This window comes from Pseudonocardia adelaidensis, assembly GCF_039543345.1.
GTDB classification, from domain to species: Bacteria; Actinomycetota; Actinomycetes; order Mycobacteriales; family Pseudonocardiaceae; genus Pseudonocardia; species Pseudonocardia adelaidensis.
Genome location: NZ_BAABJO010000050.1, coordinates 1 through 41,961 on the forward strand (window position 1 = coordinate 1; position 41,961 = coordinate 41,961).

The following is a 41,961-nucleotide window of genomic DNA, read 5'->3' on the forward strand; positions in this document are numbered from 1 at the left end:
CGCCGACAACAGCCGCCACGCCAGCCCGTGGGCCGCCAAGATCTACCGCGACGCCATCGCCGCCGGCAAAGACCACCCCCACGCCGTGCGCATCCTGGCCCGCGCCTGGATCCGCGTGATCTGGCGCCGCTGGCTCGACGGCGTGCCCTACAACCCCACCAAACACGGCGCGCTCCAACGCCTCACCACACCCGCAGCGGCCTAATCTCGATCTTGGGGTTGACACAGGGGGTGTCATGCGGGCGGCAGCACTCTCCGTTCGATCAGCACCCGCAGCCAGTGCCGCATCGACTCCTCGGTGTCCCACGTCCCGCAGAATCCGGCCTGCTTGATCTTCACGGTGCTGACGAAGGCGGGAGGTGGCACCCGCTTCGCGCCGTGGGCGAAGCAGTAGTCGGCGTAGTGGTGCGACTCGCCGAGCAGCTCCGGCAGGCCGAGCGGCCGCAGGTGGTGCCGGCGGACGACGTCGTCCCACACGCCCGACTTCGCGGGGAGGAACGCGCCGAGCCGCACCGGCTCGTCCGGGCCGGGTTCCACGCCGAGCACGCCGGCGAGCGCGGGCCACAGGTCCCGCCACTCGAACACCTCGCCGTTGGTGAGGTTGAAGTGCTCGCCCCACGCCCGGGGTTCGGTGGCGGCCCAGAGCGCGGCATCCGCGACCAGGCGCACGTCCACCGCCTCGGTCACGTACGAGAGGCCGCCGGGGAAGCCGAACGGCCGTCCCTCGGCCCGGCAGATCGCCGCGAAGGCGCCGATCACGGGTGGCAGGTTCATCGCCACGCCGCAGGCGGGCCCGACCACCAGCTGGGGGCGCAGGATCGTCCACCCGAACCCGTGCCCGGCGGAGAGCCCCCGAAGGTGGTCCTCCTGCAACCAGTAGAAGTTCGGGTGGTCGTCGCGCGGATGGCGTTCGCGCGCGGGGATCCGGATGGGGTGGCGGTGCACCCCGTACGCCTTGGTGCCCTGGAGCAGGGTGACGTGCCGCAGGGCCGCGACCTCGGCCAGCGGGTCGAGCAGGTTGCGCAGCATCGCCAGGTTGGTGTCCATCTGGTCCTGCTCGCGCCAGCCCGCGATCAGCCCGGGCTTCTCGTGCAGCGCCGTGTAGACGAGGTGGGTGATCCCGGCCAGGTCGGTGGCCGCGGCGCGGCACGCGGCCGGATCGCGCAGGTCGAGCGCGAGGTGGCGGAACGGGACGGCACTCGCCACCTCGGGCGGGCGACGGGAGAGCGCGACGACGTCCCAGCCGGCGGCGAGGAACGCGTCCACCGAGGCCGCGCCGACCAGCCCGCTCGCGCCGGCCACGAGCACGGTGCCGGACATGAGGCGGCCGGCCATCAGAAGGGCGCGTCGAACCCGGCCGTCAGGCGCGCGATCCGCCAGACGCCGTCGTCCTCCCGCGCGAGCTCGAACCGGTACGGCCCGGTGCTCACGGGGGTCATGACCCCGCCGCTCGCGGCGGTGAGCACGATGTAGGCGTGCACGGTCGCGTGCGCGGACGCGAGCTCGTCGACCACGACGTTCGTGAAGATGTGCCGCCGCTGGTCGCCCTGCTGCTCCCAGAACGCGACGAGGAAGTCGACGATGGCCTCGCGGCCCTCGGCGGGGCCGACCCGGTCGCGCCCCATGATCAGGCCCTCCCACACCCCGTCCGGGGTGAAGCACTCGCCGAGGGCGTCGCGGTCGCGCTCGTCGTAGGACCAGCCGTAGCGGGCGATGCGCTCGGCGACGAGCAGCCGGTCGGTGGCCGGATCGGGCCGGTCGGTCGCGAGGGGCGGCTGCAGGCGTACGTGGCCGCACGATCGCGCCCACCCCGGAGTCGGACGGAGATCGCTCATAGCGCAGCAGAACATACTCGCGGGTATGTCGTCAACGCTCAATTCTTCGACGATTTTCCGAGCGCGCCTTGACCTGATCACAGACGTCGCTCTATACACCAACCTACGCAGTAGTACGGCCACCTGGATCGTCGGACTCAATGGGGAGACGCGTGTGAAGGGCTCGAGGAAGCTGCTGGCCGCCGTCGCGGCGCTCGCGGCGTTGAGCGCGGGTTGTGCCAACACCGGGAGCAGCCCCCGACCCGGGGCCGGTGCCCCGGCGCAGGAGTCGGGCCCGCTGAAGGTCGGGGTGATCGTGCCGCTCTCCGGACCGGCCGGCCCGAACGGCGCGCACGTCCTCGAGGCCATCGAGGTCATGTCCGACCTGATCAACTCCGAGGGCGGCTGCGCGGGTCGGCAGATCGAGGTCGTGTCCCGCGACGACCAGAGCACGCCCGCGGCCGGCGTGAGCGCGGCCAACGACCTGATCGCCGAGGGTGCGGACGTCGTCATGGGCGGCTGGAACAGCCCGGTGACGCTCGCGATCCAGCCGGTCCTCGTGCGCGCCGGCGTCATGAACATCACCAGCATCCCGCAGAACGCCTCGATCCTCGGGGGAGCCGACCCGGCCGCCGTGCGGATGAACGCGGGCAACCAGGTGGGGGCGCACGTCGCCGCGCGCTACATCGCCGACACCCTGCACGCCCGGGGGGTCGCGATGCTGCTGCAGAACGACGCGTACGGCAACGACGCCGGCGCCGGCCTGCGGGCGGAGCTCGAGAAGCGGGGGATCGAGGTGGTCGCGGAGCAGAAGTTCGCGTTCACCGACACCGACTTCCGCATCCCGCTCTCCAACATCGCGGCCGCGAACCCGGACGTCGTCTTCTCGGCGAACGCGGCGGAGTCGTCCGGGATGCCGGCGATGGCGCGGCAGTACGCCGAGTCGCACATCCCGGCCACGCACTTCGCCGGCACCGGCACCGTCTCGCCGACGGTCATCGACCTCGCAGGCGGCGCCGTGATCGACGGCCTGGTCTCCGCCGACCTCTACTTCCCCGACGTCGAGCCGTTCCGCAGCCTCCCGCGCAACCAGGCCTTCGTGCAGGCCTACACCCAGCGCTCGGGCGGCGAGCTGCCCGACAAGTACCGGGCACTCGGTGCCCAGAGCGTGGACGTGTGGTGCAAGGCGGTGACGAAGGTCGGCGGCACCGACCGGCTCGCGGTCGCCGACGCCATCCAGGGTGAGAGCTTCGCGGGCACGATCCTCGGCGACGTCCGGTTCACCGGGGACGGCCAGCAGGAGTTCCCGATCTACGCGTTCACCGTGGAGGGCGGGAAGACGAAGGTCCTCGAGCAGATCCCGGTCGACGACGCGGTGTGGGGATGACCGCTCCCGCTCTGGTCGTCGAGGGGCTGACCGTCCGCTACGGCAGCCTCACCGCGCTGGACGACGTGTCGTGGACGGTCGACGACGGCGAGATCGTCGGGGTCATCGGCCCCAACGGCGCGGGCAAGAGCAGCAGCTTCGCCGCGATCACGAACACGGTGCCGCACGAGGGCGAGTGCCGTCTGTACGGGGCGAGCACGGCCGGGATGTCGACGCAGGCGCTCGCGCGCCGGGGCCTGCGCCGGACGTTCCAGCAGAACTCGTTCTTCACCGGGCTGACCGTGCTCGAGAACGCGATGGCGAGCCTCCAGGTGGAGCGCGCGACGCGGCTGCTGCCCGGCATCGTCACGCCGTGGCGGGAGAGCAGGGCCCGGGCCGGGATCCGCCGGGATGCAGGCGCCCTGCTGGCCGAGTTCGGGATCGCGGCGCGCTACCACGAGCTGCTGCCGGACGACCTGCCGTACGGGCTGCAGCGCGTGCTGTCGATCGTGCTCGCCTACGGCGGCGGCACGCGCGTGCTCCTCGTCGACGAGCCCGCGGCCGGGGTCGGCGGCGACGACATGCGCAACCTGGCCGACCTGCTGGGAGAACTGCGCGGGCGCGGGCTCGCGATCGTGCTCATCGAGCACCACATGGACCTGGTGATGGAGATCGTCGATCGGCTCGTGGTCGTGGACCGGGGCGAGCGGATCGCGTACGGCCCACCGGCGGACGTCCAGCGGCAGCCGGCCGTGCTGGAGGCCTACCTGGGGAGGACGGCGTGAGCGAGCTCGCGAGCCCACCATCCGGCACAGCTTCCGCCCTGCTCGAGCTGGCCGGCCTGGAGGTCCGTTACGGCCACACCGCCGCGCTGCACGGCGTCGACCTCACCGTGGGGGAACGCGAGCTGGTGGCCGTCGCCGGGGCGAACGGCGCCGGTAAGAGCACGCTGGTGAACGCGGTGGCGGGCTGGTCGCGCGGCCGGCCCGCGGTGTCCGGCACCGTCCGGCTCGACGGCGTCGACGTGGGCGGGCTGCCCGCGCACCGCCGCACGGGGCGCGGCATCGTCCTCGTGCCCGAGGGCAAGGGCGTGTTCGAGGGGCTCACGGTCGAGGAGAACCTCGAGCTCGTCACACCGCCGAAGAACGCGGCCGGTAGGCGGTACGCGGTGGCGGACGTCTACGCGGTGTTCCCGCAGCTCTCGGCGCGCGCCACCCGGAAGTGCTCGACGCTGTCCGGCGGGGAGCGCCAGATGGTCGCGATCGGCCGGGCGCTGCGCGCGGCGCCGCGGCTGCTCATCCTCGACGAGCCGTCGGTCGGGCTCGCGCCGCGGCTCGTGCGGGGCGTGCTGCGCCACGTCCGCGAGCTCGTCGACGGCGGGCTGTCGGTGCTGCTCGTGGAGCAGAACGTGACGGCGGCGCTGGAGGTCGCCGACCGCCTCTACCTGCTCGAACAGGGCCGGGTCGGGGCGTCCGGCCCGGCGTCCGAGATGCGCGACGACGAGCGCATCGCCGCCGCCTACCTCGGAGGGCTGCGCCGGTGAACGTCCTCGACCAGCTCGTCAACGGGCTCGCGCTCGGCGCGGGCTACGCCCTGCTCGCCGTCGGCTGGACGGTGCTGCTCGGCGCCGCCCGGCTCGTCAACTTCGCCCACGGCCAGCTCTACATGCTCGGCGCCTTCGTGACGTGGTGGGCGACCACCTCGCTCGGTGTGCCGTACCTGCTCGCCGTCCCGGTCGCGCTGGTCGCGGTGGGTCTGCTCGGCGTGGTCATGCAGCTGGCGATGACCCGGCTCGTGCTGGAGCAGAACATCGTGAGCCTGATGCTCGTGACGCTCGCATTCGGCTACCTGGTGCAGGGCGGCGCCGCGCTGGTCTTCGGGGGCAACCCGCAGCAGATCCCGAGCCCGTTCAGCAGCGCGAACGTGGCGCTCGGCTCGGGCCGGTTCACCCAGCAGGACGTGCTGATCATCGTGGCCGCGCTCGCGCTCTACGCCGTGACCTTCTTCGTGCTGAGCCGCACCACCATCGGCCGGATCGTGCGCGGGGTGGCGGAGGACCCCAAGCTCGCCCAGCTGTACGGCATCGACGCCGCGCGGGTCTACCTGGGCGTGTTCGTCTTCGCCGCGCTGAGCGCCGCGCTCGCGGGCGCGGTCATCGCGCCGCGCAGCCCGATCCTCACCTCCATCGGGTTCGACGAGGTCATCATCACCTTCCTGGTGGTCGTGCTCGGCGGCATCGGCAGCATCCTGGGCAACCTGGTCACCGGCTTCGGCCTGGGAGTCTTCGTGGCGCTGTTCGGGGCGTTCTTCCCGCCCGCCTACTCGATGGCGGCCGCGTTCGCCGTCCTGCTGGTCGTCCTCGTGGTGCGCCCCGAGGGACTGAGGATCCGATGACCGTGAGCGAGCTGCCGGTCCACGAGGAGCGGACGCCCGGCCGGCACCGGGCGGGCGGTCCGGTCCTGCCGGCCGCGGTCCGGATCGCGCGCTGGCCGGTGCTGATCGTCCTCGGCTACCTGGTGCCGGTGCTGCTGGGCGGCTCGGACCGGATCTACGCGACGGTGGTCCTGATCGCGATCTTCGCGGTCATGTCCTACGGCATCGACGTCGTGCTGTCCTACCTGGGCGAGGTGAGCCTCGGGCACACCCTGTTCTGGGCCGGCGGGGCGTACGCCACAGCGGTGGCGGCCGTGAAGTACGGCTGGGGGCCGCTCGCGTCGCTGGTCGCAGCCGTCGCCGTGGTCACGGTCCTCGCCGTGGTGCTCGGCCTGGCCACCATCCGCACCCGCGAGTTCGTGTTCTCCCTGGTCACGTACGCGGCCGCGGTCATCGGCCTGACCGTGGTGTCCAACAACGAGTTCCTGGGCGGGACGGACGGGCTCGTCGGCGTCCCGCTGCTCGCGCTCCCGGCCGTGGGCGGGCAGTACGTCGCCCGCACGAACGCGGAGATGTGGCCCATCGCGTTCGTCGTGCTCGTGCTGGTCGTCGCCGTCATCGCGCGGTTCCGCCGGTCCCGGCTGGGCGTGACCGCGCTGATGACCCAGATGAACCCGGACCTCGCCACGACCCTCGGGGTCGACGTCCGCCGGACCCGGGTGCTGGTGTTCGTCCTGTCGGCGCCGATCGCCGGGGTGGCGGGCTGGCTCTACGCCTACCAGCGCAGCTACGTCAGCCCGGACCTGCTCTCGGCGCACTTCCTGCTGTTCATGCTCGCGGCCGTGATCCTGCCCGGACGACGGCTGCTGCTCGGGCCGCTCGTCGGGGCGGCGATCCTGACGACGCAGCAGGAGCTGTTCTCGTTCGGCGGGGACGCCGACAAGATCGTCCTCGGCGCGGTGCTGGCCGCGATCCTGCTGCTGTCCCCGAACGGGCTGGTGGGAATCCGGCACGCGATCGTGCGCCGGTCGGCAGATCGTGGGTGAGGAGTTCGACGTGGTGATGCAGTCCGGCCTCGGCCGGAGGGGGCCCGCGGAGGCGGGACGCATGGAGGTGCTGAACGCGGCGGCCACCGTGTTCATGGAGCGCGGCTTCACGGCCACGAGCGTCGACGACATCGCCGAGGTGCTGGGCTCCACGAAGGGACGGATCTACCACTACTACCGGTCGAAGGCGGACATCTTCCTCGACGTGCTCACGCTCGCGATGCTGGACCTGCTGGAGCGGATCCGGCCCATCGCCGAGCAGCGCGACCTCCCGCCGGACGCGCGCCTGCACGCCGCCGCGCGGATGCACGCGACGGTGATGATGACCCAGAGCGCGCGGTCGCGCGTGGCGGTCCAGGGCACGGAGATGCACCTCATGCAGGAGGCGGGGGCGAAGCAGCGCCGGGCGCTGCAGGCGTTCGTCGACATGCGCGACGAGTACGAGCAGTACTTCGCCGACATCGTGGCCGACGGCACCCGGGCCGGCCTCTTCCGCGACGTCGCACCGCGGCTGGCGGCCAAGCCGATCCTCGGCGCGTTGAACTGGATCAACATGTGGTACCGGCCACGGCCGGGCAGCGACATCGAGAACATCGCCGAGGAGTTCGCGACCTTCGTCGTGAACGGTCTCCGTCCCACCGGCTGAACCCACATTTTCGAGAGATCGGAGCGCGAATGGCTGTGGTGTGGTCCCCCGAGCTCGACGACGACGGCCGGAAATGGCTGAACCTCGCCAAGGATCTCGCCGAGCGCCATTTCGCCCCGCTGGCCGAGGAGCTCGACCGGGAGCAGCGCTACCCGGACGAGAACGTCGCGCTCCTCGTCGAGTCGGGTCTGGCCGGGCTCTTCGTGCCCACGCGCTTCGGCGGTGCCGGTGCCTCGTTCGCCACGACGTGCGCCGTGATCGAGGAGGTCTCGCGCGCGTGCGCGTCCACCGGCGCGATCCTCACCGCGTACGCGCTCGGCGGTACGCCGATCCTGCTCGCCGGCACGGAGGAGCAGCAGGCGCGCTACCTCGGGGGCATGGCCCGGGGTGAGGCGGTCAGCTTCGCGCTCACCGAGGTCGGCGCGGGCAGCGATGCGGGCGCCATCCGGGCCACCGCGGAACGCGACGGCGACGGCTACCACCTGCGCGGCGAGAAGATCTTCATCGGCAACGGGGGCGCGTCCCGGCACTACGTGGTGTTCGCGCGCACCGACCCGGACGCCGGGTCGCGCGGCATCAGCGCGTTCTTCGTCGACCGCGAGGCGCCCGGCGTGGTGATCGACCGCTACGAGGACAAGATGGGCATCCGCGGCACCAAGACGAGCAACCTCAAGCTCGACACGCGGGTGAGCGACGCCGACGTGCTCGGTCGGCCCGGCCGCGGCCTCCGGCTCGCCCTCGACACGCTGAACGTCGGGCGCATCAGCGTGGCCGCGCAGTCCACGGGCGTGGGGCTCGCCGGCTACGAGGTCGGGGCCCGCGAGGCGGCGCGCCGGACGACGTTCGGCCGGCCGATCATCGAGAACCAGGGCGTGTCGTTCCCCCTGGCCGACGTGGCCACGGAGCTCTCCGCCGCGCGCCTGCTCACCTTCACCGCCGCCGAGACCTACGACCGCGGTGGCGACGTCTCGGTCCTCGGGGCCATGGCCAAGCTCTACGCGAGCGAGGCCGCGCACCACGCCGTCGACGTGGCCGTGCAGGTGCACGGCGGGGACGGCTACTGCAAGCCCAACGTCGCGGAACGCCTCTACCGCGACCAGCGGATCCTGGAGATCTACGAGGGCACCTCGGAGATCCAGCGCCTCGTCATCGGGCGGGCGGTCGCGCAGGAGGCGGCCGCATGACGTGGGAGATGCAGGTCCCGTTCCCCGCGGCCGGGGCGATGCGCGTGTTCGACCTCGCCCAGCAGATGTACACGGGGATCCCGCACCACCCGGCGCACCCGCCGTACAGCTTCGTGCTCACCAAGCGCCACGGCGACGTGGTCTACCCCGGGGGCGTCTCCGGGTCCGCCGCGATGATCACCACCGGCGACCACGTCGGCACCCACATCGACGGGTTCGCGCACGTCGCGAAGCTCGGGAAGATCTACAACGGGGTCGAGATCGAGGGCCACCAGTCGTTCTCGGAGGGGATGGCGGTCCACTCGGTGCACGAGATGGCGCCGATCGCGGCGTCCGGGCACGTCGTCGACATGCCCACGCTGCTGGGCCGCGAGCTCACGCCCGCCGACGGCGTCACGGGCGACCACCTCGCCACGTGGTTCGCCGAGCACGGGCCCGAGCCCGCCGCCGGGTCGGTCGTGCTGGTCCGCACCGGGTGGGACCGGTACTGGGACGACCCGCCGCGGTTCCTCGGCACCGACGGAGCCGCGCCGGGCGTGGCGCTCGACGGCGCGCGGTGGCTGTCGGACCGCGGGGTGCGCGCGAGCGGCTGCGACACCGTCGCCTACGAGCAGCTGCCGAGCCCGTCGCTCGACGTGCACGTCCACCTGCTGGTCGAGAGCGGGATCTCGATCATGGAGGCGATGAACCTGGAGCCGGTCGTCGGGGCGTCCGCGTGGAGCTTCTTCTTCCTCGCCGCCCCGCTGCGCATCACGGGCGGCACCGGGTCGCCGATCCGCCCCCTGGCCTTCGTGCCGCAGGCCTGAAGGGAGAGGTGTGAGCCGACCGTTCTCCGACCGCTACTGGGACGAGGCCGAGACCTGGTCGCGGGAGCGAATCGCGGAGCACCAGCTGGCGCAGCTGCGCAAGCAGCTCGCCCACGTGCACGAGCACAGCGACTTCTACCGGCGCCGGTGGCAGGACGTCGGCTTCACGCCCGGCGACCTGCGCTCGCTCGGCGACCTGCGCCGGTTGCCGGTGGTGGCGAAGTCCGACTACGTGGAGAGCCTCCGGGAGAGCGGCCCGTGGGGCTCGGGGCTCGCGGCGCCGCTGCGGGACGTCCGCCGGGTGCACTTCTCCTCGGGCACCACGTCGAGCCCCACCCCGGTGTGCTGGACCGGGGCCGACCTGGAGCGCTGGGCCGACCTGTACGCGCGCGCCGCCTACAGCCAGGGCACCCGCGACACCGACGTGTTCCAGTGCCTGTTCACCTACACCTGGTTCGTGGGCGGGCTCGGGTTCACCAGCGGGTACGGGCGCATCGGCGCCACGGTCATCCCGGGCGGGGCGGCCGAGACCGAGCGCCAGGTCGAGACGATCTTCCGCTACGGCACCACGGCCGTGGCCGGCACGCCGTCGTTCATGCTGCACCTCGCCGACACGGCCGAGGCGATGGGGCGCCCGCTGCGGGACTCGGCGGTGCGCAGCGTCACCGTCGGCGGCGAGCCGGGCGGTGCGGTACCGGCCACCCGAGCCCGCATCGAGGAGCTGTGGGGCGCGCGGTGCTACGACGGCTACGGCAGCCTCGAGTTCCAACCCATCGCGTGGGAGTGCGCCGAGCAGGCGGGCGGGCACCTGCCCGAGGACTTCGCCTACGCCGAGGTGCTCGACGCCGACACCCGTGAACCGGTTCCGGACGGCACGCCGGGCGTCCTCGTGCTCACCCACCTCGACAAGCGCGCCACCCCGCTGGTGCGTTGGTGGACCGGCGACGTCGTCGTCCGCGACAGCTCGCCGTGCGCCTGCGGCCGCACCCTCGCCCGGCTGCCCGGCGGGGTGGTCGGCCGCGCCGACGACATGCTCGTGATCAAGGGCGTGAACCTCTTCCCGAGCGCGGTCGAGGACGTCGTGCGGCGCACCGAGGGCGTCACCGGGGAGTACCGCATCGTCCTCGACCCCGACGTGACGGACGGCGCCACCGGCGCCCTGACCGGGATCAAGCTGCGGGTCGAGGCCGAGCACGCGCGGGCCGACGAGGTGCGGGAGCGGCTCGCCGCGGCCGTGCGCGCCGAGCTGACCGTCCGCGCCCTCGTCGAGTGCGTTCCGCCCGGAACGCTTCCGCGCCACACCCACAAGGCCAAGCGCGTCCTGCGCGAGAACTGACCCGGGAGGACGACATGCCCAGAGAAGCCTTCCTCGTCGCCGGCGTGCGCACGCCACACGGCCGCTACGGCGGGTCGCTGCGCGACGTCCGGCTCGTCGACCTCGGCGGCCTGGCCGGTGCGGCCGTGCTGGAGCGCGCCGGAGCGACGCCCGACGCGGTCGACGAGGTCGTGGTCTCCAACTGCAGGCAGGCCGGCAACGGCCCCAACCCCGGCCGCCAGGTCGCGCTGAAGGCGGGGGTCCCGGTGCACGTCCCGGCGCAGACCATCAACATGGCGTGCGCCTCCGGGCTCAAGGCGATCCAGCTGGCGAACCAGTCGGTGCTGGCCGGTGACGCCGAGGTCGCACTCGCGATTGCGGCCGAGAGCATGAGCACGATGCCCTACATCGCGCCCTACACGCTGCGCTGGGAGGGTGTGCGCCGCGGCGACATCACCCTCGCCGACGGCTGGCGCGACGGCGGCACCGACCCGATCTGCGGCATGAACATGGGCCAGACCGCGGAGAAGGTCGCGCGCGAATACGGCGTGGACCGCGCGGCGCAGGACGAATGGGCCGCCCGCAGCCAGGACCGGGTGCGGCGGGCGTGGGAGGACGGCCGGTTCGCCGCGGAGGTCGTGCCGGTCGAGACCGAGGACGGCGAGCTGGAGCGGGACGAGACGTTCCGCGTCACCACGGCGGAGAAGCTCGCCCGCCTGAAGCCGTCGTTCCAGGACGGCGGCACGGTCACCGCGGGCAACGCGAGCCAGATGGCCGACGGCGCCGCGGCGGTGCTGGTCGCGAGCGGCGAGGCGGTCGAGCGGCACGGCGTCACCCCGTTGGCGCGGCTGGTGTCGTTCACGGCCGTCGGCGTCGACCCCACCGTCATGGGGGTCGGGCCCACCGCGGCGATCCCGATGGCCCTCAAGCGGGCCGGGCTGGAGATCGGCGACATCGACCTGTTCGAGATCAACGAGGCCTTCGCCGCCCAGATCGTGCAGAACGTGCGGGAGCTGGGGCTCGACCCCGAGCGGGTCAACGTCAACGGCGGCGGCATCGCGCTCGGGCACCCGACCGGGCAGAGCGGCACCCGCATCGTCGTGTCGCTGCTCCACGAGCTCGCGCGCCGCGACGGGCGCTACGGCGTGGCGAGCCTGTGCGTCGGCGGCGGGCAGGGCGTGGCCGCGGTCATCGAGCGGATCCCGTGATCCCGCCCGCACCGCTCACCGGGCGCACGGTCGTCGACCTGAGCCAGTACATCGCGGGCGCGGTGTGCGGGCAGCTCCTCGCCGACTTCGGCGCCGACGTGCACAAGGTCGAGCCGCGCGGCGGTGACCCGTCGCGGGCGCTGCCGGGCACCCGGTTCGGCAGCATCTACTACCGCTCGTTCAACACGGGCAAGACCACCCGGGCGCTGGACCTGCGCAGCCCCGACGGCCGCGCCCGGCTCGACGCGCTGCTGGCCGACGCCGACGCGCTCGTCATGAACTTCGGGCTGCGCACCCTCGAGACCCTCGGGCTGACCTGGGAGGCGCTGCACCGCGCTCACCCGCACCTGGTGGTCACCCTCGTCTCCGCCTACGGGGCGGACGACCCGCGCACCAGCTTCGACTCGATCGCACAGGCCGTGAGCGGCTACGCGCTCACCAACGCGGCGGAGGACGGAACGCCGCGCATCTCCGCGGGCTGGCCCACCGACGTGATCAGCGGGACGTACGCCGCGTTCGCCACCGCGATGGCGCTCGCCGACCGCGACCGCGCCACGGGGGTGCTCGTCGACGTCCCCATGCACGACGTGGCCATGATCGCCCTCGTGGGCCCGGCGGTGCTCGCGGCGGCCGAGGAGGGCACGTTCCGGCCCGGCACGGGGAACCGCGACGCCGCCGCCTCGCCGTCCAACGTGTACCGCTGCCGCGACGGGCACGCCTACATCTACGCCGGGCTGGACAAGCACTGGGCGCGGCTGCGGCCCCTGGTCGGTGGGCCGGCCGGCACCGCGGCCGAACGCCTCGCCGACGCCGAGGGCTACGACCGCGTCGTCGAGGCGTGGACGGCGCGCCACCCGGTGGACGAGGTCTGCCTGCGCATGGCCGAGCTGGGCATCCCGGCCGGTCCCGTGCGCGACCCGGTCACCGCGCTGCGGGAGGTCGCGCGTGAGCGACCCGGCGCCGTCGTCGCGGCGACGGCCGAGGGCGAGGCCGTCCCGCAGTTCCCGGTGACGTTCTGCGGCGCCCGGCCGGTGCGCAGGCCGGCCCCGCCCCGTCCCCCCATGGAGGAGTCGCGATGACCACAGCCCAGGTCCTGCGGGAGGACGCGCTCTCCGGCACGTCCGCCATCGTCACCGGCGCCGGCAGCGGGATCGGCCGCGCCATCGCGCTGCGCCTCGTCGAGCTCGGCGCGGCCGTCACCGGGTTCGGGCGCCACGAGGAGACGCTCGCCGAGACGGGCGGCTCGATGACGGGACCGGGCTCCTACGACTACCGGGTCTGCAACGTCCGCGAGACCGGCCCGGCCACCGCCGCGCTCGTGGAGGTCGGCGAGGAGCGCGGGCTCGACCTGCTCGTGAACAACGCCGGCGGGCAGTTCTTCGCCCCGGCCGTCGACATCTCGCCCGGCGGCTGGAACGCCGTGATCGACCTCAACCTGACCAGCGTCTTCCACCTCACGCGGGCCGCGCACCCCTACCTCGCGGCCAGGCGCGGCAGCGTCCAGAACATCTCGCTGTCCGGGGTGGAGCGCGGTGGAATGGGGATGGCCCACTCCATCGCCGCCCGCGCGGGCGTGCTCGGCCTGACCCGCACCCTCGCCCTGGAGTGGGCGCGGGACGGGATCCGGCTCAACTGCATCGGCCCGGGCACCGTGCTGACGCACGCGCTCGGTGGCGAGGCGAGCGAGCACGTGCTCGGCAACCTCGTCGACAAGGCCACGCCGATGCAGCGGGCGACCCCGGTCGAGGACGTGGCCGAGCTCGTCGCGTTCCTCGCCGGCCCGGCCGGTGCCCTCATCACCGGCCAGCTACTGCAGATCGACGGCGGTGCCCACCTCGGCCGCGGCCTGCACATGCTGCCCGAGGCGTACGCATGACGCCGGTGCTCGGCCTGGCCGACGCCGTGCGCACGTACGTCCGCCCGGGCAGCCGCGTGTACCTGGGCAACTTCGGCGCCCAGCTGTTCTGCGTCGGCCACGAGATGATCCGGCAGGGCGTCCGCGACGTCGACCTCGTCATCGCCTCCGGCGGGCTGCTCATGGACCAGCTGCTCGGGGCCGGCGTGCTGCGCTCGGCGACGTACGGGCACTGCTGGAGCCCCGTCGGGCCTGCCCCGGCGCACAACTTCCGGCGCGCCGCGGAGGGTGGCACGGCGGTGGTGCTGCACGAGATGAGCCTCGGGCTGCTGACCGCCGCCCTCACCGCGGGGGCGTGGGGCGTGCCGTTCCTGCCCGTGCCGGACCGGACCGGCACCGGGTACGTCGACGAGGACTGGACGGTGGGCCGGCTGGACACGGTGACGTGTGCGTTCGGCACGAGCTGGGTGGTGCGCGCCGAGGTGCCCGACGTCGCCTTCGTCCACGTCGACCTCGCCGACCCGGCCGGCAACGGTGTGGTGCGCGGCCCGGTCGGCGAGGTGGTCGTCGCCGCGCAGGCCGCCGGCGTGGTGGTCCTCGTGGCCGAGGAGCTCGCATCCGGTGGCACCGTGCGGGCCGCGGGCATCACGATCCCCGGCCTGCTGGTCTCCGCGGTCGTGCACCGGCGCGGGGCGCTGGCGCCCGACGGGGCGCTGGGTCGCTACGACCGCGACATCGCGGCCTACGAGCGGTACGCGCGGCTCGCGGCCACGCCCGAGGGCTTCCGGTCCTGGCTGGACGAGGACGTGCTGGGAGCATGATCACGCTCGACTTCCTGGTCCGCGCCGCCCGCGAGTTCCGCCGCGGAGGCTGGGTCTTCACCGGCTTCCACTGGCCCGTGCTCGCCGGCCAGCTGGCCCACCGGCTGTCCGGGGAAGAGTTCATCCAGGCCTTCGAGGCCGGCGCGAGCACGCACGGGCCGGGGCGGCTCGTGCCGACGAGCACCACCGACTACCCGGCGTACGGCAACGCGCTCGGTTACGTCGCGGACACCGCGTCGGTCCTGCTGGCCATGGCGCGCCGCTTCGACCGGGTGGTGCTGGACGCGAGCAACATCGACGTCCTCGGGCGGGTGAACTCGTCCTTCATCGGCGAGCGCATACGCCCGGCCGTCCGGCTCCCCGGCGGCGGGGGAGCGCCCGACCTCGCCGCCGCGGCCCGCGAGCTGGTCTGGCTGCACGGTGGCGCCGACCTGCGGCGGATCCAGGCGAAGGTCGAGCACGTCACGGCGGCGCCCGGCCGGCACACGTTGGTGCGCCTGCACACGCGCTGGGGCATCGCCCGCCTCGGCGCGGAGCCCGCGCTGGAGGAGATCGCGGACGTCGGGGGCGCCGAGGAGTTCGTCGCCCACCTCGGCGCCCTGGGCGCCCGGACGGCAGGCGCCGCGCCACGGGCGCCCGTGGAGGCGGCAGAACGCGCCGCAGCGGCCGACGTGCTGCGCGCGGCCGCCGACCGGGGCTACGCAGTGGCCCGCCGAGCGCTCACCGAGACGACCGGCTGAGTCACCCGGTGGCGGGCCGCAGCACCTGCACGTCACCGGCGAAGCCGTCGCCCGCCGACAGCACGGCGAGGAACGACAGCAGCGTGGCGCGGAACGCGCGCATGGCGTGCGTGGGGGTGAGGTCGGCCCGCCGGGCCAGCGCGACGGTGCGGAAGAGCGGCGGCGTGAGCACCGTGCGCCGCAGCCGGGGCCGGCCGGCGAACACGAGGTCGGGCACCACCGCCACCCCGGTGCCGGCCTCGACCATCCGCAGCACGGCGTCCATCTCGCCGCCCTCCACGGCGAACTGCGGCTCCACGCCGGCGTCGGCGAAGGCCGCCAGGGTGGTCTCGCGCACGTCGTAGCCGCGGCGGGGCACGACGAGCGACCGGCGGCCGAGCTCGCGCACGCTCATCGAGGCGCGCGAGGTCGGGGCGCGTTCCGAGGTGGGTGACGCCACGGACAGGCGTTCCCGCAGCACCGGGGTGGTGTGCAGGGCGGGGTCGACACCGGCCGCCGGCACGATCACCAGCGCCACGTCCAGCTCACCGCGGGCGAGCGAGCGCACGAGCGGCTGCGAGCCGTCCTCGGCCAGCTCGAGGCGGATGTCCGGGTGCTGCTCGTGGAACACCCGCAGCACATCGGCGAGCACCCCGATGCACAGCGACGGGGTGCCGCCCACGCGGATGCGGCCGCTGCGCAGCCCGACGATCTCCGCGACGGCGGTGCGGGCGTTGTCGGCGTCGGCGAGCATCCGCCGGGCGAGGGGCAGGAGCGCCTCCCCGGCGGGGGTGAGCATCGGGCCGTCGCGGGCGCCCCGGTCGACGAGTTCGGTCTCGAGTGCCTTGAGCTGCCGCGACAGCGTGGGCTGCGCCACGCCGACCGATTCCGCCGCTCGCGTGAAGCTGCGCACGTCGGCCACGGCGAGGAAGTACGCGAGCTGCGTGAACGTCACCCCCATAGCCTACGTACATCGTCGCCGCCCCTTCGATGCATTGGACGACAACTGCCTGCGCTATCGACGCTGAGCGCATGGTGACCGTGGAGAAGCGCCCCGCGCCGCGCGTGGCCCGCCCGCCGCGCCGCACGTCGGTCCAGCTGAAGTACGTCATGGCGGTCACCGGCGCGGTGATGTTCCTCTACCTGGTGGCCCACATGCTGGGCAACCTGAAGATCTTCCTCGGCGCCGACGCGCTGGACACCTACGCGGCGTGGCTGCGCGAGATCGGCGAGCCCGCGCTGCCGTCCGAGACGACGCTGTGGCTGATCCGGGTGGTGCTCGGCGTCTCGTTGGTCGCCCACATCGTGTCGGCGACGATCCTGGCGCGGCGGGCCCGTCGCGCGCGGCCGGTGCGATACGCCCACCGCAAGCCGGTGCAGGGCAGCTACGCCGCTCGCACGATGCGGTGGGGCGGGGTGATCATCGCCCTGTTCGTCGTCTACCACCTGCTCGACCTCACGACCGGCACGCTCAACCCCCATGGCGTCCACGGCGAGGTGTACGCGAACGTCGTGGCCGACTTCGCCCCGCAGCGCTGGTACGTCACGCTCGCCTACACGCTCGCCGTGGTGGCCGTCGGCTTCCACGTCCGGCACGGCCTGTGGAGCGCCCTGCAGACGTTCGGCCGGTCCAGCGCCGCGAGCCAGAACACGCTCAAGGGCGTGGCGCTGGGCATCGCGGTGGTGCTGGTGGCCGGTTTCCTCTCCGTCCCGTTCGCCGTGCTGACCGGATTGGTGGCGTGACCATGAGTTCACGATCTGGGGCTTCCTACACCGACTTCGTCGTCGGATCGCCGCTGGTGGACACCGCGGCGCCCGACGGTCCGATCGAGACCCGCTGGGAGCGCCGCCGGTTCGGCGTCAAGCTGGTCAACCCGGCCAACAAGCGCAAGATGAAGATCATCGTCGTGGGCACCGGCCTGGCCGGTGGGTCCGCCGCGGCCACCCTCGCCGAGCTGGGCTACCAGGTCAGCTCCTTCTGCTACCAGGACAGCCCGCGGCGCGCCCACTCCATCGCCGCGCAGGGCGGCATCAACGCCGCGAAGAACTACCGCGGCGACGGCGACAGCATCCACCGGCTGTTCTACGACACGGTGAAGGGTGGCGACTTCCGCTCCCGGGAGTCCAACGTCCACCGGCTCGCCGAGATCAGCGTGCAGATCATCGACCAGTGCGTGGCGCAGGGCGTGCCGTTCGCCCGCGAGTACGGCGGCCTGCTCGACACCCGCTCGTTCGGCGGCGCGCAGGTCTCCCGCACCTTCTACGCCCGCGGCCAGACCGGCCAGCAGCTGCTGCTGGGCGCCTACCAGGCCCTCGAGCGCCAGATCGATGCGGGCGGCGTCACGATGTACCCGCGCCACGAGATGCTCGAGCTGATCGTGGTCGACGGGCGGGCCCGCGGCATCGTCGCACGCGACCTGGTGACGGGGGAGACCGAGAGCCACCTCGCCGACGCCGTGGTGCTCGCATCCGGCGGCTACGGCAACGTCTTCTACCTCTCGACGAACGCCAAGGGCTGCAACGTCACCGCGAGCTGGCGCGCGCACCGCAAGGGCGCCCACTTCGCCAACCCCTGCTACACGCAGATCCACCCGACCTGCATCCCGGTGAGCGGCGACCACCAGTCGAAGCTCACGCTGATGAGCGAGTCGCTGCGCAACGACGGACGCGTCTGGGTGCCGCAGAAGGCGGGCGACACGCGCGCACCGGGCGACATCCCCGAGGCCGAGCGCGACTACTTCCTGGAGCGCCAGTACCCGGCGTTCGGCAACCTGGTGCCCCGCGACATCGCCAGCCGCGCCGCCAAGAACGTCTGCGACGCAGGGCGCGGCGTCGGCCCGACCGGCCTGGGCGTCTACCTCGACTTCGCCGACGCGATCGGGCGGCTGGGCCGCCCGGCCGTCGCGGCGAAGTACGGGAACCTGTTCCAGATGTACCAGCGCATCACCGGCGAGGACCCCTACGAGGTGCCGATGCGCATCTACCCGGCCGTCCACTACACGATGGGCGGGCTGTGGGTCGACTACGACCTGCAGAGCACCATCCCGGGCCTGTTCGTGGTCGGCGAGGCGAACTTCTCCGACCACGGCGCCAACCGCCTGGGCGCGTCCGCGCTGATGCAGGGCCTCGCCGACGGCTACTTCGTGCTCCCGAACACGATCGGTGACTACCTGGCGCGCGGCGTCGAGCCCGTGGCCGCCGACGCCCCCGAGGTGCGGGAGGCCGAGGCGGCGGTCGCGAGCCGCATCGAGAAGCTGCTCTCGATCGACGGTGACCGCACGGTCGACTCCTTCCACCGGGAGCTGGGCCACCTCATGTGGGAGTACTGCGGCATGGAGCGCACCGCGGAGGGCCTGCGCAAGGCGCTCGACCGCATCCCCGAGCTGCGGCGCGAGTTCTGGCGGAGCGTCAAGGTGCCCGGCTCCGCCGCCACGCTGAACCAGTCCCTCGAGAAGGCGGGCCGCGTGGCCGACTTCCTGGAGCTGGCCGAGCTGATGTGCCTCGACGCGCTGCACCGCGAGGAGAGCTGCGGCGGGCACTTCCGTGCCGAGTCCCAGACCGAGGACCACGAGGCCGCCCGCAAGGACGACGAGTTCTCCTACGTCGCGGCCTGGGAGTTCACCGGTCAGGGCAGCGCACCGGTCCTGCACAAGGAGGACCTGCACTTCGAGTACGTCACCCCCAGCCAGCGGAGCTACAAGTGAAGTTGAACCTGCGCATCTGGCGCCAGGACGGCCCCGAGGACGAGGGCCGCCTCGTCGCCTACCGCGTCGACGACGCCGACGAGGACATGTCGTTCCTCGAGCTCATGGATGTCCTCAACGAGAGGCTGATCCTCGACGGCGAGGAGCCGGTGGCGTTCGACCACGACTGCCGCGAGGGCATCTGCGGCGCCTGCAGCATGGTGATCAACGGCGAGCCGCACGGCCCGCAGAAGGCCACCACCACCTGCCAGCTGCACCTGCGGCACTTCCGCGACGGGGAGACGATCACCGTCGAACCGTTCCGCGCCGCCGCGTTCCCCGTGGTCAAGGACCTGGTCGTGGACCGCAGCGCGTTCGACCGGGTCATCGCGTCCGGCGGCTACATCTCGGCGCCGACGGGGGCCGCCCCCGAGGCACACGCCACGCCCGTGCCGAAGCCGAACGCCGACCGCGCGTTCACCGCGGCCGCCTGCATCGGCTGCGGGGCGTGCGTGGCCGCCTGCCCGAACGGGAGCGCCTCGCTCTTCCTCGGCGCGAAGATCACGCACCTCGGCGAGCTGCCGCAGGGCCAGCCGGAGCGCTCCGACCGCGTGATCCGCATGGTGGCCACGCACGACGCCGAGGGCTTCGGCGGCTGCACCAACACCGGCGAGTGCGCGGTGGCCTGCCCGAAGGAGATCCCCCTCGACGTGATCTCCCAGCTGAACCGGGACTACCTGGCCGCCACGACCCGCCGCCGCTGAGCAGGACGAGCACCGGCACGGCGCCCAGCCGCCACGCGGGTCGCTGGAGGGCGCGACCGGTGTCATTCCGCGGGGTCGGCCCAGTACGTCCGCAGCGCCTCCAGGTCGGCGCGGTCGTTCCCGGTGGGCCGGGTCAGCGCGATGTCGCCGGTGCAGCCCGATGAGTCCTGGTCGAAGTACAGCCGGGGCACGCCCGCGCGGTCGACGAAGCGCACGCGGATGCCTTCCCCGCGGTCCTTCTCGAGCGGCGGGACACCGGCGCGCGTCTCCGGACGGCCCGCGACGTAGCGCCAGCGCACCGACCGGACGGTGCCGGCCCGGGCGTCCCGCCCGGCGACGATGCCGCGGCGGTGGTCGCGCATCGCCTCCGGCGAGACCATCCGGGAGAAGACGGCGGAGCGCCCGCCGCCGAGGTCGCAGGCGACGGTCTCGGTGACGTCGGCGCCCGGGTCCCGCTGATCGCACGACGCCGCGGGCCCGGTCAGGAACGGCTCGGCGAGTGTGCGCAGAGCCGGATCGCGGAACACGCTGCGCGGGTCGGCGGGTGGAGCGGGCGCCTCCGCCGTGGGTGCGGCGGTCGGAGCCGCCTCCGTGGGGACGGCGGGCGGGGCGGCCGGGGGCGTCGCCAGCTCCGGAGGCGCCGCGACCCGGGCGGGCGGCGGACCGCCCGGACCGGCCCCGCCCGTCAGCGAGAGCGTGCCGACGACCGCGGCGACGATCGTTGCGGCGACGAGGAGCGCGGCGAGCAGCACGAGCATCGCGGGTGGCCGGGAGCCTCCCGGCGCCAGCGCACGCCGCGTGGCGGCCATCACGTCGCCGCCCACGCCGCGCTCATGCGCTCCGCGGCCCACGGCGGCACTCTAATGTCTCAGGGCCCTTCCTGCGTGAATCGCGTCACGATGGGAACGCACAGTGACAGCCCGATACGCCGTGCACGGCGGGTCGGTCGTAGGCTCCGGCGAGATCCAGACGTCCCGACGCCGCGGCCTGGAGCGGGCGGCGTCGTACCGCACAGAACTAAGGAACCCTGACGTGTCATCCACCACAGACGCGTCCGCCGGCCGGGCGCAGATCACGGCACGGACGCTTCGCACGGACCGGTGGTGGTTGCCACCGCTGGCCAACTTCGCCGGGCTCACGGCCTGGGTCGTCTACGCGACGGTGCGCGCGTTCCTGCAGGACGACTACTTCGTGCCCGAGTACAACTACCTCACGCCGTTCTACTCACCGTGCGTGTCGTACGGGTGCGACCCGCACGCATCGCACTTCGGGCAGTTCCTCCCCGACGTCTGGTGGCTGCCCTACGCGGCGCTCTCGCTGCCGTTCCTGCTGCTGTTCCGGCTCACCTGCTACTACTACCGCAAGGCCTACTACCGCTCGTTCTGGCTCTCGCCGCCGGCCTGCGCGGTGGCCGAACCCCACCAGCGCTACACGGGGGAGACCCGGTTCCCACTGCTCGGGCAGAACCTGCACCGCTACTTCTTCTACATCGCGGCGATCATCTCACTGATCAACACCTACGACGCGCTCCACGCGTTCGTCCGCAGCGACGGCTCGTTCGGCTTCGGCCTGGGCAATGTGATCCTGCTGGTCAACGTCGTGCTCCTGTGGGCGTACACGATCTCGTGCCACTCCTGCCGCAGCATCATCGGCGGCAGGCTGAACCACTTCTCCAAGCACCCGCTGCGCTACCGCATGTGGGTGTTCGTCTCGAAGCTCAACGCCCGGCACATGCAGCTGGCCTGGACCACGCTCGGGACGCTGGCGTTGACCGACTTCTACATCATGGCCGTGGCGGCGGGCTGGATCCCCGACCTGCGGATCATCAACTGAGGGTGGTGGCAGATGACTGAAGAGATCGAGCGCTACGAGTTCGACGTCGTCGTCATCGGCGCGGGGGGTGCGGGCCTGCGCGCCGCGATCGAGGCGCGCCTGCAGGGCAAGCGCACGGCCATCATCTCGAAGTCGCTCTTCGGCAAGGCGCACACGGTGATGGCCGAGGGCGGTTGCGCGGCGTCGATGGGGAACGTCAACCCCAACGACAACTGGATGGTCCACTACCGCGACACGATGCGGGGCGGGAAGTTCCTCAACAACTGGCGGATGGCCGAGCTGCACGCCAAGGAGGCCCCGGACCGCGTCTGGGAGCTCGAGACCTACGGCGCGCTCTTCGACCGCACCAAGGACGGCAAGATCAGCCAGCGCAACTTCGGCGGGCACACCTACCCGCGGCTGGCGCACGTCGGTGACCGCACGGGTCTGGAGATGATCCGGACGCTGCAGCAGAAGGTGGTGTCGCTGCAGCAGGAGGACCACGCGGAGACCGGCGACTACGAGGCCAACATCCGGGTCTTCCACGAGACCACGATCACCGAGATCTTCAAGGACGACGGCAAGATCGCCGGCTGCTTCGGCTACTACCGCAGCACCGGCAAGTTCGTCCGGTTCGACGCGCCGGCGATCGTGCTGGCCACCGGCGGTGTCGGCAAGAGCTACCAGGTGACGTCGAACTCCTGGGAGTACACCGGCGACGGCCACGCGCTCGCCCTCCGGGCGGGCGCCACTCTGATCAACATGGAGTTCCTCCAGTTCCACCCGACGGGCATGGTCTGGCCGCCGTCGGTGAAGGGGATCCTGGTCACGGAGTCGGTGCGCGGCGACGGCGGTGTGCTGCGCAACTCCGAGGGCGAACGGTTCATGTTCAACTACGTCCCGGACGTGTTCCGGGAGCAGTACGCCGAGACCGAGGAGGAGGGCGACCGCTGGTACACCGACGCCGACAACAACCGGCGACCGCCCGAGCTGCTGCCGCGTGACGAGGTCGCCCGCGCGATCAACGCGGAGGTCAAGGCAGGGCGGGGCAGCCCGCACGGCGGAGTGTTCCTCGACATCGCCTCGCGGCTGTCGCCCGAGGAGATCCAGAAGCGGCTGCCGTCGATGTACCACCAGTTCAAGGAGCTGGCCGACGTCGACATCACCAAGGAGCCGATGGAGGTCGGCCCCACCTGCCACTACGTGATGGGTGGAGTCGAGGTCGACCCGGACACGGCGATGTCGAAGGTGCCGGGCCTGTTCGCGGCCGGCGAGGTCGCGGGCGGCATGCACGGCTCCAACCGGCTCGGCGGCAACTCGCTGTCGGACCTGCTGGTGTTCGGCCGCCGGGCCGGGCTCGGAGCGGCGGAGTACGTCGATGCGCTCGCCGGGGTGCGCCCCGCCGTGCGGATCGACGACGTGACGAAGGCGCAGGACCGCGCGCTGCTGCCGTTCTCCAGCGCCACCGAGGGCGGGGAGAACCCGTTCGTCGTGCAGCTGGAGCTGCAGAAGACGATGAACGACCTCGTCGGCATCATCCGCAAGTCCGAGGAGATGGAGCAGGCGCTCAAGGCGCTCCAGGAGATCGCGACGAAGGCGCGGACGGTCACCGTCGAGGGCGGGCGCGCGTTCAACCCGGGCTGGCACCTGGCCCTGGACCTGCGCAACATGCTGCTGGTCTCGCTGTGCGTCGCCAAGGCGGCGCTGGAGCGGCAGGAGAGCCGCGGCGGGCACACCCGCGACGACTTCCCCGTCATGGACTCCGACTGGCGGCACCAGCTGCTCGTGCTGTCCGCGAACGGCGAGGACGACGTGCACCTGGTGCGCCAGGAGCAGGTGCCGATGCGGCCCGAGCTGCTGGACCTGTTCGAGCTGGACGAGCTGAAGAAGTACTACACGGGCGAGGAGCTGGGCGGTCACCGCGCCGGGGCAGGGGAGAAGGCATGAGCTACGAGGCGCACTTCCGCGTGTGGCGGGGCGACGACGAGAAGGGCGAGCTCGTCGACTACCCGGTGGATGTCAACGAGGGCGAGGTCGTCCTCGACATCATCCACCGGCTCCAGCAGACCCAGGCCCAGGACCTCGCCGTCCGCTGGAACTGCAAGGCAGGCAAGTGCGGCTCGTGCAGCGCGGAGATCAACGGCCGGCCCCGGCTGATGTGCATGACCCGGATGTCGACGTTCGACGAGGACGAGGTCATCACGGTCACCCCGCTGCGGACCTTCCCGGTGATCCGGGACCTCGTCACCGACGTGTCGTTCAACTACACGAAGGCCCGGGAGATCCCCAGCTTCGCGCCGCCGCCGGACCTGGCGCCGGGCGAGTACCGGATGCAGCAGGTCGACGTCGAGCGGAGCCAGGAGTTCCGCAAGTGCATCGAGTGCTACCTGTGCCAGAACACCTGCCACGTGGTGCGCGACCACGAGGAGAACAAGGAGAACTTCGCCGGCCCGCGCTACCTGATGCGCGTGGCGGAGCTCGACATGCACCCCCTCGACGTCGCCGACCGCAAGGAGGCGGCGCAGGAGGAGCACGGACTCGGCTACTGCAACATCACCAAGTGCTGCACCGAGGTCTGCCCCGAGCACATCAAGATCACTGACAACGCCCTCATCCCGCTCAAGGAGCGGGTGGTGGACCGCAAGTACGACCCGGTGGTCTGGCTGGGCAAGAAGATCTTCAAGCGGGCGGGGGCCTGAGCAACCCGAGAGGGCCGCGGAGCCGCCGGTCTCGGCAGAGACCGGCGGCTCTCTCACACTGACGGCCCGTCGCCGTCACCCTGAGCCCTCGAACATCACCCGGATGGCGACGCTGCGTATCGTCTTGATCGCGTCACGTCACTGATCCGTGCTCGTTGTCCCGGACGGCGCCGAACCGGCGCGGAGGACGGGAGGCACGAGGATGACGGCCGCGACGGCACCTGGGGCGGCGCCCCCCGCAGGGACACCGTTCCGGATGACGCGGATCGCGCCCTCGGGAGCCAGGGTCGACCTCGCCGTTCCGGCGGAGTTCGGCCCGTTGCGCTGGTACGCCAGCAGCAAGAACTGCCGGGCCGCGGACGGCCCGGCAGTTCTTCCTGGCTCCGCGGGGCGAGCACCGCGCGATCCCGGCGCACGTGCTGCCCGGGGCGCGCGAGCGGCGGGTGGCACTGCGCGGTGCGGACGCCCTGCTGTTCGAGGCCGCCGACCGCTCCGACGCCGCGCTGGTGCTCGTCGGGCCCTACCACGAGGCCACCACCTGGTTCGGTGGTCCCGCCCCGGCCGACGCCGGCCTCGCCGCACTCCTGGAGACGTTCCGGTTCACCGATGACCCGGCGGGCGCCACCCTCGTCCCGGCGTCCGACCTGCTGCTGCGGCCGGCGGGAGTGTCGCTGATCGGACGCGGCGACCGCGCCACGCTCGTGGCGCGCCGGGCCGTCGACGCGCTGCCGATGCTCCCGGACTGGGCGGGGCTGCGGCTGCCGGCCGGCGAGCTGTGGCGCGCGGACCGCCCCCTGGACGACGCGGCCTCGGCGCTGGTCAGCGGCACCGTCCACCAGTGGCGCTACCTGCTCGCGGGGGAGAGCGCCGCCATGGACCTGGTCCTGCACGGCCCGGAGTCCGGGCGTCCACCGCTCCCGCTGACCGACGACCAGGTGCTCACCGCGCTCGCCGCTCTCGACGCCACGTGGGTGGGCTGAGACATGACGGTGCAGATGGCTGTGGCGCTCGTGGCGTTGCTCGTCGCGCTGTTCACGCTCGTGGCCCTCGTCGCCGTGTACGCGAGGGTGCGCGGGTTGGAGGCCTCCCGCGAGATCGGCCTCTCGGGGTACGGGGCGGTCGTCGGCCGGCCGGCGCCGCCCTCGGTTCGTCCCGGTCCCGACAGGCGGTCCGGTCTCGTCGCGGTGCTGGACGCCGACTGCGCGCTCTGCCACGCCGTGTGGGACGCGCTCACGGCGGTCCCGGACAGCGGGGTGCGCATCGTCGCGCTCGTCGACCGGCCCGACGCGTTCACCCCGCACCCCGGGGCGGAGCGGCTCGCCGACCCGGCCGCGCGCGCCGAGCTGTTCGAGGGGTACGCGCCCACCGTGCTGCAGCTCGACGCCACGGGCGTGATCGTGCAGCGCACGTTCGTCGACGCCGACACCGACCTCCCCGCCCTGTTCCACACCGGGAGCCGGGCATGAGCGAGCTCGGCGGATCATCGGCACAGCCCCGCCTCGACGACATCCCACGGACGTCCGCCCCGGCTCCCGGCGCGCGCCCGAGTGCGGTGGTGGGGCGGCTGCGGTCGATCCGGCCGTCCCGCCGCGCGGTCCTGAGGGGCCTGGTGATCGGCGCCGCGGCGGCGGCGCTCGTGCCGCTCGACTGGTACCTCGACCGCCGGACGGCGGCGGCGGTGCCTGCGTCCGCGAGCCGGGCCGAGCACACCAGCTGCGCACCCGCTTCCTACGCCGAGAAGGCCAACAACTGGCCGTTCGAGGGACCGGCCGTGTGCTACGGCGGGTGGCGACGCGGCAGCTACCCCTGCGCGAACGGGTACCACCGCGAAGGCTTCTACGAGATCGACGGCGAGGAGATGGACAGCACCCGGCTCAGCACGGAGTGCGAGGGGAAGAACGCGTGGCGGTGGAAGGGCTACCGTTGTTCCGACGCGATCACCGACGTCGTGTTCGCCAGCGGCGACACCTATACCGGGATCACGATCGCCGCCTGCCGGCTGCCCGAGGGCGCCGGGGTCCCGGTCCTGGGCGGGTGAGTGCGTGACGATCCGCTGGCTGCTGCACCCGGTCACCGCGCCCCTCGCACTGGTCGTGGCAGGGCTGGTCGTGGCGGCACCGGTCGCGGGGACGGCGGGTGGGGTGGCGCTCCTGCTGGTGGCCGGCGCCGCCGCCGGGTTGGCCAACTCCGGGAGCACCTGAAGCCACAACTCGGCGTTCCTGCTGAGCGCGTCGGTCTGGCGCGACGAGCCCGTGGTCCGCTTCTTCGGTGCCGGCCTGTTGCTGGGCGCCGAGCTCGTGGCGTTCGTGGCGGGCGCGGTCGGGGCGCTGCCCCAGGCGCTGCTGCCCCCTGCCGCCCGGTACGCGTTGTTCGCGCTGGTCACCGTGCCCGCGTTGCTCCGTGAGATCGGACTCGTGCGGTTCCGCGTCCCGCAGAACGCGCGCCTCGTGCCGGAGGACGTGCAGTACCTGCGCCGATGGGGAGCGCTGCAGTTCGGGTTCGAGATGGGCACGGGGATGCGCACCTACTCGCCGTCCGCGCTGCCGCACCTCGTGCTCGCGGCGGTACTGCTCGTCGTCCCGCTCCCGGCCGCGTTCGCCCTCGCCGCCGGGTTCGCGCTCGGCAGGCTCGCGATGCCGCTGCTGTCGAACGCGTGGAGCGACGACGGGTCGTGGACGGCCGTGTGGGCGCGCGCGGAGCGCGTCGTCCGGCCGATGCTCGCCCTGGTCTGCGTCGGTTCGCTCGCGGTTGCGATGCTCGCCCGGTGATCCGTGCTGTCGTGGTCGTCGCCGATGTGGCCTGCCCGAGCTGCTCGCAGATCGCGCGGGAGCTTCCGGACCTGCTCCGGGTGCCCGTCACGGTGCGCTCCTGCCGCGACCCCCGGCTGGCCGGGCAGCACCCCACCCTGCCCACCACCGTTCTGGCCTGCCGGACACCGGCCCTCGGCACCATCCGCCGGGACGGATCCGTCCGCTGGTGGCCCGGGCTGTCCGGGGCGATCGGGGTGCTACCGGTCGTGCGGCCACGTGCGCTGCGCGAGGCGCTGGGGGTGCTGTGGACGGCGTGGCGGGCGCGCCGCCGCTGATCGCCGTGGGCGCGGGCCGTCAGCCGAGCGACCGGCGCAGCTCCTCCAGCTTCGCCTTCGCCGCGGCCGCCCGCTCGGCCTCCTGCTCCTCCACGCTCCGACCGGCGGCGGTGCCCTCGGCCAGCTCGGTGGCCCCCAGCGAGGTGGCGTAGCGGCCCTCGATCTTGTCGCGCACGTACTCCAGGCTCGGTACGCCGCGCTCGTCGTAGTCGGGAGCGGGCGGGGCGGGTGGGGCGGGCTCCGGCACGATCTCGGCCTCGACCGGCTCCTGCGACGGCTCGGTCACGGCGCTTCCTCTCGCTCGGAATCCCTTGCGGCCCACGCTACGCCGACGGATAACGTGGCGGCGTGACGATCTCCGAGCGGCCCTACGGATCGTGGCCCACCCCCATCACGTCCGAGCTGGTCACGGCCGCGGCGGTGCGGCTGGGAGAGGTGCGGGTCGACGGCACCGACGTGGTGTGGGCCGAGGGCAGGCCCGCAGAGGGCGGCCGCATCCAGCTGGTGCGGCGCACCCCCGATGGCGCCACCGCCGACCTGTTGCCGGACGGGCGCAACGCGCGCACGGCGGTGCACGAGTACGGCGGCGCGGCCTGGTGGGTGCGCGAGGGCGTCGTCTGGTTCACCGACTGGGCCGACCAGCGGCTGTACCGGTTGGCCCCCGGCGGGGAGCCCGAGGCGCTCACGCCGGAGCCCGCGAGCCCGCGAGCGGACCGCTACGCCGACGGGGACGTCGCACCCGACGGGGCCACGATCGTCTGCGTGCGCGAGCGCCACGCCGGGCCGACGGCGGCGGACGTGCACAACGAGGTCGTCCGGCTGGCGGCGCACTCCGCGTCCGAGCCGGAGGTGCTCGTGAGCGGCCCGGACTTCGTGGCCGCGCCCCGGCTGAGCCCCGACGGCACCACCCTGGCGTGGCTGCAGTGGGACCACCCGTCGATGCCGTGGGACGACACGCAGCTCGTCGTGCGCGACCTGGAGTCCGGCGAGGAGACGGTGGTGGCGGGCGGGCCGGGGGAGTCGGTGCTGGAACCCCGGTTCGAGCCGGACGGGTCGCTGCTCTTCCTGTCCGACCGCACGGACTGGTGGAACCTCTACCGCTGGACCCCGGGCGCCGACATCGTGCCGGTCGTGCGCCTCGACGCCGAGATCGGCGAGCCGGCCTGGGTGTTCGGCTCGGCCCGCTACGTGCGGCTGGACGACGGCCGGATCGTGTTCGCGCGGTGGCGCCACGGCCGGGACGGGCTCGCCGTCCGGCAGACCGACGGCACCCTCGTCGACCTGGAGCTGCCGTTCTCGGCCATCGCGGTCGTGCGGGCGGCCGGCCCGGACGCGGTGGTCGTGGTGGCGGGCAGCCCCACCGCCGAGGTCGGGGTGCACCGGGTCGGCCTTGCCGTCGACGGGGCCACCTCCGGGGTCGAGACCCTGCGTCCGCCGCGGGACCTCGGCCTGGAGCCGGCGCAGATCTCGGTGCCCGAGCACATCACGTTCGACTCGGTGGACGGCTCCGGCGAGCCGCGGCGGGCGCACGCGCAGTTCTACCCGCCGGTGTCGGCCGAATCGTGCGGCCCCGATGGCGAGCTCCCGCCGCTGCTGGTGCAGATCCACGGTGGGCCCACCGGGGCCGCCACGCCGGTGCTGAGCACCGGCGTGCAGTACTGGACGAGCCGTGGCTTCGCCGTCGTCGACGTGAACTACGGCGGCTCCACCGGGTACGGCCGCGCCTACCGGCAGGAGCTGGTGGGGGAGTGGGGCGTCATCGACGTGGCCGACTGCCTCGCGGCCGCCCGGCGGCTCGCGGAGCAGGGGCGCGTCGACGGCGAGCGGCTGTGCATCCGGGGCGGCTCCGCGGGCGGGTTCACCACGCTCGCGGCCCTCGCCCGGGACGACACCCCGTTCGCGGCGGGTGCCGACCACTTCGGGGTCGCCGACCTGGAGGCACTCGCCGCCGAGACCCACAAGTTCGAGAGCCGCTACCTCGACCGCCTGGTCGGCCCGTACCCGAAGGCCCGCGACGTCTACGTCGAGCGCTCGCCGATCCACCACGTGGAGCGCTTCACGCGGCCCCTGATCGTGCTGCAGGGGGCGGAGGACGAGGTCGTGCCGCCCAACCAGAGCGAGATGATCGTCGAGGCGCTGCGCGCCCGCGGCACCCCGGTGGCGTACCTGCTGTTCGACGGCGAGCAGCACGGGTTCCGGCGGGCGGAGAACATCCGCCGGGCCCTGGACTCGGAGCTCTCGTTCTACGCCCAGGTGCTGGGGTTCGAGCTGCCGCCCGCGGAGGGCATCGAGCCGGTCGTCGTCGAGAACCTGGGGTAGGACCCGCCCAGCGGGATGGTCTGCCGACATCGCCGGGCGGCCCCACGAGTCATCGAAGGTCAGTAGTCGACCTTGAGATCGATGAATCTGTCACCGGCGTTCTTGTCGACGTACACCGTGTGTGGCCCTGCTTCGAAATCGCACGTGAAGGTGCGCGGCGGCTCGGACGGGAGTACCGAACCCTCGCACGTGAAGAGGTCGAAAGACCAGTTGTGCGGGTCGTCCCTGTTGTGTCCGCGGGAGGAGACCACATCGATCGTGATGCGAGCGGTCCCCGGCGCGGAGGCGACGAAATCCGCTGTGCAGGGCGCGGCGTTGCCGAACATGTCGTAGTACTCCGGCGACATCTCGTGCTTCTCGCCGCAGCTCTTTCCGGTGACGGTGTCGGCGTACGCCGTGCCGGGCGCGCCGATCGCCAGGCACGCGCCCACGCCGAGCATGGCTGCGACTGCGCCGATGGACCGTCGAAGGACCGTGGTCATACTCTCCCCCGAAGTATTCCCGGTTGCCGACCGCCTGGATGTCGGGCCTGGCGAGAGTAACACCGGAAAATTGGGGAAGGGGCGCCTTTGATTCAGCCTTGACGTTCGATGACCGGTAGAAACAGCTGGGCATTCACCATTGCTAACGCACTCGTCCGCCGGTTCCTACTCGCCGGTCAGGCTGGGCAGCGGTTCGCGGTCGGCGGCGGCACCCATCGGCGCCGCGCGCTTGGACCGCCGGGTGCGTTTCTCCAGCGTGTTCGCCAGCCACGACAACAGCAGGCACATGGCGATGTAGATGATCGCGACGACGATCGCGACCGGGATGATCGGGAAGTCGAACTGCGGCTGCGAGCCCAGGGTCCGGGTCGCGAACAGCAGCTCCGGGTAGCCGATGAGGAACCCGAGCGCCGAGTCCTTGAGGACCACGACCAGCTGGCTGATGATCGTGGGCAGCATCGCCCGCAGGGCCTGCGGGAGCAGGACGTTCGTCATCACCTGGGTCTTGCGCATACCCAGCGCGTAGGCCGCCTCGCTCTGCCCGCGGGGCAGCGAGAGCACGCCCGCGCGGAACACCTCCGCGAGCACCGAGCCGTTGTAGAGGGTCAGCCCGATGACGACCGCCCACAGGGTCGAGATGTTGATCCCGGCAGGGGGAAGCCCGAAGTAGATGAAGAAGATCATCACCAGGACGGGGATCGCCCGGAAGAACTCCACGACCACCGTGGCGGGATTGCGCAGCCAGGCGTGGTCGGACAGCCGCGCCGCCGCGAAGAGCGCGCCCACCACCAGCGAGAGGACCGCCGCCAGCGCGAAGGCCGTGAGCGTCGCGACCAGGGCGTCCAGCAGGAGGTACTGGATCGCCACGTAGGTGATGAAGTTCCACTTGTCCGCGTCGAACTGCCCAGTGACGGCCAGCCGGTACAGCACGAAGGCGACGACGGCGATGACCACCGTCACGCCGAGGACGCTGAGGGTTCGGTTGCGCGCGCGGGCCCTCGGTCCCGGGATGTCGTAGAGGACGGCGGTCATCGCGTCACGCTCCACCGGTTCTCGAGGCTGCGCTGCAGCAGCGTCAGCGGAACGACGAGGATCACGAAGCCCAGCGCGACCCAGAGGCCGCCGACCAGCACGCTGTAGCCGCGCTCGGACAGGCTCGGGAAGATCGAGCCCGCCTCGACGACCGAGAAACCGGCCGCGATCGTGGTGTTCTTGAGCAGGGCGATCTCGACGCTGACGAGCGGCGGTACCACCGCGCGCACGGCTTGGGGCATGATCACCTGGGAGAGCGTCAGGGCGAACGTGAAGCCGAGGGCGCGAGACGCCTCGGCCTGCCCCACGGGCACGGTGTTCACGCCGGAGCGCAGCACCTCGCAGACGAACGCCGAGGTGTAGACGATGAGCCCGGCGCAGGCGAGCGCGAAGAACGGCAGCTGGATGATCCCGAGCCGGTTCCAGGCGAACGCGAAGAAGAACAGCACCAGGGTGAGCGGGGTGTTCCGCACGACGTTGACGTAGCCCGTGCCGACGGCACGCAGGAACGGGACGGGGCTGACCCGCATCGCGGCGAGTATCCCGCCGCCGATCAGCGAGCCGATCCCGGCCACGACGAACAGCTCGATCGTGCCGAGGAAACCCACGCCGAACAGGTCGAGGTTCTGCAGCAGGACATCCATGGGGCCTCCCTCCCTCAGCGCGCAGCCTCACGCTCCGGTGGCCCGGACGGGCCACCGGAGCGTGGACCAGCTCAGTACCGTTCGACCGCGGGCGGCGAGGCCGGCGAGCCGGAGAGGCCGAGCGTGGCGTCGTAGATCTTCTGCCACGTCCCGTCGCTCTCGGCCTGCTCCAGGATGTCGTTGATCTTGTTGCGCAGCGCGGTGTCGGCCAGCGCGACGCCGATGCCGTACGGCTCCTTCGAGAAGGTCTGGCCGACGACCTTGAGCTCGTCGGGGCGCTGGGCGGCGTAGCCCTTGAGGATCGCGTCGTCCGTCGTGACGGCGTCCACCTGGCCCTGCACGAGCTGGTCGACGCACTGCGTGTAGGTCTGGAACTCGACGATGTTCTGGGTGAGCCCCTGCTCGCGCACGCGCTGGATCGGCGTGGACCCGGTGACCGAGCAGACGGTCTTGCCCTGCAGCGCCTGTGGACCGGTGATCGACGTGTCGTCGGCGCGCACGAGCAGGTCCTGGCCGGCCACGAAGTACGGTCCCGCGAAGCCGACGCGCTGCTTGCGGTTGTCGTTGATCGTGTACGTGCCGACGTAGTAGTCGACGTCGCCGCGCGACAGCGCGTCCTCACGGGCGGCGGACTGCACCACCACGTAGTCGATCTTGTCGGGGGAGAACCCCAGCTTCGCGGCGATGAGGCGGCCGATCTCGACGTCGAAGCCGCTGTAGGTGTTGGTGGTCGGGTCGACCTGCCCCAGGCCCGGCTGGTCGTTCTTGACGCCCATCTGGATGCGGCCGCGCTGCTGCATCTTCTGGAACGTCGGCGAGTCGGGCAGCGAGACGTTCTGGGCGACCTCGTAGCTCAGCGCGGGGGCCGCGGTGCCGCCGCCCGGCGTGCCGGCGGGAGAGGCGGGCGGGGCGCCCTCCCGCCCGCAGGCGGTGAGTGCCAGCGCGCTGACCACCAGGCCCACCGCGAGGGTGCGCAACTTCATGGGAACTCCGTCTCCAGTCGATCGGGGAAGAATCAGTGCGTCAGGATCTTGCCGAGGAAGTCCTTGGCGCGCTCGGATGTCGGGTTCGAGAAGAACGTGTCGGGCGGCGCGTCCTCGACGATCTCGCCGTCGGACATGAAGACGACGCGGTTGGCGGCGCGCCGCGCGAAGCCCATCTCGTGGGTGACCACGAGCATGGTCATCCCCTCCTTGGCCAGCGTGGTCATCACGTCGAGGACCTCCTGGACCATCTCGGGGTCCAGGGCCGACGTGGGCTCGTCGAACAGCATGACCTTCGGCTTCATGGCGAGCGCGCGGGCGATCGCCGCCCGCTGCTGCTGGCCGCCGGAGAGCTGGGCCGGGTACTTGTCGCGCTGGTTGGCGATCCCGACGCGCTCCAGCAGGGCCATGCCGTCCTTCTCTGCGGTGGCCTTGTCGGTCCTGCGGACCTTCAGCGGGGCGAGCGTGACGTTCTCGAGGATCGTCTTGTGCGCGAAGAGGTTGAAGCTCTGGAACACCATTCCGACGTCGGCGCGCAGCGCGGCGAGGGCCTTGCCCTCCGCGGGCAGCGCCTGCCCGTCGATCTCGATGGTGCCGCTGTCGATCGGCTCGAGGCGGTTGATCGTGCGGCAGAGCGTGGACTTGCCGGACCCCGACGGGCCGAGCACCACGACGACCTGGCCGGTCGCGACCTCCAGGTTGATGTCGCGCAGGACGTGCAGCTCGCCGAAGTGCTTGTCGACGGACGCCATCCGGATCATGGGAGTGTCGGTCATGCAGGGCCTCCGGGCATGGCGGGACGCTAGGGCGCGGCGATGTGTCCAGTCCAGCACCTTGAGCAACCCATAGGGTTGCGCTCCTATAACGCTCTTGGACTGGGGGAGGGTGGGAGTGGTGCACATCCTGCTGGTCGAGGACGACGACCGGGTGGCCGCCGCGTTGCGTCCAGCCCTGCACCGCCACGGGATGACCACCACCCGGCTCGCCACGGGGCGGGCCGCTCCGGACCACCTGGGAGGTGTCGACGTCGTGCTGCTCGACCTCGGCCTGCCCGACATCGACGGGGTCGACGTGTGCCGGGCGATCCGGGAGCGCAGCGACGTGCCGGTGATCGTCGTGTCGGCGCGGGGTGAGGTGGACGACCGCATCCTCGGCCTGCACTCCGGTGCCGACGACTACCTCGTGAAGCCCTACGACATCGGGGAGCTCGTGGCCCGCGTGCACGCGGTGTACCGGCGCCGCAGGCTCGCGACCCCGACCGGGCCCGAGGACGTGGTCGAGATCGGCGCCGTGCGGGTGGACCTGCACACGCACGAGGTGACCGTCGCGGGCCGCCCGGTCAGCCTGACCCGCAAGGAGTTCCAGGTGCTCGCGCTCCTCGCGACCGCGGGAGGTGCGGTGTGCACCCGCAGCCGGATCGTCGCCGAGGTGTGGGGCCGGTCGTGGGCGGGCGCCAACCGCACGCTCGACGTGCACGTCGCCACGCTGCGGACCAAGCTCGGCAACCCGGAGTACGTGCAGACGGTCCGCGGCGTGGGGTACCGCCTCGGCGGCCTGGCCGCCGCCGCGGACCAGGAGTAGCGATGGCCGCACGCCTGCTGGTGATCGTGCTGTTCCTCGTGGGGCTGCTCGCCGCCGGGCTCGGCGTGCCGCTGGCGCTGTCCTACGCCCAGGCCCGCCAGCTCGCGATGTTCACCGACCGCCTCACGGACACGATCTTCTACGCCTCGGTCGCCGAGCGGCCCATCAGGCAGGCCGACACGACTGGGCTCGCGGACGAGCTCGAACGCTACGACGAGGTCTACGGGGTCGCCGTCCTCGTGCTCGACGAGGACGGTGCGCTGCTGGCGGCCTCGCGGCAGCCCCCGCCTGCCCTCGACGCGGACGCGCGGGAACGGGTGGAGCTCGCCCTCGCCAACCGCCGCTCCGAGGTCTACCCGCTGCTCCTGCCGTGGGACGAGCGCCCGCTCGTGCTCGCCGAACCGGTGCTGGTGGACACCGAGGTGCGCGGCGTGGCCGTCACGATCTCGCCGACCGACACGCTGCGCGCCGAGGAGCTGCGGGTGTGGTCGCTCGTGGTCGCGGCCGGCCTGGCCGCGCTGGCGCTGGGCGTGGTCGTCGCGCTGCCCATCGTCCGCTGGATCCTGCGCCCGGTCCGGCGCCTCGACGAGGGCACCGACCGGGTCGCCGCCGCCGTGCTGGCCGGGGCCGATCCGGAACCGGTGGCCGACGGGTCGGGGCCCCCGGAGCTGCGGCGTCTGTCGGTCTCGTTCGACCGGATGGCCGAGACCGTGGCGCACGCCTACGGCGCCCAGCGCGCGTTCGTCGCGGATGCGAGCCACCAGCTGCGCAACCCGCTCACGGCGCTGTGCCTGCGCCTGTCCAACCTCGACGGGCACGTCGACTCCGCGGCCGCCGAGGACCACGCGGCCGCGCTCGAGGAGGCCGAGCGCCTGTCCATGCTGCTCGACGGGCTGCTGGCGCTCGCGAGGGCCGAGCGCACCACGCCCCCCGTCGTCGCGGACGTCGACGCCGGCGTGGAGGACCGCCTCGACGCGTGGCGCCCGCTCGCCGAGCACATGGACCTCCGGCTGGTGCGCCGTGGCGCGACCGGCCTGCAGGTGCTGGCACCGGAGGGGGCGATCGAGACCGTGCTCGACGCCGTGCTGGACAACGCGGTCAAGTTCGCGCCTCCGGGCAGCGAGGTCACCGTGCGCACCGCCTCCGTCGACGGGCGGGTGGAGATCGCGGTGCGCGACACCGGGCCCGGGATGGCCCCCGAGGAGCTCGAGCGCGCCACCGGGCGGTTCTGGCGCAGCCCGGGCCAGAGCAACACCGAGGGCTCCGGTCTCGGGCTCGCCATCGCCTCCCGCACGCTCGAGGTGGCCGGGGGCGAGCTGGTGCTCGAGCTGCCGTCGGGTGGCGGGTTGCAGGTGGTGGCGCGGTTCCCCCGACCTGCCGAGGAGGCCGACGGCGAGGACCCCGAGTTGCAGCAAGGCGGCCTTGCTGCAGCTGGGCCGCAGTGAGGCCGCCTTGCTGCAACCGGCGGTCGGGGGGTACCGCGCACCCGGGCCAGCTGGTGATCCACCATCGCCTCAGGCGGTGGCGGGGACGGGTAGGCGGCGCAGCACACCGGCGAGCGCCCCGCCGGTGCCCAGCAGCAGCGCGCCGAGGGCGGCGAGCGTGACGGCGTCGGGCGCGAGCAACGGCTGCCCGCGCAGCGCCTGCCAGGTGACCAGCACGACGAACCCGGCGTAAGCGGCGGCCGCGACCTGCACGATGCGGACGCGCGCGGTCTCGTCGAGGCGGTCCCGGCCCACCGCGGCCAGCCCGGCCGCGAGCAGCGGGAGCACCTGCAGGGCGTGCATGCCGACGAAGTGGCCGATCCGCAGGTCGCCGGCGGTGGTGCTCCAGCCGACGAGGGGGATGCCGGGTCCGCCGTCCGGCACGCCCACGGCGTGGCCGCCGTTCGCGACGAGGAGGAACCCGACGGACATGCCGACCAGCCCGACGAGCAGCGCGAGCCGCACCGCCGAGGCCGTCACGCGGTCGCCGCCGCGCTCGCGCAGGAACCGCAGCGCGATCGCGACGGTCGCCAGGTACACCAGGACGATCGTCGCTCCCATGATCGCGAAGAGCGCGACGTCGAATGGGCTGTCTTCGTTGAAGTGGCTCCGCACGCCGCGGGCCGCCTGCCCCACGATGATCAGCTGCTCGAGAACGAGCGCAACGGCGATGAACCAGCCCGTGCGCCGCATGCTCCGTCCCGGCAGCCGGGAGAGCATCCACGCCAGTGCCGCGCTGTACAGCATGATCGAGAGCGAGAACTTCAGCGGCTTGAACCACAGCGGGGCGCCGAGCAGCTCGCGCTCGTCGACCACGGCGAGAACCGCCGTCACGACGGAGCTGGCCGCCATCGCGACCGCCAACCCGTAGAGGCCGGGATGTCCGCGCCGGGCGTCCGTGAGAACCGGGTCCATCACCGCTCCTGCCTGACAGTGTTAGTCTCTGTGAGCGATGTCAGTATCGGCACGCTGCCTAACAGTGTCAAGGAGAACTGTCGGTGCCAGTCGAAGGTTCGGTGCGGGAGCGGCGGCGGGCCGAGACCGTGCAGGAGATCAAGGCCGCCGCGCTGGTGCAGCTGGCCGAGGGCGGTCCAGGCGGCCTGTCGCTGCGCGCCGTCGCGCGGGCGGTCGGGATGACGGTGCAGTCGCTCTACCACTACTTCGACAGCCGCGACGAGCTGCTCACCGCGTTGGTGATCGACGGGCACCGGGCGCTGGCGGCCGCGGTCGCCGAGGCCGCTGACGCCAGCCGCGGCCGCCCGCAGGCCGAGCGGCTCTTCGCGGCCTCCAACGCCTACCGCCGCTGGGCCCTGGCCAACCGCCCGGCGTTCCTGCTGCTCTACGGCACCCCGGTGCCTGGGTACGAGCCGCCCTCGCGGGAGGAGGTGACCGGCGCGGCGGCGAGCCTGGCCGAGCCGTTCCTCGACGTGGTGTTCGACGGGTGGAGCGCAGAGCAGCTCGCCGGCGTGCCCCTGCAGCCGGGAGCCGAGCGGCTCGCCGGGGCCGATGCGACCCGGGTGCCGTTGCCGCCCGGCGCGCTGGCCCTGTTCTACGAGCTGCGCGCCCAGATGCACGGGCTCGTGATGCTCGAGCTGGTCGGCCACCTGGCCCCGGTGAACGACCACGGCGAGGACCTGTTCCGCGGCATGATCAGCCGCGCGGCCGCCGAGCTGGCGGCGCTGCGCGCGCAGCTGTAGGTCACGGGTCCTTCTCGTCCCGGAAGAACCGCTCGGCGCCCGGGTGCAGCGGCACCGGATGCGTCCCGATGGCGGCCCGCAGGTCGATCGTGAGCGCCGCCGGGCTCACGGCAGCCAGCTGCTCCTGGGCGGCGAACAGGCCGGCGACCAGCGCGTTCGCCACCTCGTCCGGCATCTCCGCCCGCACGATCAGGAAGTTGCGCACGAGCAGCGTGGTGATCGGGTCGGGGATGCCGTAGCTCTGCGCGGGCACGGTGCCCGCGGCGTACTCCGGGTACGCGGCCCGCACCGGCGTGATCAGGTCGTCGAGGTTGAGCAGGCGGATCGGCATCGCCTCCGCGAGCGTCGTGACACCCCGCGTGGGCAGGCCCCCCGACCAGAAGAACGCGTCGATCTCGCCCCGCGCCACGGCGTCGACCGAGTCGTTGATCCCGAGCCGCACCGCCTGGAAATCGGTGGCGGGGGAGAGCCCGGCCACGGCCAGCAGCCGTTCGGCGATGACCTGCACCCCGGAGTCGGGCGCGCCGACCGACACGCGGGCGCCGCGCAGGTCGGCGAGCGTCGTGGCGGGCGACGAGGCGGGCACGACGACGTGCACGACGTCGTCGTAGATGCGGGCGAGGGCCCGCAGCGCCCGCGGGTCGTCCGCGGCCACGCTGGGGAGCTGGTCGGCCGCGGTGTCGACCTGGCTGAACACCACGTCGGCCGCGCGGGCGGCGAGCCGGTCCAGGTTGTCCACCGACCCCGCCGTGGACAGCACAGCCGGGCGGGCGTCGAGCTCCAGGCGGGCCTGCCACGCGTCGGCGAGCGCGTTGCCGAGGTTGTAGTAGACGCCCTGCGTGCCGCCGGTCGCGAGGGTGAGCCGGACGCCCGTGAACCGCGACGAACAGCCCGCCGCTGCGAGCAGTCCGAGTGCGGCGGCGCCGGACAGCAGGCCCCGCAGGACCGTGCGGCGCTCCACCATGCGCGCATCCTGCCGTGCCCGGCCGGTGCGGTCGACCGGGCGGTCACGGCCTACGCTGAACGGGCGCGGCCGAGCTCGCGAGGCCGCCATCAAGCGCAGCACCCTGGGGCGCGGCCCTGACGAGCGCAGCGAGGAGGGGGCGTGACCCGCAGCTACACCATCCGCACCTACGGGTGTCAGATGAACGTGCACGACTCCGAGCGGATGGCCGGGCTGCTCGAGGCAGCGGGCTACGAGCGATCCGGTTCCGAGGACGCCGACGTCGTCGTGTTCAACACCTGTGCGGTCCGCGAGAACGCCGACAACCGGCTCTACGGCAACCTCGGGCACCTGCGGCCGGTCAAGGCCGAGCGGCCCGGCATGCAGATCGCCGTGGGGGGCTGCCTCGCGCAGAAGGACCGCGACGCGATCGTGCGGAAGGCCCCGTGGGTGGACGTCGTGTTCGGCACCCACAACGTGCACGCGCTGCCGGTGCTGCTGGAGCGGGCCCGGCACAACCAGGCCGCCCAGGTGGAGATCGCCGAGTCCCTCGAGGTCTTCCCCTCCACGCTGCCCGCGCGCCGCGAGTCGGCCTACGCGGGCTGGGTGTCGGTCTCCGTGGGGTGCAACAACACCTGCACCTTCTGCATCGTCCCGTCGCTGCGCGGCAAGGAGCGCGACCGCAGGCCCGGCGACGTGCTCGCCGAGGTGCAGGCGTTGGCCGCCGACGGCGTGCTCGAGGTGACGCTGCTCGGGCAGAACGTCAACTCCTACGGCGTCGAGTTCGGCGACCGCGGCGCGTTCGCGAAGCTGCTGCGGGCCTGCGGCGACGTCGACGGGCTCGAACGGGTGCGGTTCACCTCGCCGCATCCGCGCGACTTCACCTCCGACGTGATCGCCGCGATGGCCGAGACGCCGAACGTCTGCCCCCAGCTGCACATGCCGCTGCAGTCCGGCTCCGACGACGTCCTGCGCCGGATGCGCCGCTCGTACCGCTCAGAACGGTTCCTCGGGATCCTCGACGAGGTGCGCGCGTCGCTGCCCGACGCGGCGATCTCCACCGACATCATCGTCGGGTTCCCCGGCGAGACGGAGGAGGACTTCCGGGCCACGCTCGACGTGGTCGAGAAGGCCCGGTTCGCGCAGGCGTTCACGTTCCAGTACTCGCCGCGCCCCGGCACCCCGGCCGCGACGCTGCCCGACCAGGTGCCCAAGGCCGTCGTCCAGGAACGCTACGAGCGGCTCGTCGCGCTGCAGGAGGAGATCTCCTGGCAGCAGAACCGCGCACTGGAGGGCCGGGTCGTCGAGGTGCTCGTGTCGACGGGGGAGGGCCGCAAGGACGGCGCCACCCGCCGGATGAGCGGCCGCGCCCGCGACGGGCGGCTCGTGCACTTCGCCCCCGGCGACCTGCCCATCCGGCCCGGCGACGTGGTGGAGGTGGCGGTCGGGTACGGCGCGCCGCACCACCTGGTGGCCGACGGCCCGGTCCGGTCCCACCGGCGCACGCGGGCGGGCGACGTCCACGAGTCCGGCACCCGTCCCGGTGGTGCCGCCACCGGTCTCGGTCTGCCCGGCTTCGGCGCGCCCCCTGCCCCGCCCGCGGCGGCCACGCCCGCCTGCGGAGCGCACGCGTGAGCGACGAAGGAGACGAACGCAAGGTGCCCGAGGAGCTCGCCGCGCTCGACGCCGAGCTGCGCCGCGCGCAGCGGCGCGCGGAACACCGCATCGACCCCGGCCCGTCGGCCCTCGTGGTCTCGGTGGCGATGCTCGTGCTGATCGGCTCGTTGATGCTGCCGTGGACCGGCGCGGTGCGCGGCTGGGAGGTGCTCGCAGGTCTCGCCGCGCTGGGCCTGCTCCCGCCGCTCTTCGCCGGAACGTCGCTGGTGTTCGGCCTGGTCTGCTCCGCGCTCGCCCTCGCCGTGCGCTGGTTCGGCCTGGCCTGGCTCGCCGCGGTCGGTTGCGGGTTCTCCGTGGTGACGGGGGTGTGGGCGATCTGGTCGCGGCAGGTCGCGGTGCCCGGTGGCGGCACCGGGGCGGGGTTCGGCCTCGTGCTGGCGGTGCTCGCCGTGCTGGTGCTCGCGGCCACCTGGGTGCGGATCGCAACGCGCCGCTGAGGCCCGGCCCGCGTCCGCTCGCACACCAACAGCGGCGCCGGCACAGCAACTGCAGTTCGTGTGCGGGCGCGCGTGTCGGTGTGCGAGCCGGCGGTGCCCCCGCTCAGCGGTGCTGGACCGCCTGCTCCGCCGTCGCCAGCCACTCCCGCCACTGGTCGGCCTGGCTCATGGCCTGCTCGGCGCGGCGGGTGTCGCCCGCCGCCCGCGCCTTCTCGGCCTGGGCCTCGAACTGGGCCACCCGCTCGCGGAACTGCGCCACGCGCGCCTCGGCCTCCGGGTCGGTGCGGCGCCACTGCCGGTCGGCCGCCTCGCGGACCTTCTCCTCGATCGCGCGGAGGCGGGCCTCGAGCGTGCGGATCTCGTCGCGGGGGACCTTGCCGATCTCCTCCCAGCGCTCCTGGATCGAACGCAGCGCCGCCCGCGCGGCCGCCGGGTCGGAGGTGTCGATCTTCTCGGCCTCCACGAGCAGCGCCTTCTTGGCGTCCGCGTTGGCCGCGAACTCGGCGTCGCGCTCCGCGAACGTGTCGGACCGGCGCGCGAAGAAGGCGTCCTGAGCGGTGCGGAACCGCTGCCACAGCGCGTCGTCGGCCTCCTTCTGCGCGCGCCCGGCCGCCTTCCACTCGGCCATCAGATCGCGGAACCGCGCGGCGGTGGGCCCCCAGTCGTCGGAGTCGGCGAGCTTCTCCGCCTCCAGCGCCAGCTCCTCCTTGCGGGCCTTGGCCGCCGCGCGCTGGCGATCGAGGTCGGCGAAGTGGGAGCCGCGGCGCCGGTTGAACGACTCGCGCGCCTTCGAGAACCGCTTCCACAGCAGCTCGTCGGTCTTGCGGTCGATGCCGCGGATGGTGCGCCACTCGTCGAGGATCGACTTGAACCGGTCGCCCGCCTGCTTCCACTGCGTGGCCTCCGCAGCGAGCGTCTCGGCCTCGGCGGCGAGGGCCTCCTTGCGGGCGATCGCGGCGCTGCGCTGCGCGTCACGGGCCGACCGGGCGGCGCCGACGGCGGCCTCCGCCTCGGCTACGAGCTCGTCGAGGCGGGCGCGCAGGCCCACCAGGTCGCCGACGACGGTGGCCTCGTCCAGCCCGTCCCGGATGCTCTTCGCGCTGCTCAACGTGTGCTTCGGGTCGCCGCCGCCCGCCGCGAGCCGGGTGGCGAGCAGCTCGACCTCGGTGAGCATGTCGTCGAAGCGGCGGGCGAAGTGGGCGAGCCCCTCCTCGGGCTCACCCGCCTGCCAGGACCCGACGACGCGCTCGCCGTCGGCCGTGCGCACGTAGATGGTGCCTTCGGCGTCCACTCGGCCCCAGCGGCCCGGATCCGAGCTCGCCTGCGCGACGGTGGCGTGCCCCGCCGCCTCGGCGGCAGGCGGCGGCGGTACGGGTTCGGGACGTGCCGCCGCCGGCGGTGCCGGACGAGGGGGCGGCGCCGGGCGGGGCGGTGCCGGCCGCGCGGACGGCGGCGCCGGCACCGGGCGCGGGCCGGGCGGCGCGGG

General features: G+C 72.9%; 45 protein-coding genes and 1 pseudogene. 33 read left to right on the forward strand and 13 right to left on the reverse strand.

What is annotated here, in order from left to right; translation table 11 throughout:
• Positions 1-205, forward strand: a pseudogene (locus ABEA81_RS39530) (IS110 family transposase); the annotation flags it as partial.
• A 29-nt stretch (positions 206-234) separates the two neighbouring features.
• Here ABEA81_RS39530 and ABEA81_RS39535 read toward each other — a convergent pair.
• A complete protein-coding gene (locus ABEA81_RS39535; protein WP_345612756.1) occupies positions 235-1,335 on the reverse strand; it encodes an SDR family oxidoreductase in 1,101 nt (366 codons plus the stop codon).
• Positions 1,335-1,835 (reverse strand): nuclear transport factor 2 family protein, encoded by a 501-nt coding sequence (locus ABEA81_RS39540; protein ID WP_345612758.1) that lies wholly within the window; start codon positions 1,833-1,835, stop codon positions 1,335-1,337. Before ABEA81_RS39540 ends, ABEA81_RS39535 begins: the two co-directional genes overlap by 1 nt.
• Before the next feature lie 154 nt (positions 1,836-1,989).
• Here ABEA81_RS39540 and ABEA81_RS39545 point away from each other — a divergent pair, with 154 nt between their 5' ends.
• The 14 genes from ABEA81_RS39545 to ABEA81_RS39610 are packed head-to-tail and all read left to right on the forward strand — an operon-like array spanning position 1,990 to position 15,174.
• Positions 1,990-3,201 carry an ABC transporter substrate-binding protein gene (locus tag ABEA81_RS39545; RefSeq protein ID WP_345612760.1) on the forward strand — a complete coding sequence of 404 codons (1,212 nt, stop codon included), beginning with the start codon at positions 1,990-1,992 and terminating at the stop codon, positions 3,199-3,201.
• Positions 3,198-3,965, forward strand: a complete 768-nt coding sequence (locus ABEA81_RS39550; protein ID WP_345612762.1) for an ABC transporter ATP-binding protein — start codon at positions 3,198-3,200, stop codon at positions 3,963-3,965. Before ABEA81_RS39545 ends, ABEA81_RS39550 begins: the two co-directional genes overlap by 4 nt.
• Positions 3,962-4,723, forward strand: coding sequence for an ABC transporter ATP-binding protein (locus ABEA81_RS39555; RefSeq protein WP_345612764.1), 762 nt, complete (start codon positions 3,962-3,964; stop codon positions 4,721-4,723). Before ABEA81_RS39550 ends, ABEA81_RS39555 begins: the two co-directional genes overlap by 4 nt.
• Entirely contained in the window at positions 4,720-5,574 is an 855-nt protein-coding gene (locus ABEA81_RS39560) for a branched-chain amino acid ABC transporter permease (RefSeq protein ID WP_345612766.1), read from the forward strand. The genes ABEA81_RS39555 and ABEA81_RS39560 overlap by 4 nt, the downstream gene beginning before the upstream one ends.
• 2 nt (positions 5,575-5,576) lie before the next feature.
• Positions 5,577-6,599 carry a branched-chain amino acid ABC transporter permease gene (locus ABEA81_RS39565; RefSeq protein WP_345612768.1) on the forward strand — a complete coding sequence of 341 codons (1,023 nt, stop codon included), beginning with the start codon at positions 5,577-5,579 and terminating at the stop codon, positions 6,597-6,599.
• A gap of 16 nt (positions 6,600-6,615) precedes the next feature.
• The gene (locus ABEA81_RS39570; RefSeq protein WP_345612836.1) at positions 6,616-7,245 is read left to right on the forward strand and encodes a TetR/AcrR family transcriptional regulator; all 630 of its coding nucleotides are present in this window, start codon (positions 6,616-6,618) and stop codon (positions 7,243-7,245) included.
• 29 nt (positions 7,246-7,274) lie between these two features.
• Positions 7,275-8,429 carry an acyl-CoA dehydrogenase family protein gene (locus ABEA81_RS39575; RefSeq protein WP_345612770.1) on the forward strand — a complete coding sequence of 385 codons (1,155 nt, stop codon included), beginning with the start codon at positions 7,275-7,277 and terminating at the stop codon, positions 8,427-8,429.
• Positions 8,426-9,235 (forward strand): cyclase family protein, encoded by an 810-nt coding sequence (locus ABEA81_RS39580; protein ID WP_345612772.1) that lies wholly within the window; start codon positions 8,426-8,428, stop codon positions 9,233-9,235. The genes ABEA81_RS39575 and ABEA81_RS39580 overlap by 4 nt, the downstream gene beginning before the upstream one ends.
• A gap of 10 nt (positions 9,236-9,245) precedes the next feature.
• Positions 9,246-10,571, forward strand: coding sequence for a phenylacetate--CoA ligase family protein (locus ABEA81_RS39585; protein WP_345612774.1), 1,326 nt, complete (start codon positions 9,246-9,248; stop codon positions 10,569-10,571).
• A 14-nt stretch (positions 10,572-10,585) separates the two neighbouring features.
• Entirely contained in the window at positions 10,586-11,758 is a 1,173-nt protein-coding gene (locus ABEA81_RS39590) for a thiolase family protein (RefSeq protein ID WP_345612776.1), read from the forward strand.
• Positions 11,755-12,837, forward strand: a complete 1,083-nt coding sequence (locus tag ABEA81_RS39595) for a CoA transferase (RefSeq protein WP_345612778.1) — start codon at positions 11,755-11,757, stop codon at positions 12,835-12,837. Before ABEA81_RS39590 ends, ABEA81_RS39595 begins: the two co-directional genes overlap by 4 nt.
• Positions 12,834-13,634, forward strand: a complete 801-nt coding sequence (locus ABEA81_RS39600) for an SDR family NAD(P)-dependent oxidoreductase (protein WP_345612780.1) — start codon at positions 12,834-12,836, stop codon at positions 13,632-13,634. Before ABEA81_RS39595 ends, ABEA81_RS39600 begins: the two co-directional genes overlap by 4 nt.
• Positions 13,631-14,434: a CoA-transferase gene (locus tag ABEA81_RS39605; protein WP_345612782.1), complete on the forward strand. Its 804-nt coding sequence runs from the start codon at positions 13,631-13,633 to the stop codon at positions 14,432-14,434. Before ABEA81_RS39600 ends, ABEA81_RS39605 begins: the two co-directional genes overlap by 4 nt.
• Complete coding sequence (locus ABEA81_RS39610) at positions 14,431-15,174, forward strand: hypothetical protein (RefSeq protein ID WP_345612784.1); 744 nt, start codon at positions 14,431-14,433, stop codon at positions 15,172-15,174. Before ABEA81_RS39605 ends, ABEA81_RS39610 begins: the two co-directional genes overlap by 4 nt.
• A gap of 1 nt (position 15,175) precedes the next feature.
• Here ABEA81_RS39610 and ABEA81_RS39615 read toward each other — a convergent pair whose 3' ends face one another.
• Positions 15,176-16,108, reverse strand: a complete 933-nt coding sequence (locus ABEA81_RS39615) for a LysR family transcriptional regulator (protein ID WP_345612786.1) — start codon at positions 16,106-16,108, stop codon at positions 15,176-15,178.
• A 77-nt stretch (positions 16,109-16,185) separates the two neighbouring features.
• On the opposite strand from ABEA81_RS39615, the gene ABEA81_RS39620 reads away from it, so the two are divergent.
• Genes ABEA81_RS39620 through ABEA81_RS39630 form a run of 3 tightly spaced genes read left to right on the forward strand, consistent with a single transcriptional unit; the run spans position 16,186 to position 19,600 of the window.
• Entirely contained in the window at positions 16,186-16,896 is a 711-nt protein-coding gene (locus tag ABEA81_RS39620) for a succinate dehydrogenase cytochrome b subunit (RefSeq protein WP_345612788.1), read from the forward strand.
• A 2-nt stretch (positions 16,897-16,898) separates the two neighbouring features.
• Complete coding sequence (locus tag ABEA81_RS39625) at positions 16,899-18,857, forward strand: fumarate reductase/succinate dehydrogenase flavoprotein subunit (protein ID WP_345612790.1); 1,959 nt, start codon at positions 16,899-16,901, stop codon at positions 18,855-18,857.
• Positions 18,854-19,600: a succinate dehydrogenase/fumarate reductase iron-sulfur subunit gene (locus ABEA81_RS39630; protein ID WP_345612792.1), complete on the forward strand. Its 747-nt coding sequence runs from the start codon at positions 18,854-18,856 to the stop codon at positions 19,598-19,600. The genes ABEA81_RS39625 and ABEA81_RS39630 overlap by 4 nt, the downstream gene beginning before the upstream one ends.
• A gap of 62 nt (positions 19,601-19,662) precedes the next feature.
• Here ABEA81_RS39630 and ABEA81_RS39635 read toward each other — a convergent pair whose 3' ends face one another.
• Positions 19,663-20,451: a hypothetical protein gene (locus ABEA81_RS39635; RefSeq protein WP_345612794.1), complete on the reverse strand. Its 789-nt coding sequence runs from the start codon at positions 20,449-20,451 to the stop codon at positions 19,663-19,665.
• A gap of 181 nt (positions 20,452-20,632) precedes the next feature.
• Between ABEA81_RS39635 and ABEA81_RS39640 the strand changes: the two genes are divergently transcribed.
• From ABEA81_RS39640 to ABEA81_RS39680, 9 genes are all read left to right on the forward strand, one after another.
• The gene (locus ABEA81_RS39640) at positions 20,633-21,433 is read left to right on the forward strand and encodes a hypothetical protein (RefSeq protein WP_345612796.1); all 801 of its coding nucleotides are present in this window, start codon (positions 20,633-20,635) and stop codon (positions 21,431-21,433) included.
• A 12-nt stretch (positions 21,434-21,445) separates the two neighbouring features.
• Positions 21,446-23,359: a fumarate reductase/succinate dehydrogenase flavoprotein subunit gene (locus ABEA81_RS39645; protein ID WP_345612798.1), complete on the forward strand. Its 1,914-nt coding sequence runs from the start codon at positions 21,446-21,448 to the stop codon at positions 23,357-23,359.
• Entirely contained in the window at positions 23,356-24,111 is a 756-nt protein-coding gene (locus ABEA81_RS39650; protein ID WP_345612800.1) for a succinate dehydrogenase/fumarate reductase iron-sulfur subunit, read from the forward strand. The genes ABEA81_RS39645 and ABEA81_RS39650 overlap by 4 nt, the downstream gene beginning before the upstream one ends.
• Positions 24,112-24,527: 416 nt before the next feature.
• A complete protein-coding gene (locus ABEA81_RS39655; protein WP_345612802.1) occupies positions 24,528-25,091 on the forward strand; it encodes a hypothetical protein in 564 nt (187 codons plus the stop codon).
• A gap of 3 nt (positions 25,092-25,094) precedes the next feature.
• Positions 25,095-25,577, forward strand: a complete 483-nt coding sequence (locus ABEA81_RS39660; protein ID WP_345612804.1) for a hypothetical protein — start codon at positions 25,095-25,097, stop codon at positions 25,575-25,577.
• Positions 25,574-26,149 carry a hypothetical protein gene (locus ABEA81_RS39665; RefSeq protein WP_345612806.1) on the forward strand — a complete coding sequence of 192 codons (576 nt, stop codon included), beginning with the start codon at positions 25,574-25,576 and terminating at the stop codon, positions 26,147-26,149. Before ABEA81_RS39660 ends, ABEA81_RS39665 begins: the two co-directional genes overlap by 4 nt.
• Positions 26,150-26,153: 4 nt before the next feature.
• Positions 26,154-26,312, forward strand: a complete 159-nt coding sequence (locus tag ABEA81_RS39670; RefSeq protein ID WP_345612808.1) for a hypothetical protein — start codon at positions 26,154-26,156, stop codon at positions 26,310-26,312.
• Positions 26,313-26,363: 51 nt separating this feature from the next.
• Entirely contained in the window at positions 26,364-26,879 is a 516-nt protein-coding gene (locus ABEA81_RS39675; protein WP_345612809.1) for a hypothetical protein, read from the forward strand.
• Positions 26,876-27,196 carry a hypothetical protein gene (locus ABEA81_RS39680; RefSeq protein ID WP_345612810.1) on the forward strand — a complete coding sequence of 107 codons (321 nt, stop codon included), beginning with the start codon at positions 26,876-26,878 and terminating at the stop codon, positions 27,194-27,196. Before ABEA81_RS39675 ends, ABEA81_RS39680 begins: the two co-directional genes overlap by 4 nt.
• Positions 27,197-27,215: 19 nt before the next feature.
• On the opposite strand, the gene ABEA81_RS39685 is transcribed toward ABEA81_RS39680, so the two are convergent.
• Positions 27,216-27,482 (reverse strand): hypothetical protein, encoded by a 267-nt coding sequence (locus ABEA81_RS39685; RefSeq protein ID WP_345612812.1) that lies wholly within the window; start codon positions 27,480-27,482, stop codon positions 27,216-27,218.
• Between the two features lie 62 nt (positions 27,483-27,544).
• Here ABEA81_RS39685 and ABEA81_RS39690 point away from each other — a divergent pair, with 62 nt between their 5' ends.
• The gene (locus tag ABEA81_RS39690) at positions 27,545-29,515 is read left to right on the forward strand and encodes a S9 family peptidase (RefSeq protein WP_345612814.1); all 1,971 of its coding nucleotides are present in this window, start codon (positions 27,545-27,547) and stop codon (positions 29,513-29,515) included.
• 59 nt (positions 29,516-29,574) lie between these two features.
• On the opposite strand, the gene ABEA81_RS39695 is transcribed toward ABEA81_RS39690, so the two are convergent.
• The 5 genes from ABEA81_RS39695 to ABEA81_RS39715 form a co-directional block, all read right to left on the reverse strand.
• Entirely contained in the window at positions 29,575-29,997 is a 423-nt protein-coding gene (locus ABEA81_RS39695) for a hypothetical protein (RefSeq protein ID WP_345612816.1), read from the reverse strand.
• A gap of 165 nt (positions 29,998-30,162) precedes the next feature.
• Positions 30,163-31,029: an amino acid ABC transporter permease gene (locus ABEA81_RS39700; RefSeq protein ID WP_345612818.1), complete on the reverse strand. Its 867-nt coding sequence runs from the start codon at positions 31,027-31,029 to the stop codon at positions 30,163-30,165.
• Positions 31,026-31,673, reverse strand: a complete 648-nt coding sequence (locus ABEA81_RS39705) for an amino acid ABC transporter permease (RefSeq protein ID WP_345612819.1) — start codon at positions 31,671-31,673, stop codon at positions 31,026-31,028. The genes ABEA81_RS39700 and ABEA81_RS39705 overlap by 4 nt, the downstream gene beginning before the upstream one ends.
• 71 nt (positions 31,674-31,744) lie before the next feature.
• Positions 31,745-32,656 (reverse strand): glutamate ABC transporter substrate-binding protein, encoded by a 912-nt coding sequence (locus ABEA81_RS39710; protein WP_345612821.1) that lies wholly within the window; start codon positions 32,654-32,656, stop codon positions 31,745-31,747.
• A 32-nt stretch (positions 32,657-32,688) separates the two neighbouring features.
• Positions 32,689-33,417: an amino acid ABC transporter ATP-binding protein gene (locus tag ABEA81_RS39715; protein WP_345612838.1), complete on the reverse strand. Its 729-nt coding sequence runs from the start codon at positions 33,415-33,417 to the stop codon at positions 32,689-32,691.
• A 133-nt stretch (positions 33,418-33,550) separates the two neighbouring features.
• Here ABEA81_RS39715 and ABEA81_RS39720 point away from each other — a divergent pair, with 133 nt between their 5' ends.
• Both ABEA81_RS39720 and ABEA81_RS39725 read left to right on the forward strand, forming a co-directional pair.
• Positions 33,551-34,237, forward strand: coding sequence for a response regulator transcription factor (locus tag ABEA81_RS39720; protein ID WP_345612823.1), 687 nt, complete (start codon positions 33,551-33,553; stop codon positions 34,235-34,237).
• A 2-nt stretch (positions 34,238-34,239) separates the two neighbouring features.
• Complete coding sequence (locus tag ABEA81_RS39725) at positions 34,240-35,682, forward strand: sensor histidine kinase (RefSeq protein WP_345612825.1); 1,443 nt, start codon at positions 34,240-34,242, stop codon at positions 35,680-35,682.
• A 69-nt stretch (positions 35,683-35,751) separates the two neighbouring features.
• Here ABEA81_RS39725 and ABEA81_RS39730 read toward each other — a convergent pair whose 3' ends face one another.
• The gene (locus tag ABEA81_RS39730; protein WP_345612827.1) at positions 35,752-36,636 is read right to left on the reverse strand and encodes a hypothetical protein; all 885 of its coding nucleotides are present in this window, start codon (positions 36,634-36,636) and stop codon (positions 35,752-35,754) included.
• Between the two features lie 83 nt (positions 36,637-36,719).
• Between ABEA81_RS39730 and ABEA81_RS39735 the strand changes: the two genes are divergently transcribed.
• Complete coding sequence (locus ABEA81_RS39735; protein ID WP_345612829.1) at positions 36,720-37,418, forward strand: TetR/AcrR family transcriptional regulator; 699 nt, start codon at positions 36,720-36,722, stop codon at positions 37,416-37,418.
• 1 nt (position 37,419) lies between these two features.
• Here the strand turns inward: ABEA81_RS39735 and ABEA81_RS39740 are convergent, their stop codons facing one another.
• On the reverse strand, positions 37,420-38,382 hold the full coding sequence (locus tag ABEA81_RS39740; protein ID WP_345612831.1) for a TAXI family TRAP transporter solute-binding subunit: 963 nt from the start codon (positions 38,380-38,382) through the stop codon (positions 37,420-37,422).
• A 141-nt stretch (positions 38,383-38,523) separates the two neighbouring features.
• Between ABEA81_RS39740 and miaB the strand changes: the two genes are divergently transcribed.
• A complete protein-coding gene (gene miaB / locus ABEA81_RS39745; protein WP_345612833.1) occupies positions 38,524-39,996 on the forward strand; it encodes a tRNA (N6-isopentenyl adenosine(37)-C2)-methylthiotransferase MiaB in 1,473 nt (490 codons plus the stop codon).
• Positions 39,993-40,475 (forward strand): Rv2732c family membrane protein, encoded by a 483-nt coding sequence (locus ABEA81_RS39750; RefSeq protein WP_345612835.1) that lies wholly within the window; start codon positions 39,993-39,995, stop codon positions 40,473-40,475. The genes miaB and ABEA81_RS39750 overlap by 4 nt, the downstream gene beginning before the upstream one ends.
• 103 nt (positions 40,476-40,578) lie before the next feature.
• Here ABEA81_RS39750 and ABEA81_RS39755 read toward each other — a convergent pair whose 3' ends face one another.
• Entirely contained in the window at positions 40,579-41,937 is a 1,359-nt protein-coding gene (locus ABEA81_RS39755) for a DUF349 domain-containing protein (protein ID WP_345612840.1), read from the reverse strand.
• Between the last annotated feature and the right edge of the window lie 24 nt (positions 41,938-41,961).

Coding starts and splice junctions, on each gene's coding strand:
- ABEA81_RS39535 (WP_345612756.1), bottom strand. CDS start 1,335: ATGGCCGGCCGCCTCATGTCCGGCACCGTGCTCGTGGCCGGCGCGAGC.
- ABEA81_RS39540 (WP_345612758.1), bottom strand. CDS start 1,835: ATGAGCGATCTCCGTCCGACTCCGGGGTGGGCGCGATCGTGCGGCCAC.
- ABEA81_RS39550 (WP_345612762.1), top strand. CDS start 3,198: ATGACCGCTCCCGCTCTGGTCGTCGAGGGGCTGACCGTCCGCTACGGC.
- ABEA81_RS39570 (WP_345612836.1), top strand. CDS start 6,616: ATGCAGTCCGGCCTCGGCCGGAGGGGGCCCGCGGAGGCGGGACGCATG.
- ABEA81_RS39575 (WP_345612770.1), top strand. CDS start 7,275: ATGGCTGTGGTGTGGTCCCCCGAGCTCGACGACGACGGCCGGAAATGG.
- ABEA81_RS39580 (WP_345612772.1), top strand. CDS start 8,426: ATGACGTGGGAGATGCAGGTCCCGTTCCCCGCGGCCGGGGCGATGCGC.
- ABEA81_RS39590 (WP_345612776.1), top strand. CDS start 10,586: ATGCCCAGAGAAGCCTTCCTCGTCGCCGGCGTGCGCACGCCACACGGC.
- ABEA81_RS39600 (WP_345612780.1), top strand. CDS start 12,834: ATGACCACAGCCCAGGTCCTGCGGGAGGACGCGCTCTCCGGCACGTCC.
- ABEA81_RS39605 (WP_345612782.1), top strand. CDS start 13,631: ATGACGCCGGTGCTCGGCCTGGCCGACGCCGTGCGCACGTACGTCCGC.
- ABEA81_RS39610 (WP_345612784.1), top strand. CDS start 14,431: ATGATCACGCTCGACTTCCTGGTCCGCGCCGCCCGCGAGTTCCGCCGC.
- ABEA81_RS39620 (WP_345612788.1), top strand. CDS start 16,186: ATGGTGACCGTGGAGAAGCGCCCCGCGCCGCGCGTGGCCCGCCCGCCG.
- ABEA81_RS39625 (WP_345612790.1), top strand. CDS start 16,899: ATGAGTTCACGATCTGGGGCTTCCTACACCGACTTCGTCGTCGGATCG.
- ABEA81_RS39645 (WP_345612798.1), top strand. CDS start 21,446: ATGACTGAAGAGATCGAGCGCTACGAGTTCGACGTCGTCGTCATCGGC.
- ABEA81_RS39650 (WP_345612800.1), top strand. CDS start 23,356: ATGAGCTACGAGGCGCACTTCCGCGTGTGGCGGGGCGACGACGAGAAG.
- ABEA81_RS39660 (WP_345612804.1), top strand. CDS start 25,095: ATGACGGTGCAGATGGCTGTGGCGCTCGTGGCGTTGCTCGTCGCGCTG.
- ABEA81_RS39665 (WP_345612806.1), top strand. CDS start 25,574: ATGAGCGAGCTCGGCGGATCATCGGCACAGCCCCGCCTCGACGACATC.
- ABEA81_RS39695 (WP_345612816.1), bottom strand. CDS start 29,997: ATGACCACGGTCCTTCGACGGTCCATCGGCGCAGTCGCAGCCATGCTC.
- ABEA81_RS39700 (WP_345612818.1), bottom strand. CDS start 31,029: ATGACCGCCGTCCTCTACGACATCCCGGGACCGAGGGCCCGCGCGCGC.
- ABEA81_RS39705 (WP_345612819.1), bottom strand. CDS start 31,673: ATGGATGTCCTGCTGCAGAACCTCGACCTGTTCGGCGTGGGTTTCCTC.
- ABEA81_RS39710 (WP_345612821.1), bottom strand. CDS start 32,656: ATGAAGTTGCGCACCCTCGCGGTGGGCCTGGTGGTCAGCGCGCTGGCA.
- ABEA81_RS39715 (WP_345612838.1), bottom strand. CDS start 33,417: ATGATCCGGATGGCGTCCGTCGACAAGCACTTCGGCGAGCTGCACGTC.
- ABEA81_RS39725 (WP_345612825.1), top strand. CDS start 34,240: ATGGCCGCACGCCTGCTGGTGATCGTGCTGTTCCTCGTGGGGCTGCTC.
- ABEA81_RS39730 (WP_345612827.1), bottom strand. CDS start 36,636: ATGGACCCGGTTCTCACGGACGCCCGGCGCGGACATCCCGGCCTCTAC.
- ABEA81_RS39740 (WP_345612831.1), bottom strand. CDS start 38,382: ATGGTGGAGCGCCGCACGGTCCTGCGGGGCCTGCTGTCCGGCGCCGCC.